Here is a 55,129-nt window from a genome sequence, read left to right as displayed (position 1 = left end):
CCGAATTCGTTGCTGAAGACTTGGTAGCGCAGCGCCTGGGCTTCGCGCAGCGCGTCCTGACCGTATAAACGTTCGCCCTGAAGGCGCCGGGTCGTGCGAGGGAAAGCGAGGGTGGTCATGCTCTGTCTCCTGGTCAGCCATTGGCGGGCAATGCATTCGGAGCGCGTGATTGTTATGTTGGGCGTTCCGTCAATCGGGTGATTGCCGGCTCAGGCTAGGCAGAGGCAATGTCACGCCGGTTACCGAACGGTGATGCTTGGGTGACGGAAATGTGCCCGGCAGGTTGCTGGCTCATCTTTTTCCCAGAGGTCAAAAACATGGAGTGGCTACGGTTGGTGGGTCCGCTGGAACATTTACCGATGCCGCCCTCGCTGGCGCTTTGGTTCGATGAGGTGCAGCGGCAGTGCGCCGGTTGCGGCACGCTGGAGTCGGCCTTGCTCGGCGGGCGCCTTGCGGCGACTCCCGGGCTGGCTTTTTTGGCTGGATATCAGGCGGCGCTGCGCGGGCTCTGGGCATCCGCGCCTGCGGGCATTGGAGCCTTTTGTGCCACTGAGCAACGTTCCCTGCGTCCGGCTGAGATGCGCACGCGCCTCGTTGGTGGGCGGCTCAATGGAACCAAGGATTATGTGACCGCCGGGCCGGCCGCGCGCTGGCTGTTGGTTGCAGCGCGTGATGAGGGTGAGCGCGAGGCGCCTCGCCTGCGCTTATGCCTGGTCGACAGCCTCGCGACGGGCGTCACGATCGAGCCGGGCCCCCCGTTGCCGTTGATACCGGACATCCCCCACGGCCGTCTGCGCCTTGTAGATGTGCAAGCCGAGCCGCTCGCTGGCGACGGTTGGGACGGCTACGTCAAACTCTTCCGCACGCTGGAAGATCTGCACGTGCTCGCCGCGCTCGTCAGTTGGCTGCAGGGTATCGGTCTGACGTGCCAGTGGCCGCAAAGCCTCCTGCTGCGATTGCTGGGGCTTATGCCAGCCGCCGCGGAAGTAGCCCGGCTCGCTCCCGCAGCGCCTGCCACTCACCTGCTTCTGGCGGGGCTGTTGGCGCAGTTTGAAACGCTCCAGCCTGAAGTCGACGCGGCGTTTGCAGGCGGCCCGTCACACTGGGCGAACCTTTGGCAGCGCGACCGGCGTGTACTCGACCTGGCACGCAGCGCCCAGGCGCGACGGCAGGCGCGGGCGAGCGAGGCCGTTGGCTGGCCGGCAACAGCGCCACTGGTTTGAAACAGGCACGAGGAACTCCACTCCCGGTTCGTGCGCCTAACGGGCGTGCCCGGCGGCGCTGGGCCACAGGCCGACGCCTGACCAACGTATCGCTGAATGAGTCCCGTCGGGACAAGGATCCAGATGTCTTCTCGTTTCACGCCCCTCTCGCTCGAGCCGCAGCATGCCGCGCTACCTGCGGTCATGCCGCTGATGAAGCATGGCGAAGTCTTCCCCTGGCAGCAGGGCAATGACTTTCGCCTGCTGATCGACGGGCCGCGGTTCTTTCCGCAGATTCTGCAGCGCATCGATGGCGCCGAGCGTCGCGTCGACGTCGAACTCTATCTGGTCGAAGACGGCCAATGCGCCGATCGGCTGATCGATGCACTGGTCGCCGCGGCGGAGCGGGGCGTGCAGGTGCGCTGCCTGTTCGATGGATTTGGCTGCCTGAAGCTGGGCCAGCGGTCGCGCCAGCGCCTTTGCGACGCGGGCGTCGACCTGCGTCAATACAATCCGCTGCGGCTGCGGCTCAAGTTTCGCAACCTGCACCGCGACCACCGCAAGCTGATCCTCGTTGACGACAGCTGCTGTTTCGTAGGTGGCGCCGGTGCGACTGACGAGTTCTGGGACCCGCAACGGCCCGACCACCACTGGCACGAGGCGATGGTGGAGGTTCGCGGGCCCTTGGTCGCGGATTGGCGCCGCCTGTTCGAAACGCAGTGGGCGCAATGCTTGAGGCGCCGCGTCTGGCAGATGCCGTTGCCGCGGCGCCTGCCAAAGATCCCGGCCAGCCCCGACGTACGCGACGGTGCCGGGCGCGTTGCCTACGCCGCCGCCCGCCAGCATCGCGACATTCTCTTCAGTTTGGTGCGCCAGCTGCGCCGTGCTGAGCGGCGCATTTTTCTGGCTACGCCCTATTTCCTTCCGACGGGCCGGGTCCGCCGCGAGCTGATGCGTGCGGCGCGGCGCGGTGTCGAGGTGCGTTTGCTGCTCACCAGCCGCAATACCGACCATCCCTCGATCCGCTACGCCGGCCAACGCTACTACCCGCGCCTGCTGCGTGCGGGCGTGCGGATCTACGAATATCAGCCACACTTCCTGCACCTGAAAATGGTGTTGATCGACGACTGGGTCAGCGTCGGGTCGTGCAACTTCGATCACTGGAACCTGCGCTGGAATCTGGAAGCGAATCTCGAGGCGATCGACACGCGACTGAGTGCCGAGGTCGCACGTAGCTTCGAACAGGACTTCGAGCAGAGTCTGGAGATCGACTTGCAGCGCTGGCACTCGCGCCCGCTGCGCCAGCGCGTCTACCAACGGCTCTGGGCGTCGCTTGATCGCCTGGTGATCAATATCTTCAACCGAAGCGGTTAGCCTGACGGCGACCGCCAAATCCACACCTTAACCGGGAGCGTTCCAAATGGCTGCGAAGAAAATCCTGATGCTGGTCGGCGATTACGTCGAAGATTACGAAACCATGGTGCCGTTTCAGGCGCTGCAGATGGTCGGGCATGTCGTTCATGCCGTATGCCCTGAAAAGAAAGCCGGCGACACGGTGCGAACGGCGATTCACGATTTCGAAGGCGACCAGACCTACAGCGAGAAACCGGGTCACCATTTCGCGCTCAATTTCGATTTCGATGCCGTCCGCGCCGAGGATTACGACGCCCTGGTCGTTCCGGGCGGGCGTTCGCCGGAATACCTGCGGCTCAATGAGCGCGTCATCGGGTTGGTCCGCGCCTTCGGCGAGGCGAAGAAGCCGATCGCTGCCGTCTGCCATGGCCCACAGCTGCTAGCGGCGGCCGGTGTGCTCCAAGGGCGCGCCTGCAGCGCGTATCCCGCCTGCGCGCCGGAGGTGCGGCTGGCGGGCGGCGATTTCGTCGAGATTGGCGTCGACAAGGCGCATACCGATGGCAACCTCGTCACCGCCCCGGCCTGGCCCGCTCACCCGTCCTGGCTGGCCGCGTTCCTCGAAGTACTGGGCACGCGCATCAGCCTGTAAGATGCGCCACCTCGCTCGCGCGTCAGGCATCGTTGGCCTGGGGCGCGGGCGCCCATATTCTGAGGACGACCATGGCGCTGCCCAACGACCCCCTTCACGGCATCACCCTCGAGGCCATTCTTGTCGACCTGCACGCGCGCTACGGCTGGGATGGGCTTGCCGAACGAATCGACGTGCGCTGCTTTCGCAACGAGCCCAGCGTCAAGTCCAGCCTGAAATTTCTGCGCAAGACCCCCTGGGCACGATCGAAGGTCGAGGCGCTCTATCTCGAGGCCCAGCGCGCCAAACGCTGATGACATGACGCCGACTTGCGCCCGGTTTCGCTGCGTATGGCCTGCTGCGATTCGTCTGGCGCTAATGAATTTCCCGTTCGGCGACTCAAGTTAGGTCCGTTTCGTCCGACTCTTGTAACAGTTTGATTCGTCATGACCGACGAGTCTGTTAAGAGTCAAATCGCCATCACGGAGATCGCGAGGATGAGAAACAACGGTCCGGTTAGCAACACAGAACGGAGTTTTCCGGCGCATCAGCGACTGATCTCTGCAACCGACACGCACGGCAAGATTCTGTATTGCAACGACGAGTTCGTCGCCGTCAGTGGCTACTCGCGAGACGAGCTGGTGGGCAGCCCGCACAACCTGGTGCGTCACCCGGACATGCCGCCCGCCGTCTTCGAAGCCATGTGGGGCTACCTGAAGGCGGGCAAGAGCTGGATGGGGGTGGTCAAGAACCGGTGCAAGAACGGCGACTTCTATTGGGTCAGCGCGTACGTCACACCAATTCTGGAGGACGGCAAGCTCACCGGCTTCGAATCCGTGAGGGTCAAGCCGACCGCCGAGCAGGTCGCCCAGGCCAGTGCCCTTTACGAACGGCTGCGTGCCGGCAAGCCTGCTGTACCTGTGAGTCGCCGAGCCAAGGGCTGGGCGAAAATGCTGGCGCTGCCGGTCGGAGCCTCGTTGCTCGGCGCCGCCGGCATGCTCTGGCTCCCGCCCGCCCTCGAGTTCTTCGCCTTGCTCGGGCTGTTCTTCGCGCTTGGCTTGAGCTGCCATTCCGCGGCGGAGCGGCGCCTCCAGGGCATTCTCGACCGGGTACCCGACGCCTTTACCGACCCAGTCGTCGCGCTGACCTACACCAGTGGCTACGGCAACGCAGCACGCCTTGAGATGGCTCTGGTCAGTGAGGATGCACGGTTGCGCACCGCACTGACGCGGCTGTCGGATCTTGCCGGCCAGGTCGCCAGCGCATCGGCCGAAACTTACACCCTGGCCAGCCAGACCGAGAACGATCTGCGCCAGCAGCGCGGCGAGACCGACATGACCGCCACGGCCGTGACCGAGATGACCGCCTCGATCACCGAAGTGGCCAGCCATGTCCAGCAGACCGCCGAGGAAGCCACCACGGCCAACGCCTTGGCCGACGACGGCGATCGGGTCGCATCCAGTTCGCGCCAGGCCATGGAGATGCTGGCCCGGACAGTGAGCAACATCGGCAACGCGGTCAATGAACTGGCGGGTGAGACCCAGCAGATCATGTCCGCGGCGGGGATGATCCAGAGCATCGCGGAGCAGACCAACCTGTTGGCGCTCAACGCCGCGATCGAAGCAGCGCGTGCCGGCGAGCAGGGCAGGGGGTTCGCCGTCGTCGCTGATGAGGTACGTGCGCTGGCCAGCAAGACCCGAGATTCGACCCAGCAGATCCAGGCCATCATCCAGTCCCTGACGAGCAAGGCCGATGAAGCGGTCTCCATCGCTCAGGTCGGTGACAAGGAGGCCACCCAGGGATTGGCTCAGGTCATCGAGGCGCAGCAGGCATTGCAGGGCATACGCGACGCGGTCAACCGCATCACCGGGATGAGCCAGCAGATGGCCGCGGCGGCCGATGAGCAGGCTCATGTAGCAGAAGACATCGCCCGTCAGGTCACCAGCATTGCAGTGACCACCGACAGCAACGTGACCAAGGCTGAGTTGACCATGCAGCGAGGGCGGGAACTGGAAGGTACGGCGCGTGGGCTGCGTGCGCTGGTGGAGCGGTTCAACCGCTGACGGATGCGCCGTTAGCAAAAAGCCCGGCCAATGGCCGGGCTTTCTTTTGCGCTACCGTTTTGCAACGTGCGTTTACTGCACTTCGACGGCCAAGCTCTCAGCGATCTTCTTCTGCCAGATCTGAGGGCCGGTGGTATGCACCGATTCGCCCTGCGTGTCGACCGCTACGGTCACCGGCATATCCTTCACGTCGAACTCGTAAATGGCTTCCATACCGAGCTCCGGGAATGCGATGGTCTTCGAAGCCTTGATCGCCTGGGCAACCAGGTAAGCGGCACCGCCGACGGCCATTAGGTAAACGGCCTTGTTGTCCTTGATCGCCTCGATGGCGATCGGGCCGCGCTCGGACTTGCCGATCATGCCCAGCAGGCCCGTACTTTCCAGGATCTGGCGGGTGAACTTGTCCATGCGGGTAGCGGTGGTGGGGCCGGCCGGGCCGACCACCTCATCGCCGACCGGATCGACCGGGCCGACGTAATAGATGAAGCGGCCCTTGAGGTCCACCGGCAGCGCTTCACCCTTGTTCAGCATGTCGACGATGCGCTTGTGAGCAGCATCGCGGCCGGTCAGCATCTTGCCGTTCAACAGGAGGGTTTCGCCCGGCTTCCAGCTCTGGACTTCTTCTGGGGTGACTGTGTCGAGGTTGACGCGGCGCGCGCTTGGGCCAGCTTCCCAGACGATTTCCGGGTAGGCATCCAGCGGTGGCGCCTCGAGGCTGGCGGGGCCGGTGCCGTCGAGCACGAAGTGCGCGTGGCGGGTCGCGGCGCAGTTGGGGATCATGCACACCGGCAGCGAGGCGGCGTGGGTCGGGTAATCCATGATCTTCACGTCGAGCACGGTGGTCAGGCCGCCCAGGCCCTGGGCGCCGATGCCCAGCTGGTTGACCTTCTCGAACAGCTCCAAGCGCATTTCCTCGATGCGGTTCTGCGGGCCGCGCGCCTTCAGTTCATGGATGTCGATCGGGTCCATCAGGACTTCCTTCGCCATCACCGCTGCCTTCTCGGCGGTGCCGCCGATGCCGATGCCGAGCATGCCCGGCGGGCACCAGCCAGCGCCCATGGTCGGCACGGTCTTCAGCACCCAGTCGACGATGGAGTCGGACGGGTTGAGCATGGCCATCTTGGACTTGTTCTCGGAGCCGCCGCCCTTTGCCGCGACGTCCACCTCGACCTTGTCACCCGGAACGATGGAGTAATGGATGACGGCGGGGGTGTTGTCCTTGGTGTTCTTGCGGGAACCTGCCGGGTCGGCCAGGATCGAAGCACGCAGCACGTTCTCAGGCAGGTTGTAGGCGCGACGCACGCCTTCGTTGATCATGTCGTCCAGGCTCATGGTGGCGCCATCCCAGCGCACGTCCATGCCCACGCGAACGAAAACAGTAACGATGCCGGTGTCCTGACAGATCGGGCGATGACCGGTGGCGCACATGCGCGAGTTGATCAGGATCTGCGCCATGGAGTCGCGGGCAGCCGGGGATTCTTCCCGCAGGTAGGCCTCGTGCATCGCCTGGATGAAATCCACGGGGTGGTAGTAAGAAATGAACTGCAAAGCGTCAGCGACGCTTTGAATCAGGTCGTCTTGCTTGATCACGGTCATGCAGCGCGTCCTCTTGGCGGGGCGGAGACAGGCATGTCGAAACAATCAACCGACACGCTCAGGTAAAAAAATGCGCGGCAGTATAACCTGCTGCTGCGCAGGGTAGACAGACGGACCAAAGGTGAAGGGATGCACGAGGCAGGAAGCTGGTGGCGGGCTGCGATGGCCGCCGCAATGGTAAGGCGGCAGTGCCTGACGCAGGCGCGCAAGGCAGGTGGGGCGCCGCTGACCATTCAAACGCTGCCGCTTGTCGAGATCGGCGGCGATCACGGTCAGTTCGATAGGTTTTTTTCGATGCCGAGCGTAAAGTGTGTCGGATTGCCACTATGGGAAGGACTCCATGCGCGCGATTCCTGAAGACTCCGAACAGCAAGCGCTTCAGCTGCTGGTGCTCAAGCGTTTCGGCATGGCGGCCGGCACCTATGCGCTGGCCTTGCTGCTGACCTGGATCACGGTTTTCGGTGGTTATTACCAGGCGCCAAAGGACACGGCGATCGTCGGCTCGCTGATGATTCTCGTCAGCCAACTGGTGTTCTTCTGGATTTTTTACCGTGGCCATAACCTGCGTTTTCGCGATCCCAGCCTGACCGAGCCACAGGTGCTGGTCGGCCTCGCCTGGCTGACATTTTTTCTGCACAACCTTGGCAGCCAGCGCGGTTCGCTCATGGTGCTCTACGTGCTGGTGCTGATGTTCGCGGTATTTCTGCCGCCGAAAGTGTTCGCGCGTTATGCGGTTCTGGCCTTTTGCAGCTTCGTTGGCGTGTCGCTCGGTGACCTCTCATTCGAAGGCGGCGACGAGCCGCAAGTGGTGGTGTTGCAGGCGTCCGTTCTGCTCGTGACGCTGGTTTGGATGTGCCTGTTCGTCAGCTATGTCTACAAGCTGCGTCAACGGATGCGCCAGCGGCGCTACGCCTTGCAGGCGCACCAGGAAACCCTGCGCGGGATGATGCGCCAGTTGGAAGACCTGGCGTCGACGGATGAACTGACCGGCCTCTACAACCGGCGTCATTTCATCACCAAGGCCGAGGCGGAGCTCAAGCGCCTGCGCCCTGGGCATCAGTCCGGTCTCGCGCTGATCGACCTGGACCACTTCAAGCGCATCAATGACCTCTACGGTCATGCAACCGGCGACCGGGTCTTGCAAACGTTCGCCTCGGTGGCGCGCTCGTGTTTGCGGGACGACGATGTGCTGGCGCGCTATGGCGGCGAAGAGTTCGTTCTGCTGCTGCCGGGTACCGATGCCGAGCGCTTCCACGCCTGTTGCGAGCGTCTGCGTGAGGCCTTCGCCAACGCACAGCCGCTCGACGTGGAGCTGCAGGCCGGGCAGTTGAGCTTGTCGGTCGGGTTGACGCTGCTCAGCGCCGGCGACAGCCTCGACGAGTCGCTGCAGCGGGCCGACGACGCGCTTTATCGCGCCAAGCACAACGGCCGCAACCGCTGCGAGGCCAGTTGGGCGACGGTCGATGCCTGACCTGATCTGCCACGGCCGCCGCTGGACGGTGCCTGAGGGCAGCAACCTGCTCGATGCGTTGAACACAGCGGGATTCGGTGTGCCGTTCAGCTGTCGGGCGGGCAGTTGCCAGGCTTGCCTGGTCCGTTGCCTCGATGGGGAACCATTGGATTCGCGGCCCGAGGCGCTGTCGGCGGTGCGCCGCGCGCAGGGCTGGCGGCTGGCTTGCCAGTGTCGAGTCATCTCCGACCTTCAGGTCGCGACGTTCGACCCGGCCCGCGAAGGGATTCCAGCCGAGGTGCGGTCGCTGGAATGGCTGGCAGGGCAGGTGTTGCGCGTGCAGCTCATGCCCGAGCGGCCGATTCGTTATCGCGCCGGACAGCATCTGCTGTTGTGGAACGCAGCCGGGGTGGCGCGGCCCTATTCGCTGGCCAGCCTGCCAGGAGAGGACACTTGGCTGGAGGTCCACATCGACTGCGCGCACCCCGGCGCGTTCGTCGATTCAGCCCGTGGGCTGGTCGTCGGCGCCCGGTTACTACTGGGGCAGCTGCATGAGGGCGGGTTGCGCTACGAGCCGGACTGGCAGGCGCGCCCGCTGCTTTTGCTAGCGTCCGGTACAGGCCTGGCGCCACTCTGGGCCTTGTTGCGCGAAGCCTTGCGGCAGGGGCACGAAGGGCCGATCCGGCTGGTTCATGTCTCGTCCGGCGACTGCTACCTTCGCGGCCCGTTGGAGGCCCTGGCGGCCGAGCACGGCCATCTCGATATCGATCTGGTAAACGGGCGGGAGAGCATGGAAGTGTGGCTGCGCAGCCTGCGTATTCGCTCACGTCGGGACGTGGCGCTGGTCTGCGGCGGGGAGGGCTTCGTCGAGGCGACGACGCGGCGGTTGTACCTGGCGGGCCTGCCGAGAGGTCAGATCCTGAGCGACACCTTCGTCAGCCGCCGGCACGGCGACTGACGAACGGGGCACGCTTCAGACTCAGGTCAGCGAGTCGCCAACCCGCAGGATCTTCATGGTGTTGGTGCCGCCGGTGCCGTGGTAGGTGTCGCCCTTGGTCAGGATCACCCAGTCGCCGATGCTGACGATGTTGCGTTGCAGCAGTTCGTCGACGGCCGCCTGGCTGACCTTGTCTGCCGGCAGCGCGGCCGGGTCGAAGGGGATGGTCTGCACGCCTCGGAACATGGCGACGCGCGCCTGGGTTTCGCGATGCGGCGAGAACGCGAAAATCGGCACCGAGGAGCGAATGCGCGACATGATCAGCGGGGTGTAGCCACTTTCGGTCAGGCTGATGATCGCCTTGACGCCCGGGAAGTGGTTGGCGGTGTACATCGCTGCCAGCGCAGTGCTCTCATCGCTGCGCTCGAAGCGCTGGCCGAGTCGGTGGCCGGATTTGATGCTCGTCGGGTGTTTCTCGGCGCCGCAGCACACGCGTGCCATCGCCTTGATCGCTTCGACCGGGTACTCGCCGGCGGCGCTTTCAGCCGACAGCATCACCGCGTCGGTGTAGTCGAGCACCGCGTTGGCTACATCGGAGACCTCGGCGCGCGTCGGCATGGGGTTTTGGATCATCGACTCCATCATCTGCGTTGCGGTGATCACCACCTTGTTGTTGCGACGCGCGTGCAGAATGATCTTCTTCTGGATACCTACCAGCTCCGCGTCACCGATCTCGACGCCCAGATCACCGCGCGCGACCATTACGCCATCACTGGCGCGGATTAGCCCATCCAGGGCTTCGTCGTCGGCGACCGCCTCGGCGCGTTCGATCTTGGCGATCAGCCAGGCGTTGGAGCCAGCTTCGTCGCGTAGCCGACGGGCCAGCTCCATGTCGGCCGCATCGCGCGGAAAGGAGACGGCCAGGTAATCCAGGTTCATGTCCGCGGCGAGCTTGATGTCGGCCTTGTCCTTGGCGGTCAATGCGGGGGCCGTCAGGCCGCCCCCGCGGCGGTTGATACCCTTGTTGTCCGACAGCGGGCCGCCGATCAGCACGGTGCAATGCAGTTCGTCGGCGGTGGCGTTGTCCACGCGCATGACCACGCGGCCATCGTCGAGCAGCAGTTCGTCACCGATGCTGCAATCTTTGACCAAGTCGGGGTAGTCGATGCCGACGATTTCTTGGGTGCCGGCGTCGCGCGGGTGGGTGACCGAGAAACGAAAACTGTCCCCTTCGGCCAACTCGATGCGCTTATTTGTGAATTTGGCGATGCGGATCTTCGGGCCCTGCAGATCGCCCAGCAGTGCGACGAAGCGCCCGTGCTTGGCGGCGATGTCCCGTACCAGTTGCGCTCGGGCGCGGTGCTCGTCGGGACCGCCGTGGGAGAAGTTCAGCCGGGCAACGTCGAGCCCGGCAAGGATCATCTTTTCCAGCACTTCCGGCGAGCTACTGGCCGGGCCCAGGGTGGCGACGATTTTGGTACGGCGCGAGATCATGCAAAGGCTCCTGTTCGAGAATGGGCCGGAGGCTACTATGCCGGGCGGCTGTAGTCATCGTCGGCCTTCACTACTCTTTGCCCGCTGCGCATCGGTGAAACTGGCCAGCCAGGCGCTCAGCGGCGTTGGAGTTTTCCAACTGCCGGTCGATACACGGCCATCGGAGGATCTACCCATGCGCACTCTTTTCATACTCGTTCTCGCCACCCTGAGCGTCGGTTGCAGCAGCCGAAGTGCGCTCGATCGGCATCTCGACAGCGCCTACAAGCAATACGAGCTCGGCAACTGCGACCAGGTCATGCTCGAACTGTCCCAGGCCGAACGGCGCAGCCGTCCGCGGGACAATCTGCAGCCGGAAATATCGCTCTTGCGCGGCCAGTGCCTGGAGCGCCAGGGACTGTTCGTCGATGCGGTGGAGACCTATCGCTTCATCAGTTCGCGTTACCCGGCGAGCGAATATGCCTTTCGGGGGCGCGCCAGGCTGGAGACGTTGCGCCAGTTGGGGCACTATCAGCCCGAGGAGCGAGTGGTCACCACCGCCGTGAAACCCTGAAGCGGATCGGCCGTACGGCCGGTCGGGAAGGAACCCATGCACCGATTGCTGATCCTGTTCGCGGGACTGTCGTTTTCATCGTTATCCAGCGCTGAGATCTATCGCTGGGTCGACCCGCAGGGAAACGTGCATTTCGAGTCCCGGCCTCGCCCGGGCGCCGAGCAGGTCGAAGTACGTCCCCAGGTCATCGAGCGCGATGACGCGACCCGCGAGCGCGAGGCCCGCACCGAGCGTTTTTTTCGATGCCAGACGGGAGGAACAGGCCGCGGCCGAGCGCCAGGCGGGAGAACAGCAGCGCAAGCGCCGTCAGGCGTGTGATCGGTTGCGTCACGAGCTGGCGCAGCTGAGTCACGGCGGGCGCTACTTCCGCCTCGATGCAAAGGGTGAGCGTGTCTACTACAGTGAGGATGAGGTAGGGGCGGCACGGCGGCAGTTGGCCAGTCGTATAAGTCAGAACTGCGGCTGAGTGGCCGGAACGGCGGCAGCGTACACACTTGGTGGCAGGCCCGGAACGATGAACATGCTCAACCAGCGCAGCATCCAGCGACACCAGTTGCCCTATTACCTGAACGTTTTCAATCGCTACACGGACAAGCCGCTGGGCTTCATCGGCAACCTGTCCGAAGGCGGCCTGATGCTCATCAGCCCCTATCCAATGATGACCGATGTACGGTTCGACATGCGCCTGAAGATCCCAGGCCAGCACGGCCAGCTGCGCTGCGTCGATTTCAGCGCGACTTGCATGTGGTCGCGCGAAGACGTCACCCCCGGGAGTTTCGACTCGGGCTTTGCGCTGATCTCGCCGCCAGCGGAGATCCGCGACATGATCGATGCGCTGCATCACTACTTCAGCTTTCGCCCGATCCAACACATTCCACCAGCGCGCCTGCCGCGTAGCGAGCCGCCGGCCAGCCGGGTCGATCAGGATCGCTGCCACGGAACCTGACGGCCTAGAGCACCCCGCCTTTTTTCCAGGCCAGATAGCGGCTGATCAGCGCTGGCCCAAGCTCCTGCGGGCGGGCGTCGAGCACCGGCACGCCTTGCCCGGCCAATCGCTCATGCAGACGGTTGCGAGCCGCCAGGTATTCCATCGCACCGCAGTAGTCCAACGCGTCGTTGAAGCCGGCCACTGGTTGTTGACGCAGATCGTCCAGTACTTGCTCGCGCAGGCTCACCACCAGGACTCGGTGGCGCCTTGAAAGCTGGCGAACGGCGGCCAGCAGGCTGTCATCGTCCTCGTCGCGCAGATTGCTGATCATCACGACCAGCGCACGGCGTTTCTGCCGGCTCAGCACATCGGCCGCGGCCTGCTCGTAGTCCGCCGGTAACTGGCTGTTTTCCAGATCGTAAACACCGTTGAGTAAGGCATTCAGCTGCGCTTGCCCATTGGCCGGGGCGATGTGGCGCTGTCGTGGAGCGGCAAAAGTATGGCAACCGATGGCGTCGCCCTGCCGCAGCGCGACGTAGCTGAGCAGCAGGGCGGCGTTCAGAGCATGGTCGAAGTGCGACAGGACGTCGTCCTGGCTGCGCATGCGGCGGCCGCAATCGAGCAGCAGCAGGATCTGCTGGTCGCGTTCGTCTTGGTACTCGCGCGCGATAGGGATGCGTTTGCGCGCCGTGGCCTTCCAGTCGATCTGCCGTGTGGTGTCGCCTTCGCGAAACTCGCGCAACTGGTGGAAATCCATGCCCAGCCCTCGGCGCTGTCGCTGGCGCACGCCCAGCCGGCTCAGCCAGCTGTCGACAGCCATTAACGGCGCCCCGTGAAGGCGTGTGAAATCGGGGTAGACACGCGCCTGCGAAGGCAGCGGCACGTGGCGGCGCTGGCGCCAGAGCCGCCATCCGCTGTCGAGGCGTATTTCGCAGCGGTCAAACGGATGCTGGCCTCGGCGTTCAGGACAGACCTGGTAGACCATTCGTGCGTGCTGCCCCGGCTGCAGCACGAGGCGCTGTGGCAGTGCCTGGGTGCGAAAGGTGGCCGGCGGATGGTCGAATACGTCCAGCCTCAGCAGATGCTCGCCCCCACCGAGAAGCAGTTCTACGTCGTGCCAGCGGCCTAGCGCCAGGTTGGTTGGAAGGGCGCGTTGAACCTCGGGCGATGGCAGCCGGCGCAGGGCTCGCCAATCAAAGGCGGCAACCAGTGCCAGGCATAGCAGCAGACCCCACCAGGCAGCGTTGACTGCGCGGGGCAGCGTGTAGCCGAGGGCGTTCGGCACGCCGATCACAACGCCGAGTGCCAATAAGAACGCAACCGCCCGAAGCAAATGTCTGGAGGGGGTCATCGTGGCGTCTGAATGGGTGAGGTGTTCACAGGCGGGGCGCCGCGATCTGGTCAAGCAACTGCAGCAGGACCTGATCCACCGAGGTGCCCTCGATCTCCAGTTCTGGCGATAGCCTGACGCGATGCCTCAGCACGGCCAGGGCGCACCCCTTGATGTCATCGGGGATGACGAAGTCACCGCCGCGCAGCAGCGCACGTGCTCGTCCGCAGCGGACCAGAGCAATGGAAGCGCGTGGTCCAGCGCCAAGCGACAGGCCTGGCCAGTCGCGCGTAGCCCTGGCGAGGCGCACGGCGTAGTCGAGTACTTGATCATCGATTGGCAGGTCACTGGCGATCTTCTGGAGCGCCTGTACGTCTTTTGCCTGGAGCATGACCCGCAAGCCGCTGACTTCGATGATGTCGGCGCGCGCCGAGCGAGTCGCCTGGCGGACCAGTTGCTGTTCTTCGTCGGCGTGCGGGTAGTCCATGCGCAGCATCAGCATGAAGCGGTCCAGCTCAGCCTCCGGTAGGGGGTAGGTGCCTTCCTGCTCGATCGGGTTCTGCGTCGCCATGACGAGAAAAGGTTGCGGTGCCGCCAGCGCGCGCCCTTCGAGCGTCACCTGACGCTCCTGCATCACTTCGAGCAGCGCGGCCTGGGTTTTTGCAGGGGCGCGGTTGATTTCATCGGCCAGCAACAGGTTGGTGAATACCGGCCCTTTACGCAGCTTGAACTGCTCGGTCGCCAAGTCGTAGACCGCATGCCCGGTGATGTCGCTGGGCATCAGATCCGGCGTGAACTGTATGCGCGCGAAATCGCCCCCGAAGCAGCGCGCCAGCGCCCGAACCAGCAGGGTCTTGCCCAGCCCCGGCACGCCTTCGACAAGCACGTGGCCGGCTGCGACGAGTGCGGTCAGGACGCCGTCGACGACCTCGTGCTGTCCAATAACGGCCTTGTGGAGTTCCTGGCGCAGCGCTTGTACCAGTTGGCTGGCACGCTCTCGCTGACTGCTCGGATTGAGGGAGGCTTGTGGTTCGCCTGTGGCTTCGCTCATAGGGAGTTCCTGATGCGTTGCAGGTACGCGACCTGACGGGTGAATTCAGCGGCGCTGACTGCTTTGGCGGGGCGGGTCAGGGCCTGCTCGATAAGGTGGTCGGGCAGTTGGGTGAGCGACGCCAGACGGCGGCACTGTTCGTCGTGCGGCAGATGCTCGAAGTTAGGATGGCCCGCGCGGATCAGTCGGCGGATGTCGCTTTGCAGCGTGTCGAGCAGGTGGCGCTGGCCGGCGCGACGGTAAAGGAAATCTGCGCCGGCACGCAGATGTTCGTGAAGGCGCCGCCGGCTGCGTTCGTGCGTTTCGATCAACGGGCCGTGACGCTGGCCGACATGCCAGGCACCCAACAGGATCAACAGCAGTAATGCCGCCAGCACCTCGGGAAAATGGCGGAGCAACTGCTGAACGAGGCCGTCGTGCTGCGTGTCGTAGGCGAGCTGGACGTCGCGGTTCTGGGTCAGATACCAGAGCAGCCAGGCGTGGTCGTAGCGGCCGATGTTCGCGTTTTGCCAGAGCCAGGCGTCGGTGAGCGCGGTGACCAGCCCCTGGCCATGAGCCAACTGCAGCATGTGCGTCGCATCATCGCTGTTGGCCCAGGCGTGGGCACGATGACCGGCATCGTACAGGTGGAAGCGAGTATCGAAGGCGAGGAAGGCGGGTGCGTCCTCGTTTTCCAGAAACAGGCGAGTCAGCCGTGGCTGTTGTGGGTGTTCTTCGGTGGCGGTGCCGCCCTCGGCAGGCTCGGTCGACGCCTCGTGCTGCTGCAGTTCCAGCGCATCGAGCAGGAGGTCGCCGCTGCGTTCGGTCGTTTCCTCCCAGAGCTGCTCGGCGACGAAGATCAGATGCCCGCCTTGCTCGACCCATGCAAGCAGGCGCCTGGTCTGTGCGGGTGTCATCTTGCTGCGGTCGCCAAGCAGGAGCAGCACTTGGCCGGCCGGCGGCTGCTCGGTCAAACCATCGAGGCCAACGGAGCGCGCGACGGGACGGCCCTGACTCTCGAGGAACAGGCGGGCTGCCAGATAGGGGTCGGCCGCCGCTTCGGGTGCAGGCCCGTGCTCGACCACTTCCTCATACGGGGTGGCTTTGCTCACCAGATAGGCCAGTCCTGCGCCGATCAGCAGGGCCGCCGCAATTATGACCAGTACCGTGCGCCGGCTCATGGCGTGGCTCCCTGAAACAACTCTCGCCAGCGCTGGCAAAGCTGAGCGGCGGTTTCGTCTGGGGGCAGGCGGTGGCCGTAGGCAATGCCGAGCCAATGCCCGGTCACGGTTTCGACGTAATGCTGAAGTGCCGGCGGTTCATGGCGCGTCAGCGTCAACACCTCACCCTCCGTGTGCGCCGCCAGTAGCGGGATTCGATGGTGATGCAACAGGCGGCTGAGCAGTGCGCGATAGAGCAGCCCTAGCGCTTCGCGCGGATGTTCGTTCCAGAGCCGTTCCACGGCATCAGGGACGTCGTCGGGCAGGCGCTCGGGCGCGAGGTCTAGGCCGAATAACTGCGGCGGATGCATTCGATGCGGCTTGGCAGGGCGCGGCAGGCGCCGGACGTGCAGGGCGATCCAGCTACGGTAACGCCAGAGCACGAAAGCAATCAGCGCGAACAGTGCGCACCACAGCAAGGCCTCGATGACCAATGCGAGGCTGTCGAAGCCAGCGCCTGGACCATCGGTCCGTAGCAGAGACTCAATCAGCCGTTGCAGCCAGTCGGGCGCCTGCTCCGTGTCGTCTTCGCCGAAACGCCAGCGGGTCACCGTTTCGCGGTTACGAAAGGGTGGTTGGTCCAGCAATGCTGTGATCTGCTGACGTGCCGCCTGGCTTGTCAGCGGTTGCTTGAGCAAGCGGTCGTCCTCGGGGCTGGCTTCGGGCAACGACTGCTGCACGGCGGTACGTGGGGCCGGCGCGGCATCAGCGTGGGCCGGTTCGGCGGGAATCAGCAGCGCCAGGCTGAAACCGATCACCAGCAGTGCAGCGATTGGCTGCAGGCGCTCGCGCAGACGTCGGAAGCTCAACTCGATGTCCCAGGCCTCGAGCACGGTGCGTCGGTTGAGGTAAAGGCTAAAGCCGCAGGCGATGTAGATCGGTTCCCAGACGATGAGCACCAGCGCATAGAGCAGGTTGGACAGATGCTCGGCCCACAGCCATTCGTCGCTCAGGCCGATCAGGTCCTGCCAGTTCCAGTCGGCCAGCACCTGTGCCGGAATCAACAGGTAGAGCAGCGCCAGCAGGCCCAGCCACAGCGCGCCTTCCAGATGCATGCCGACGAGCGTCAACCCGCTTGCGGTGCCGCTGTTACGCTGCCCGAGCACGGCCAGCCGTCGCGCACGCACGGTACCGGACAGGCCTTCGAGCTGGATCACCGGCAGGTCGAAGCTGCGCGTCAGGCTGAAGCGCCGCCAGATGAGGCTGGAAAACCATTGCGGCCGCAGCAGGCCCGGCAATGCCTTGGCACATTGGCGCAAGGTCGGTGTGTCGCCGAACAACGAGCTGGACAGGATGAATAGCGGTAGGCGCTCGAACAGCGGCTTGAGCCACCAGAACAGCAGCAGCGAGAGCGACGGATGTTGCCAGAGTACGAGGCTTAAGAGGGCGAACACCGGCAGGGTGAGTAGCGCCCAACTGAGTACCAGTAACCCTAGCTGGCGACGCGCCATGAGGACGCCGAGGTCGAGCGCCTCCCAGGCGCTGCGTGGGCGGACTGCCAGGTTGATATCACTCAGGCGCATGTCGCGTCCTGCCGCTCAAGATCAGATAGAAACCAACCGCTAGCCAGAGCAGCGCTCCAACAGCGTATTTGACGGCAGGGCTGGCGAAGGTCATCGACGACCAATAGGCCTCGATGAAGGCCGCGATTAGGAGGAAGAGCGTCGCACCGGCGATCATCCGGACGGCCCGGTTCGCCGCTTGCCGCAGCGCTTCGGCGCGACGCAGGCGGCCCGGTGCGATCAGCGCGGCGCCTAATCTCAGGCCCGCTGCGCCGGCGAGCGTGATAGCGGTCAACTCGAAGGCGCCATGGCCGATGACGAATGACCAGAACGGTTGGTGATAGCCGATTCCGGTGAGATGGCCGGCGACCGCGCCGATCACCAGGCCGTTGAAAATAAGGTAGAACAGGCTGCCCAGGCCGAACAGCAGGCCGCCAGCAAAGGTCTGGAACGCGATGCCGATGTTGTTCATCACGTAATAGCCGAACATTACCCAGTCATCGCCGGAACTGCGCTCGCCGAAACGACCGAGGCGACTGGCGTCCGGGTCGTACATTGCCTCCATTTCACGGACTTGGTCGGGGCTGATCAGGCTGTAGACGAGGTCAGGGAAGGCCAGCACCAGCGTGCCCATCCCGAACAGGCAGAGATAGAACGCCAGGCTGGCCGTCAGAACATATCGCCACTCGCTACGTACCAGCCTGCCGAAGCCGCCCAACACAAAGCCCAGCAGCCGACCAGCCAGCGGGCTGCGATGTCGGTAAAGCTGCTGATGCCCACGTTGCGCCAGCTGCTGCAGGTATTCCATGGCATGCGGGCTGTAACCGCGTGCCTGGGCCAGCGCCAAGTGCTGGCAGATGCGTCGATAGGCGGCAGGAAAACCGGCGAGGCCGTTGGCCTGCCGGGCTTTGCCGTGTTCCAGCGCGCGCAGGCTGTCATCGAACGCCTGCCATTCGCGCTGATGCTGCTGTTCGAACAGGCTCTGTTTCATGGCTGCCCCATCAGGCCGCGCGCAATGCCGTTGATCCGGGCCTCGGCCTGGTCAGGCCGTACAGCGAGCGGTTCGGCAATCAGGCCAGCCAGCTCCTGGCGTCGCTCAGCGGACAGGCTGCCCTGCCGTTCGGCGAAGCCGACCAAGGCCTGCTGCTCCGCCTGGCTCAGCGGGAACGGGGCAGTGCAGCTCGTTGCTTCTGGTAGCTGCGGGCGTTCAAGTGGGCGTTCGCTATAGACAACCAAGGTGCCGGCCGCCAGGTCGCCCAGGCGCTTGAAGGCGGGGTGCCACAGGCACGACAGCGCGCCGAGGAAATAGCCGAAAGGCAGCAGATCGACAAAGCGCAGCAAGTTGCGTGTCAGGGACGATGCCCAGCCGACCGGGGTACCGTCATCATGTATTACCCGCAGCCCAAGCCAGCGCTTGCCCGGCGTTCGACCCTGGTAGAGCACTTCGAACAGGACCATGTACCACCACTGCACGAGAAACAGCAGCAGGGCGCCGACGCCCAGGCCGAACTTGCCAAGCGCCCCGAGCCCTAATCCCATGATCAGCACGATCACCGCACGGATCACCAGATCCACGGCGAACGCAAGTGCGCGCGGGACCAGCCCCGCGGGCCGAAGCAGCAGGTCGACGCCCTCCGGGGTTTCGACCCGGAAGCGGTTGTCCAGCAGTGGCTGGGAGTCGGTGGCGACCTGCACTAAAGGTACTCGCGAGCGGTGTGGCGCAGATGCTATGCGGTGCATGAGGGGTTGAGCAACGTTCCAGATGCAATCGCGGGCCTGCGGGGGTAGATGAGGGCGAAACTTGTGAAGCGCGCCCGTCCCGGATGGATTCACAAGCAGGTGGCGGCGCTGGAACCCCTGTCAGGAGTCGGGCGCGCTAGACTGGGCCCCCGTTCGACAAGGAGTCTTTCGTGACGCCGAGCATTTTTTGGTACGACTTCGAAACCACCGGCATTTCACCGCGTTGCGATCGCCCGCTGCAGGTCGCCGGGATACGCACCAACGAGGCGCTCGAGGAAGTCGGTGAGCCGCTGAATCTGTACTGTCGGCTCAGTGACGACATACTGCCTCACCCCGCGGCCTGCCAGGTCACCGGCATTACGCCGAAAATCCTGGAAGAGAAGGGGCTGGCGGAAGCGGAGTTCATCGAGCGCCTGCATGCCCAACTGGCCCGCCCTGGAACCTGCGGCGCGGGCTACAACACGCTGCGCTTCGATGACGAGGTGCTGCGCTACAGCCTGTATCGCAACTTTCACGATCCTTATGCTCGCGAATGGCAGGGCGGCAATAGCCGTTGGGACCTGATCGACCTAGTGCGCACCGCGTATGCGCTGCGCCCAGAAGGTTTGCATTGGCCTGAAGAGGAGGGCCGGGTCACGCTGAAACTGGAGCGGCTGAGCGAGGCTAACGGGCTCGAACATCTTCAAGCACACGACGCGCTGTCCGATGTGCGCGCCACTATCGGTCTGGCCCGATTGATTCGTGACCGCCAACCGCGCCTCTACGAATACCTTTACCGCCTGCGTCGCAAGACAGCCGTGGTAGACCAGGTGCGGCTGCTCGAGCCGATGGTCCACGTCTCGGGGCGTTTTTCCGCCGCCCGGCATTATCTGTCGGTCGTGCTTCCTATGGCCTGGCATCCACGCAATCGCAACGCCTTGATCGTCTGCGATCTGAATTCGGAGTGCGGCCCATTATGGGAAGAAAGCGGAGACGCGCTGCGTGAGCGGCTTTATACGCGACGTGCTGACCTGGGTTCCGAGCACCCTGTGCCATTGAAGCTGCTGCACGTCAATCGCTGTCCGGTTATCGCGCCCATGAGCGTATTGCGGCCATCGGATATCGAACGGCTCGGTATCGAATTGTCATGTTGTGAAGAGCGGGCCGAAGAACTCCGCCGTCGGCAGGTCGACTGGCTGCCAAAACTCGCCGACATTTATCGGGATGACCCGTTCGATGGACTGGATGATCCGGAGCAACAACTTTATGACGGATTTATCGGTGATCGAGACAAGGGCCTGTGCGAGCAGGTTAGAACGTTGGCCGAGCATTGTTCGTCCTCGTTGCCGTTCGACGATCCGCGTTTGCCGGAACTGCACTTTCGCTACCGGGCTCGCAACTTTCCGAACAGCCTTTCCAGCGAAGAAGCTCGTCGCTGGGCGGACTTCTGTCGCCACCGGTTGACCCTACCGGAGTTCGGGGCGCCCAATACGCTGGCGCAATTCGAGCGGAACCTGAGAGAGGCGCTTGGGGCGGTAACGAGCGATCAAGCGAAAGTGCTGGAACAATGGGCCGTACATGCCCAACAGTTGCGGCAGCGATTCGGTTTGCCGTTGAACGATGCTTGAAATAAAAAAGCCATCCGACTTGCATCGGATGGCTTTTGGGTGAGGCTGGGTTCGTTAACCGAGCAGCGTTGCCCAGCTTTCGACCTCATCGGAGCCCCACTGGGCTTTCCATTCTTTAAGCGTCTTGTGATTGCCGCCTTTGGTTTCAATCACTTCGCCATTGTGCGGATTCTTGTATTGCTTGACGCGGCGAGCGCGCTTGGCCGCTGCCGGCGCTTTGGCCGCGCGGGAGGGCTTGTTGTTGCGGGCATCTGGATCCAGCAGCGCAATGATGTCGCGAAGAGACTTCTGGTACTCGCCCATCAGTTCACGCAGCTTGCCCTCGAACTCGAGTTCTTTTTTAAGTTTTTCGTCTGCGGAGAGCGATTTCAGGCGTTCCTGAAGTTCCTTGATGGCTTCTTCAGTGGCGCGGTATTCATTGATCAGCGACATGTCACTTCCTTGGAATAGGTTGGAACGCAAGTGTTGGCAATGATAGACAGGCATCCGGTACAAGTAAATATAGTTTGCCTGGAGAATTTGTTTCTGGTTTAAAACCCGGCGTGGACGTTTTCGAAAGTTTGCACGCTGTGCCAATCCCAGTTCCGGCTGTTTAATATTTTCGATTTTGAGAGGAATCGCCGGGCCTGAAGTTCGCAGCGAGCGTTTCGCACCGCCTCGATTCCCCCATTGTTCTTGTGGTCGAGCGATTGGAGCGCGATGCCCTTGGGTGCGGCCGATCCATGGAGTGGCTGAATAATATGGTGGCGCTTTTCCGCGCTGCGTTAGAATGCGGCCTCTTTTTTACAGGTCGGAGTTTCCGTTAATGCGCACTTTCAGGCTGGTTATCGCCTGCCCCGATGGCGTTGGCATTGTGGCCAAGGTCAGTAACTTTTTGGCGACCTATAACGGCTGGATCACCGAAGCCAACCACCACTCCGACCACCAAAGCGGTTGGTTTTTCATGCGCCATGAAATTCGCGCGGATTCGCTGCCATTTGATCTCGACGGTTTTCGCCAGGCGTTCTCACCCATCGCCCGTGAGTTTTCCATGGAATGGCGCATTACCGATTCCGAGCAGCGCAAGCGTGTCGTGTTAATGGCCAGCCGCGAGTCGCATTGCCTGGCGGACCTGCTCCATCGTTGGCATAGCGGCGAGCTGGACTGTGACATCCCTTGCGTCATTTCCAACCATGACGACCTGCGAAGCATGGTCGAGTGGCATGGCATCCCCTATTTCCACGTGCCGGTCGAGCCGGGGCGCAAGCAGGAGGCGTTCGCGGAAGTCACGCGCCTGGTTCGTGAACAACGGGCCGACGTCATCGTGCTTGCCCGTTACATGCAAATCCTCCCCGCCGAGCTTTGCGGCGAGTTCGCGCAGCGGGTGATCAACATCCACCACAGTTTTCTGCCGTCCTTCGTCGGGGCGAAGCCTTATCACCAAGCGTCGTTGCGAGGCGTCAAGCTGATCGGCGCGACCTGCCACTACGTCACCGAGGAGCTGGACGCCGGCCCGATCATCGAGCAGGACGTAGTGCGTGTCAGCCACCGCGACAGCATCGAAGACATGGTGCGTCTGGGCAAGGACGTGGAAAAAATGGTGCTGTCGCGGGGTTTGCGCTATCACCTTGAAGAGCGCGTGCTGGTGCACAGCAACAAAACCATGGTGTTCAACTGATAACGACCGGAGCCGGAGATGAGCGATCCACTGGACAAGGCCTCGGCCGTCGCGCCGCCGATCATCGGCAGCGGCTGCACGCAGCGCTACGATCCGAATGCTATGGACGGGGCTACCGGCACCACCTTTCCTGACGCTCGCCAGCTCTGGCAGCGCATGCATGGTGGCCGCCCGGCTGGCGATGCTAATGCACACGAGGGGCGGCCTGAGTCGCCTTGCGGGGTTGGCGAAACGCATTCCGCAGTTCGCTCGGAGGTAACCGATGGAAGGTAAAGACACGCTGGTACTTGGGGCGGATATGAGGGGCGATGCCGTCGGCCACCCGCTCCGCCTCGCCAATCGCCATGGATTGATTGCCGGCGCAACAGGCACGGGCAAGACCGTCACCCTGCAGCGCCTGGCCGAAGCGTTCAGTGACGCCGGCGTCGCAGTCTTCGCTGCCGACATCAAGGGAGACCTGTGCGGGCTGGCCGCGGCCGGTGTGCCGCAGGGCAAGATCGCCGAGCGCATCGCCAGCATGCCGTGGCTGAACCATCGCCCCCAGGCTTATCCCGTTACGCTCTGGGACATCGAGGGCGCTGCCGGCCATCCGCTGCGCACTACGCTGACCGAGATGGGGCCGCTGTTGTTGGGCAACCTGCTCGAACTGACCGATAGCCAGCAGGCCGCGTTGTATGCCGCGTTCAAGGTGGCCGATCGCGAAGCGTTGCTGTTGCTCGATCTGAAAGATTTGAAGGCGTTGCTCAACCATTTGCGGTCACACCCCGAATGGCTCGGCGATGATGCCGCTCTACTCAATGCCGGCTCGGTGCAGGCACTGCTCCGGCGCCTTGCAACGCTCGAGCAGCAGGGCGCCGAAGCGCTCTTCGGCGAGCCGGCACTGGAGCTGGGCGACATCCTGCGCCCCGATGCTGACGGGCGAGGGCGCATCCATCTGCTCGACGCCACCCGCCTTGTCCACGATTCGCCCAAGGTCTACGCCACTTTCCTGCTATGGCTGCTAGCCGAGTTGTTCGAGCAGCTGCCGGAGCGAGGGGACGCGGATCGGCCGCTGTTGGCGCTGTTCTTCGACGAGGCGCATCTGCTGTTCAATGACACGCCGAAAGCGCTTCAGGAGCGGCTCATTCAGGTCGTAAGGCTGATCCGTTCCAAAGGGGTTGGTGTGTACTTCGTCACCCAGTCACCGTCCGATTTGCCTGATGAGGTATTGGCGCAGCTCGGTTTGCGCGTCCAGCATGGCCTGCGTGCCTACACCGTGCGCGAGCAGAAGGCGCTGCGTGCTGTGGCGGATGGGTTTCGGGCAAACCCGGCATTTTCTTCACTCGATGTACTGGTCGACCTGGGGATTGGCGAGGCGCTGCTCGGTGGTCTGGAGAGCAACGGGACGCCGGCGATGGTCGAGCGTGTGGCGATTGCTCCGCCGCAATCGCGCGTAGGGCCGCTCAGTGATCAGGAGCGCAAGGCCATCATCTTGGCTTCGCCGTTGCGAGCACGTTATGAAAAGGCCGTCGACCGCGAGTCGGCGTATGAAATCCTTACGGAGCGCGCAGCCCAGGCGGCACGTGAAGGCGAGGCGACAAGTACGAAAACGCAGACCGCAAGCAGCAAGGCTGGCGATGCGCTAGGTGACCTGGCCGGGCGGGTGCTCAAGAGTGCCGTCCAGCAGGCAGCCAACCAATTCGGGCGGCAACTGGTCAGAGGGCTAATGGGCTCATTGCTCGGAAAGCGGCGCTGATCTGATTAGATATGTCTGTCCGGCACAAGATGTATGCCGGGCCATTGCATTAAGGCTTTTCGGCATCCGCGATTGGCGCCGCCAACTCTTTTTCCATCTTTTCCAACTCTTGCTGGAACACCTGGTCCTGTACGGTGGGTTTTTTGCGCCAGCGTTTGCGCTCCGGCTCGGGTTGTGCGGCATAGGTGGTAATTTCGCCACCGTAAATCGCCTGGAAGCGAGTGGCCTGACGTTCGAGTTCTGCGCGAAGTTCGTCTTTCGTCACGTAACGATATTTCCTTTGTAACCATCAATTGGATAGGCGGCGTTTGCCGACAACAGTCGCCTCGTTATTTAAGGGATGGGCGACTTTATTTCAAGTTGGTAATGCGCAGAATCCCTATCGCAAGTGGTGAGACCGCTTCGGCAGTCGTTTTACAAACGTGCTTGCCTGGCATGCCAGGTTTAGGCGGGGCGATGACTTTGCTCGCCTGGATTTAAGCATGGCGCATAAAAAACGCGCCGGTGCGGCGCGTTTTTTCGAGCGGTAAAGTGATTAGCGAGCGGATTGCTTTTCTGATTCCGGAGCGCGTCCGTAAACGTCGTCGAGTCGCTCGATGTCATCCTCGCCGAGGTAGCTGCCGGACTGCACTTCGATGATTTCCAGCGGAATCTTGCCGGGATTAGCCAGGCGGTGGATGGACGTGATTGGAATGTAAGTCGATTGGTTCTCGGTCAGTAGGAACGTTTTGTCGTTACAAGTGACCTGCGCGGTACCCGAGACCACGATCCAGTGTTCCGCACGGTGGTGGTGCATCTGCAAGGACAGCTGTGCGCCTGGATTGACGCAGATGCGCTTGACCTGGAAGCGACCGCCCATGTCGACCGAGTCGTACCAGCCCCACGGGCGATAGACGGCGCAGTGGTTTTGAGTTTCGGAGCGCTTCATGGCGTCGAGCTTGTTCACCAGCTTCTTGACGTCCTGAACCTTATCTTTATGCGCGATCATGGTCGCGTCCTTGGTCTCGACGACGACGATATTGTCCAGGCCGACCACGGTGACGAGCTTGCCATTGCCATGGACCAGGCAGTTGCGGCTGTCTTCGACGATGACGTCGCCGCGGGTCACGTTGCCGTTTTCGTCTTTCTCCAGCACATCCCAGAGCGAGGACCAGGAACCCACATCGCTCCAGCCTGCAGACATCGGGACGACGCAGGCCAGGTCGGTTTTCTCCATCACGGCGTAGTCAATGGAGTTGTCTGGGCAGCAGGCGAAGGTGGCCGGATCGATCAGTACTTCCTGGCCATTCTTGGCGCTGCGCTCCAGCGCAACCCAGCAGGTATCGTAGATGTCCGGGTCGTGCTTCTTCAGTTCATCGAGGAAGACGCTGGCACGGAACAGGAACATGCCGCTGTTCCAGAAGTAATTGCCTGAATCGACGTACTCCTGGGCGCGCACCTCGTCGGGCTTCTCCACGAACTGGGCGACGCGGCTGACGCCTTCCGGTAGCCCGTTGCGTTCCGCCGTGTCGCACTTGATGTAGCCATAGCCGGTTTCCGGGCTGGTCGCAGGTATGCCGAACAGCACCATGCCGCCGTTCTCGGCGGCATTGGTCGCCAATGCCAGCGAACGCTGGAAGGCTTTGTGATCTTCGATGACATGATCTGCCGGCAGCACCAGCAGTAATTCGTCGCGCCCATCGGCAAGTAGTTTCATGGCCGCCATAGCGATGGCCGGCGCGGTGTTGCGGCCAAAGGGCTCGAGCATGAGGCCTTGGGTCTCGAGTTTGCGAGCGGCCAGTTGCTCCTTGACGATGAACCGGTGTTCCTTGTTGCAGACCAGCAGCGGCGGCTGCATGCCCTCGAAGGCAAGGCGTTCGATGGTTTGCTGGAAAAGGGTCTGCTCGGCGGTAAGCGCGAGGAATTGCTTGGGGAACGCCTTGCGCGAAAGGGGCCAGAGCCGTGAGCCGCTACCGCCTGAAAGAATGACCGGAATCATGTCGTATCTCCTGAATCGTTTGAGAAGGGTAAGTTCTTCTTGTCCATTACAGCGCCCCATCGAAGGGCTACCGGATGCGTCTTGGTCGGGCCTTCAGGTGCCGCGCGCCATCGATTTGCTTTCCCTTGAACGGAAAACACCTTCGGTGCGAACTGCTTGCTCCGAGCCTGAATGTCTGGATGCCTTGCGCCTCACCGCCGTGCTCGGCAGGTTGACGTCGAGGTGAATGGCGCGGCCCGGTGTGATCGCTGCGCATCTGGCGCCGCAACACCCCTGGGCGATGGTTTGGGTCGATATCCTGCTGCGTTCGATTCGGGTGGCCAGAGACCGTGCTACCCGGACGGGATGGCTGTCTGGCCGGTGTTTCCGATCCCTTGGCATGCTCATGAGCGACGTCCCTTTGCGTCCGCAATGTCGATACGCGCTTATGAACCCGAAGGCGGTGGGATAGTTCCCTAGAGGCTTACCGCTGATCGGCAAGATGAATGGGGACGGGAAACGGGTCACTCAAATGAAGGTGGCCGGGCTGCAGGTGGGGAGGACGGAGAGATTGCCCGCGCCGGGCGGCGCGAGCAGGCGGGTACGACGATCAGGCCGGAGCGTCTCGCAGGAACACAAGGTGGTCCGCTCGGGATTGCTCGGGGCTGTAGCGATAACCGTCATAGTCGAACGCGAGCAATTGGTCCGGGCGTTCGATGCGCTCCTTGATCACGAAGCGCGTCATGAGTCCGCGTGCTTTCTTCGCATAAAACGAGATGATCTTGTACTGGCCGTTCTTCAGGTCCTTGAAATCGACGTCGATCACGCGCGCCGACAAGGCACTGCGCTTCACCGCTCCGAAATACTCGTTCGACGCCAGGTTCAGCAGCACATCGTCACCTTGTTCGAGCAGGGCCTGGTTGAGCCATTCGCTGATACGCTCGCCCCAAAAGGCGTAGAGGTCCTTGCCACGAGGATTGGCCAGCTTCGTGCCCATCTCGAGCCGGTAAGGCTGCATGAGATCAAGCGGGCGCAGCACACCATAGAGCCCGGAGAGCATCCGCAGGTGCTTCTGTGCGAAGTCGAAGTCCACTTCGCTGAAGTCGTTAGCGTTGAGGCCGGTGTAGACGTCGCCCTTGAAGGCGAGCAGGGCCTGCTTGGCGTTGTCCTGCGTGAACGAGGGCGTCCAGCTGCCGTAGCGTGCGACGTTGAGCGCGGCAAGCTTGTCGGACAGGTGCATCAGTTCGCCGATCTGGGCAGGCGTCATGTCGCGAAGCTGCTCGATGAGAACCTGAGCATCGTCGAGATGCTCGGGCTGGGTAAAGCGGTGGGTGGTGGGCGGGGTGTCGTAATTCAGGGTCTTGGCCGGCGAAATCACCATCAGCATGCGTCGGTCTCCTTGCAAGAGCGACGATTCTAGGCGCTATGACCTCTACGGCTCCAGCTATGGTGTCGATTGAGCCAGGGTTGACGGCTGCCCTGGTACAACGCGCAAGCTAGATGCAACTAAACGGAGTGCTTCATGACTGATTGTGACCATTCGAGCTGGGCACCTTCCCATCATTACCGGCCGCTGGAGCGCCGGGCGGAACGGCGTACTTGGGCGGTGGTTGCGCTGACCGGTGTGACCATGGTGGCAGAGATCGTTGCGGGCTACCTGTTCAACTCCATGGCGCTGTTGGCCGATGGCTGGCACATGGCATCTCACATGGTCGCCATTGGCATGGCGGCATTCGCTTATGCGCTCGCGCGGCGCTATGCCAGCGATCGACGATTTGCTTTTGGAACATGGAAGATCGAGGTGCTTGCCGGGTTCTCCAGTGCCGTGCTGCTGGTGTTGGTGGCGCTGATGATGATCGGCGAGTCGGTGTCGCGACTATGGGCGCCAGCGACAATTGGTTTCGATGAAGCCTTGTGGGTCGCGGCGTTAGGTCTACTGGTCAACCTGGCCTCGGCCTGGTTGCTCCGGGACGAACACGGACATGATCATGGACACGCTGCGCATGATCACCACGACCACGACCACGACCACGACCACGACTCGGGTTCAGCCCATGGGCGGGATCTCAACCGTCACGCAGCCTTCATCCATGTTCTGACCGACGCTTTTACGTCCGTCGCAGCGATCGCCGCCCTGCTTGGCGGCAAGTATCTGGGCTGGGGCTGGCTGGACCCGCTGATGGGCATCATCGGCGCACTGGTGATTCTGGTGTGGGCCAAGGGCCTGTTGCGTGATACCGCCAAAGCGTTGCTGGACCGGGAGATGGACGATCCGATCGTCGAGCGCGTTCGTCAGCGTCTCGAGGCCGTTCACGACACGGAGGTGACCGATCTACACCTATGGAGGGTAGGGCGGGCGCAGTACAGCTGCATTGTCAGCGTGGTGACTCACGAGCCGCACGCGCCGGACCATTACAAGGCAGTGCTGGCAGGTATGCCGGAGTTGGTACACGTGACCGCCGAGGTGAATCGGTGCGAAAAGGCGCACCGGGTTGATCCGTCAGCCTAGTCGGCTGCCAAGTGGTCGCCAAGGCCTATTCGTCGCGCTGTAAAAAAAATCTCATCTGGCTGAAAAAGACTTTTTCCTGTCATCTGTTTTGCGGTATTACCGAATCAAGACCGCCGGAACCTGCACCTCAGGTGGCGGCCTCTGGGTGGCCCCAATCCGCTGCCACTCAAGTCCGCTCACCTCGGCGCACGGCGGTTTCTCTTCGGCGGAGCGCATTCGGCTCTCCGTCGGCAGGCTCCGAAAAGGTGATCGCGTATGGATGACTACGGCAGACCCCGCGCTACTCAGCCCACCCTCTATGTTCTCGATACCAACGTCCTGATCCACGACCCCAACGCGTTGCTGAACTTCCAGGAGCATCAAGTCGCCATCCCAATGACCGTTCTTGAAGAGCTCGACCAGCTCAAGACCGGCAAACATTCGGTGGCGGCCGAGTGTCGCCAGGCTATCCGCCTGATCGACAAGGTGCTGGGCAACGCCACGCCCGAGGAAGTAGAGCTCGGCGTACCGATCCAGAGGGAAAAGAGCGGACCGTGCGGGAGCTTGTCGATCCTGATGAGCAAGGGCGCCGATTCCAGTGCATTACCGGAAGACCTGAACGACAACAAAATCATCAACCAGGTCGTCGACCTGCAACGTCGCAGCGGCGGCGTCCCGGTGGTACTCGTTACCAACGATATCAACATGCGCCTGAAAGCCCGGGCGTGCGGTGTCGCCGCCGAGGATTACCAGACCGACAAGTTGGTCGATGATGTGGGTCAACTGTCGCGGGGTTACCACAGCCTGACCGGTTCCTTCTGGGATCGCGTGAGCAAGGTCGACACCCACCAGGGACATGGTCGCACCTGGCACCGCGTTCAACTGATCGACAACTTGCCGGCAGTCCATGTCAACGAGTTCATCCTGGACGAGCAGGGCTTCGTTGGTTGGATCAAGGGCATTAAGGCCGACGAGTTGCTGCTGCTCGATATGCACCAGGAGCCGTTGCTGCATCAGGAAGCCTGGGGCTTGCGCCCGCGCGACATTCACCAGGCACTCGCGTTGTTTGCCCTGCTGGATCCAGACATCCACTTGGTGAATCTCTCGGGCGCCGCGGGTTCAGGCAAGACCATCCTGGCGCTGGCTGCTGCGATCGAACAGACCGTAGTCAGCAAGCGCTACCGCCGCATCATCGCCACGCGCAGCGTGCAGGGGCTCGACGAAGACATCGGCTTTCTGCCGGGTACCGAGGCCGAGAAGATGGAGCCCTGGCTCGGCGCGATCACCGATAACCTCGAAGCGCTGCACATGGATGATGAAAGCACGCACGGCAGCGTCGACTACATCCTGCAGAAGGTGCCCCTGCAGTTCAAATCGCTGAACTACATCCGCGGGCGCAGCTTCCAGCAGAGCCTGATTCTCATCGACGAATGCCAGAACCTGACGCCGCACCAGATGAAGACCATCATCACCCGTGCGGGCAACGGCTCGAAGGTGGTATGCCTCGGCAATCTGGCGCAGATCGACACGCCTTATCTGTCGGCAACCAGTTCGGGCCTGACCTACCTGACCGAGCGCTTCAAGGACTTTCCGCACGGCATGCACATCACGCTGCAAGGCGTGCCGCGTTCAGTGCTCGCCGAGTACGCCGAAGCGCATATGTAGCGCAGCAGGCCACACGCTGGGACCCTGGGCTGAGATCGAGGGCTTCCAGCGTCCGGCTGGGTTAACATCGCTCCTTCGATTTTCAAGGAGCCTTCCATGCTCACCCATCTCGATTCCCAGGGGCGCGCCAATATGATCGACGTCACCGCCAAGGCCGTCACGGCCCGTGAGGCGGTGGCCGAAGCCAGGGTTCGTATGCAGCCTGAAACGCTGCAGATGATTCAGGAGGGCGGCCACCCCAAGGGCGACGTGTTCGCCGTGGCCCGCATCGCCGGCATCCAGGCGGCGAAAAAAACCCATGACCTCATCCCGCTGTGTCATCCACTGATGCTCACCAGCATCAAACTGGACCTGCAGGCCGAAGGCGCCGATTGTGTGCGTATCGAGGCGAGGTGCAAGCTGGCCGGTCAGACCGGTGTGGAAATGGAAGCGCTGACAGCGGCGAGCATCGCAGCCTTGACCATCTATGACATGTGCAAGGCCGTCGACAAGGGCATGGTGATCGAGTCGGTTCGCCTGCTAGAAAAGGTGGGCGGCAAAAGCGGACATTGGCAGGTGCGTGCATGATCTCGATTCAATATTTCGCCCGCTATCGGGAAGCGCTCGGCAGCGACGGCGAGGCGCTGGAGTGGGATCCGTCGCTGCGCCGGCTCGACGATGTCCGTCAGCGATTGGTGGCGCGCGGTGGCGAATGGTCGGTGCTCGCCGAGCAGAACCTGATGTGCGCGCGTAACCAGGAACTCTGCGATGTGCAGGAGCCAGTGGTCGATGGCGACGAGATTGCGTTCTTTCCAACCGTGACCGGGGGCTGACCATGGGCGTACGCATCCAGGAGGATCCCTTTGATCCTGGGGCTGAACTTAATGCCATGCATTCTGCCAATCACGGAGTCGGCGCTGTGGCTGGGTTCGTTGGCTATGTGCGCGATTTCAACGATGGCGAGGATGTCGCGGGCATGTTTCTCGAGCATGCGCCGGGCATGACCGAGAAGGCGCTGCAGAAGATCATCGATGAGGCCAATGAACGCTGGCCACTGCTCAGGCTAGACATCCTGCACCGTGTCGGCATGCTCGAACCGGGCGAACCGATCGTCTTCGTCGCTGCGGCAAGTGCGCATCGCGAGGCAGCGTTCGATGGGTGCCGTTTCGTCATGGACTATCTGAAGACACGCGCGCCGTTCTGGAAAAAAGAGCAGACGCCGTCTGGCCCACGCTGGGTTGAGGGTCGCAGCAGCGATCAGGATGCCGCGCAGCGCTGGAAGCGCTGATCAACCGAAGGCGATCTGAAGTTTGTAGAGCAGCGTGGACGGCATCGACATGATGCCGAGCGCCAGCAGGGCAACGCCCCAGTTCCGCTCGCGGAAGTTGAAGCCCGTGCCCATCAGCACGAAGCTGGTCAAGATGAGCAGCAACATCAGGTGGGTAGTGTTCATGTGCCGACCTCCTGCCACCGGTACTCATGTCACTTTAGGCGCTTTGCCCAAGTGCGGCATGACCCCGATCAGTGGAGCAGGCAGGAAGTGCAAAAAAAGCGAAGCTGCCAGGCTTCGCTTTTTTTGCCGTTCAACGGCGCGGTGGAACGGGCGCTAGCAACTCGGCCGGAGGCATCTCGCAACTGATCTTTCGCCCAAGCAGCGCTTCGATGGCTGGCAGCGCGAAGGCGTCATCTTCGCCGGCGAAGCTGATTGACGTGCCGCTCGCGCCGGCGCGGCCGGTACGGCCAATACGGTGGACGTAATCGTCCGGCACTTCCGGCAGGGTGAAGTTGATGACGTGACTGATACCGTCGACATGGATGCCGCGGCCGGCCACGTCGGTCGCGACCATGACCCTGATCTTCCCCTCTCGAAAGCCTTCCAGCGCACGGATGCGTTTGTGTTGCGGAACGTCGCCGGACATCTGTACTGCGCTGATACCGTCACGGGTCAACCGTTCCTCGATGCGGCGTACTTCGTCCTTGCGGTTGGCGAAGACCATTACGCGCGTCCAGTCGTTACGAGTGATGAGGTTGTAGAGCAGCTTGTACTTGTCGCTGCCTGCCACGGCGTAAACGTGTTGTTCGACGGTATCGCTGGCGACATGTTCGGCTTCGATTTCGACGATGGCCGGGTCGGTCGTCCACTGCTTGGCGAGGTTCATCACGTCGTCGGTGAAGGTGGCAGAGAACAGCAGCGTCTGGCGCTCACTCTTAGGCGGGGTCTGTCGGATGATCTGGCGCACCTGCGGGATGAAGCCCATGTCGAGCATGCGGTCGGCTTCGTCGAGCACCAGAACCTCGACCATGTCCAGATGAACTTCGCCACGCTGGTGGAAGTCCAGCAGGCGGCCCGGGGTGGCCACTAGAATGTCGCAGTAGCGGGACTCGAGCGCCTTGAGCTGCTTGTCGAAGTCCATCCCGCCAACGAAGTTCATGACGTTGAGCCCGGTGTACTTGGTCAGGTTCTCCGCGTCCTTGGCGATCTGGACGACGAGCTCACGGGTCGGTGCGATGATCAGCGCGCGCGGCTCGCCCATGTAGCGGTCGCTGGGTGGCGGCGTCTGCAGCAGCTGGGTAATGGTCGAGATAAGAAAGGCCGCCGTCTTGCCGGTCCCGGTCTGCGCACGGCCGATGGCATCGCGGCCCTTGAGCGTGAAGCCCAGCACCTGCGCTTGAATTGGCGTGCAGTAGGGAAACCCCAGGTCATGGATGGCATGCATCAGGTCCGGGGCCAAGTTGAAGTCGTGAAACCGCGTTTTGCCTTCGGCAGGTTCCACGGCGAAATCTTCGATTTTCCAAGGCGCCACGGGCGGTACCGCGGGTTTACGGTTTTTCTGCCGGCGCGGCCTGGACGGCGCTTGTGCCTCGCTCGCAGGCTCGGCTACCTCGGGCTCGGCCTCGATTGCCTGGGCATGCGCGTCTTGAACCGGCTGCAGGGGCTGTTCTGGTTGGTCGGCTGTCTTGCCTTTGCCGAACATGTTCTTGAGTGCTTTGAGCACGGTCGTCTCATCTATTAATGTCGAAGGTCCGCCGGGCAGTGTAATGCAATAAGCACATACGGCGAAGCATTGCGCTGAGCGCTGACGATAGCAGCGGCGGCTTAGCCGCAGACGCGGTTTCGCCCGCCTGCCTTGGCCTGGTACAGCGCACTGTCTGCGATTTGGATCAGCGCGTCGAGGCTATCGCTCGGCTGCATGGGTGCGACGCCGATCGAGATGGTGACCCCAGGCAGCGTGCCGATAGGCGACGGGAAGGTACTGACCTGCTCGAGGCTTGAACGAAGCCGTTCGCCAACATTACGCGCATCGGCAAGGGCCATATCCGGAAGCAGGATGACGAACTCTTCGCCGCCGTATCGCACCAGGCTGTCGGCGGGGCGCAACTGCTTGGTTAGGGTGTCGACGACGAGGCAAAGCGCATGGTCTCCCGCCAGGTGGCCATGCCGGTCGTTGTATTCCTTGAAATTGTCGACGTCCAGCATCAGCAGCGACAGGGGTTGGAAGTTGAACGCGCAGCGGGTGCTTTCGCGGCTGTAGATGTGCTCAAGCCAGCGCCGGTTGAACGAGCCGGTGAGGGTGTCGACATTGGCATTCTGCTCGCTATTGATGATCAGCCGGTCGCTCAGGCGTACACGCTGGCAGAGCAGTTGAGCCAGGTTCTGCATCAGTTGCGGCGAGCGCGTGAGTAGCTCGATGGACCGACGATGCAGGCGCAGCACCGTAGTGGGCTCCAGCGCGACGACGTAGGCCGAGGGCGGCAGGTCGTCCATGAAGCTGATCTCACCGGCGCAGTCCCCGGCCTCGATGGCGCGTACCTGATGGCCGTCCAGCGAATCGAGGTGGACGCCGAGGCGACCGTTCAATACGAGATAAAGGTGGTGGTTGTGCTCGTGCGGCGACAACAGAACATCGCCCGTATCGACCAGGCAGGCTTCGAAGACTTCTTGCAATAGGCGCAAGCATGGTTCATCGACGCCTTTCAACAGATGGATCCGCTCTAGGTGGCCCAGCTCGGCTCTCCACGGCGCAAGCTTCATGACCCAGCACTCGGTTCGGGTGGTGTCGTCATGATGTCGATATCGCTCCGTGACCTAGAAAGGCGATGGCCGGACGACGAACGTTTCGGCCTATGCACCTGAATCGCAAGCGTAGCCGGTCTCAGGCGATCGAGCAGGCGTGCGCCGTCACATTTTCCACCGGCACTCTAACCGAGCCTTGCGGCAAGCCAGTCGCCGATGTCGCGGATTTCCTCGGGCAGAACCTCGTGGCCCATCGGGTATTCCTTCCATTCGGCCTGTACCTCGTTAGCTAGCAGGCAGTCGTAAGCCGCGCGCCCCATGGCGTTGGGTACGACCTCGTCCTGCGAGCCGTGCAGGCTCAATACCCGCCGGCCGGCATGCGTCGGGGACAGCTGCAGGTCGGTGGCAAAGGTCGGCGCGTAGGTCGACAACGCAATGACGCCCCCGAGCGGGCCAGCCCAGCGAAGGAAAGCGGTGTGATAGACGACCGCGCCGCCTTGGGAGAACCCAGCCAGCAGGATGCGCTTTGGATCGATGCCTGCATTGCGCTGCGCTTCGATCAGGTCGATCACGGTTTGGGCCGACTGCTCGAGCTGAGCTTGGTCGATCGCGCGCGCTGGGCTCATGGCCATGATGTCGTACCAGCTCGGCATGGCCCAGCCACCGTTTATGGTTACCGCTCGGGTCGGTGCCTGTGGCAGAACGAAACGGGTGTTAACCAATCGCTGCTGCAAAAGCTCTGCAACCGGGAGGAAATCGTAACGGTCCGCTCCAAGCCCGTGCAGCCAGATGACGCAGGAATCGGGGGCGCTTGCGGGTTCGATGATCAATGGATCGCTCATTTTGGGGCTCCGTATGAGGTGTGCGCGCCATGTTGGGGCGCGCGAAGTAGACGGTGTGCGTGATAGACGTGAGGTTACCCGGGCGAGCATTCGGTATGAAGCGCCCAGCTGTATCTACCGTCGTTCTTGGCAAATGTGGTACGCCGCTTGCTTTGTCTGGTTCCACCCAGCGCGTCGATGGCTTCGGCAAGCCCGCATGCCAGCGTGCTGGGAAAGTTGCCGATAACCAATCGGCAGCTAGACTCAGGGCTGGTCTTCCGCCGCTTCGCTCGATTCCTGTCGGGCGGGCAGCCTGCGATCCAGGCAGGAAGGCCAGACCCAGCAGAATAAAAGCAAACTGGAGGTTTCGATGATAAGGGTTAAAACCACACTGGCCGTGCTTGGTGCCGCCACCATTTTAGGCACCAGCGGCTTGGCACAAGCGGGGGCGACTCTCGACGCGGTCAAGAGCAAAGGGTTTGTGCAGTGCGGCGTCAGTGATGGCCTGCCCGGCTTCTCCTACACCGATGCCAAGGGCGAATACAAAGGTATCGACGTGGATGTCTGCCGTGCGGTAGCGGCGGCAGTCTTTGGGGACGCTAGCAAGGTCAAGTACAGTCCGCTGACGGCAAAGGAGCGCTTCACCGCGCTGCAATCCGGAGAAGTGGACATGCTGTCTCGAAACACCACGTGGACCAGTTCGCGTGACGCGGCCATGGGCCTGAACTTCACTGGCGTAACCTATTACGACGGCCAGGGCTTCTTGGTGAACAAGTCGCTGGGCGTATCCAGCGCCAAGGAACTCGACGGTGCAACGGTGTGCATCCAGGCAGGAACCACCACCGAGCTGAACCTCTCCGACTACTTCCGCGCCAACAACCTCAAGTACACGCCGATCACTTATGACACCTCCGACGAGAGCGCCAAGTCGCTGGAATCCGGGCGTTGCGACGTGCTCACGTCCGATCAGTCCCAGCTGTACGCGCAGCGTATCAAGCTGGCCAAGCCGGACGACTACGTCGTGCTGCCGGAGGTCATCTCCAAGGAGCCACTTGGCCCGGCTGTGCGTCAGGGCGATGAAGAATGGTTCGATATCGTGCGCTGGTCGCTGTTGGCCATGGTTAACGCCGAGGAGCTGGGCGTGACGGCGGCGAACGTCGAGGAAACCGCGAAGAGCACCAAGAATCCCGACGTGGCCCGCTTGCTGGGCGCCGAGGGTGAGTACGGCAAGGATCTGAAACTACCCAAGGACTGGGCTGTGCAGATCGTCAAGCAAGTTGGCAACTACGGCGAAATGTTCGAACGCAACATTGGCTCCGGCAGCGACCTGAAGATCGAACGGGGTCTGAACGCGCTCTGGACCAATGGCGGTCTGCAATACGCACCTCCCGTGCGTTGACCGAGCTGGGTCGGCCATCGCGGCTGGCCCTGTTTCAAGGATGAGCCTCGCCGGTGCCTATGCGCCGGCGATGCCGTATGAGGTTTCTTGATGCGAACCATCGCCAAAGCGGGGGTAGCGCGCGGCTCGCTACTCACGGATCCGCAGGCGCGTGCCTGGTTTTTCCAGGTCGTTGCCGTCATAACAGTCGTAGCTATCGGCTGGTTTCTGTTCAACAACACCCAGACCAATCTCGCTAACCGAGGCATCAACTCAGGCTTCGGCTTTCTCGATAACGCTGCCGGCTTCGGCATTCCCCAACATCTGATCGACTATCAGGAGAGCGACTCCTATGGGCGCGTATTTTGGGTGGGGCTGCTTAACACGTTGCTCGTCAGTGTTGTCGGAATCATCCTGGCCACGATTATCGGTTTCATCCTCGGTGTGGCGCGGCTGTCGCCGAACTGGCTGATCCGGCAAATCGCCACGGTCTATATCGAGATATTCCGCAACATCCCGCCGCTGCTGCAGATTTTCTTCGTGTACTTCGCGGTGCTGAGCCCCTTACCCGGCCCCCGGGAGAGCCTGAGCCTGTGGGACATGGTCTTTATCAACAACCGCGGCGTGCAGATGCCGGCACCCAGCGCGGGAGAGGGCTTCTGGTCGTTCTGGGTGGCGCTGTTCGTCGCGCTGGTGGCAATCGTCGCGCTCAACCGCTGGGCGCGGGCCCGGCGCCATGCCACGGGAGAATCCTTCCCGGTGTTCTGGGCGAGCCTGGCGCTGTTCATTGCGATACCGGGCGCATGCTCGCTGTTCTTCGGCGCGCCTTTCCTGTGGGAAATCCCAGAGCTGCAGCGTTTCAATATACGGGGCGGCTGGGTCGTCATCCCTGAACTCGTCTCGATTGTCCTGGCGTTGTCGATCTACACCGCGGCGTTCATCGGTGAAACCGTGCGTGCCGGCATCCAGTCGGTCAGCCACGGCCAGACGGAGGCGGCCGCTTCGCTGGGGCTGCGTCCTGGTCGCGTGTTGCGCCTGGTGATCATCCCGCAGGCGTTGCGGGTGATTATTCCGCCGCTGACCAGCCAGTATCTGAATCTGGCGAAGAACTCGTCCCTGGCAGCCGCGATCGGCTATCCCGACATGGTGTCGCTGTTCGCCGGAACGGTGCTGAACCAAACCGGGCAGGCCATCGAAACCATGGCTATTACCATGAGCGTGTACCTCGCAATCAGCATCAGCATTTCGCTGTTGATGAACTGGTACAACAAGCGCATTGCGCTGATCGAGCGGTAAGGACGAGCGCATGACTTCCCATACTTTCAAACCGGACCTTCCAGCTCCGTCGACCAATATCGGCGTTCTGGGCTGGATGCGTGCCAATCTGTTTTCGAGTTGGCTCAACACGCTGCTGACGCTGCTGGGGTTGTACCTCATCTGGCTGGTCGTGCCGCCCATCATCGAGTGGGCCATCATCAAAGCCGACTGGAGCGGGACCACTCGCGCTGACTGCACACGCGAGGGCGCATGCTGGGTCTTCATACAGACTCGTTTCGCCCAGTTCATGTACGGCTACTACCCGCCGGAACTGCGTTGGCGCGTTGATGCCACGGCATGGTTGGCAATCATCGGCGCAGCGCCGCTGTTCCTGCGGCAAATGCCGCACAAGGCACGGTATGGCATTGCCTTCCTGCTGATCTACCCGCTGCTGGCCTTCTGGCTGTTGCACGGTGGCTTCCTAGGTCTGGAAACAGTCCCAACGAGCCGATGGGGCGGGCTGATGCTGACCATCGTCATCGCGGCGGTCGGCATCGCCGGTGCTCTTCCGCTGGGCATCCTGCTGGCGCTGGGGCGACGCTCGAACTTGCCGGCAATCCGCGTGCTGTGCGTCACCTTCATCGAGTTCTGGCGGGGCGTGCCACTGATCACGGTGCTGTTCATGTCATCGGTCATGTTGCCGCTGTTCCTGCCCGAGGGGATGAACCTCGACAAGCTGATGCGGGCGATGGTGATGGTGGTGTTCTTCGAGGCCGCTTACATCGCTGAGGTGGTACGCGGCGGGCTGCAGGCGATTCCCAAGGGGCAGTACGAAGCTGCCGCGGCGATGGGCCTGGGCTATTGGCGCAGCATGGTGCTGGTGGTCTTGCCGCAGGCGCTGAAGATGGTGATCCCGGGGATCGTCAACACGTTCATCGCTCTGTTCAAGGACACCAGCCTGGTGATCATCATCGGCCTGTTCGACTTTCTCAATAGCATCAAGCGCGCCACCTCGGACCCTGCCTGGCTGGGCATGTCGACCGAGGGTTACGTCTTCGCCGCGCTCGTTTACTGGATTTTCTGTTTTGGCATGTCGCGCTATTCCATGCATCTGGAGCGCAAGCTCGACACCGGCCATCGGCACTAGGAGCCACTCATGAACGACATTTCTTCCAACCCGCAGCACCCGGCCCAGTCCGACGAAGCCGTCATCCAAATGCAGGGCGTGCACAAGTGGTACGGCCAGTTCCATGTGCTCAAGGACATCAACCTGAACGTCACCCAGGGCGAGCGTATCGTCCTCTGTGGCCCGTCCGGTTCCGGCAAGTCGACGACCATCCGCTGTTTAAATCGGCTGGAGGAGCATCAGCAGGGGCGTATCGTGATCCACGGCGTCGAGCTGACCAACGACCTCAAGCAGATCGAGGCGATCCGCAGCGAGGTCGGCATGGTGTTTCAGCACTTCAATCTGTTTCCGCACCTGACCGTTCTGCAAAACTGCACGTTGGCCCCCATGTGGGTGCGCAAGATGCCGCGCCGCCAGGCTGAGGAAATTGCGATGCACTACCTCGAACGCGTGCGCATTCCAGAGCAGGCAGACAAATACCCGGGGCAGCTCTCTGGTGGCCAGCAGCAGCGGGTCGCCATCGCGCGGGCGTTGTGTATGAAGCCCAAGATCATGCTGTTCGACGAGCCCACCTCGGCCCTGGATCCGGAAATGGTCAAGGAAGTGCTCGATACCATGGTCGGGTTGGCCGAAAGCGGCATGACCATGCTTTGTGTGACCCATGAGATGGGTTTTGCGCGCACTGTCGCCGACCGGGTGATCTTCATGGACAAGGGGGAGATCGTCGAAGAGGCCGACCCGGAGGTGTTCTTCACCAACCCCACCAACGAGCGCACCAAGCTTTTCCTCAGCCAGATCCTGCATTGAGGTAGTGGCGCCAAAGCGGGCGCGAGGATCTGCTTTTTGCCAGCGCCTTGCGTTCGGGGCATGGGTCGTCGGAACCCATGCCCTGCAGTTCCAGGGGTGCATTTGTTCGTTGCGGCGCTGAGCTGGCTTCCAGCTGCCGCAGCTTTCGCCTTCCCTTAGCCTCGAACGTCGTCATGGGCTAGAATACGCGGCCCGACTGCTCCCCCTTTCCGAGGCTGTTCCGACGATGTTGATCCTGCGCGGCGCTCCCGCTCTTTCCGCCTTCCGTCACGGTAAGCTCCTGGCGCAATTGACCGAAAAGGTCCCCGCTGTGAGCGGGCTGTACGCCGAGTTCGCCCATTTCGCAGACGTCACCGGCGCCCTGAGCGCGGATGAACAGCAGGTACTTGGCCGGTTGCTCGAGTACGGGCCGAGCGTTCCCGTGCAGGAGCCCAGTGGGCGTCTGTTTCTGGTTATTCCCCGGTTCGGCACCATTTCGCCCTGGTCGAGCAAGGCCAGCGATATTGCACGCAATTGCGGTCTCGCCAAGATTCAGCGTTTGGAGCGCGGAATCGCCTATTACATTGCCGGTGAGCTGTCCGATGCGGATGCCGCCGCGGTCGCTGCCAGCCTGCACGATCGCATGACGCAGGCGGTGCTCGACCGTTTCGAGGCGGCCGAGCCGCTGTTCAGCCACGCCCAGCCCAAGCCGCTGCAGGCTGTGGATGTACTGGGTGGCGGGCGCGCCGCGCTGGAGAAAGCCAACGCTGAGCTTGGCCTGGCGCTGGCTGAAGACGAGATCGATTACCTCGTAACCAGTTTTACCGGGCTGGGTCGCAACCCGCATGACATCGAGTTGATGATGTTCGCCCAGGCCAACTCCGAGCACTGCCGACACAAGATCTTCAACGCCAGCTGGGACATCAATGGCGAGAGCCAGGAAAAGTCGCTGTTCGGCATGATTAAAAACACCTACCAGATGCATGGCGAAGGTGTGCTGTCGGCGTACAAGGACAACGCGGCGGTTATTGTCGGCCATCGCGCCGGCCGTTTTTACCCCAATTCTGAAACCGGCGAGTACGCGGCCAACCAGCAGCCCGTGCATATCTTGATGAAGGTGGAGACCCACAACCACCCGACCGCCATCGCGCCGTTCCCAGGCGCCGCCACCGGCTCGGGCGGTGAGATCCGCGACGAGGGAGCGACTGGCCGCGGCGCCAAGCCCAAGGCTGGCCTGACCGGTTTTACCGTGTCGAACCTCAACATCCCGGGTTTCGAGCAGCCTTGGGAAGTCCCTTACGGCAAGCCCGAGCGTATCGTCACGCCGCTGGACATCATGATCGAGGGCCCGCTGGGTGGTGCGGCGTTCAACAACGAATTCGGCCGGCCGGCGCTGAATGGCTATTTCCGCACCTTCGAGCAGGCGATCGCTACGCCGCGTGGTGAGGAAGTGCGGGGCTACCACAAGCCGATCATGCTGGCAGGCGGCATGGGTAACATCCGTGAAGATCACGTACAGAAGGGCGAGATTTCCGTAGGGGGCAAGCTGATCGTGCTCGGCGGCCCTGCGATGCTCATTGGCCTTGGCGGCGGCGCGGCCTCGTCGATGGCGACTGGCAGCAGCTCGGCGGATCTGGATTTTGCCTCCGTGCAGCGCGACAACCCCGAGATGGAACGTCGATGCCAGGAAGTTATCGATCGTTGCTGGCAGCTCGGCGAAAAGAACCCGATCAAGTTCATTCACGATGTGGGCGCCGGCGGCTTGTCCAACGCCTTCCCTGAATTGGTCAACGATGGCGGCCGGGGCGGCCGTTTCGAGCTGCGTCAGGTGCCCAACGATGAGCCGGGCATGGCGCCGCTGGAAATCTGGTGCAACGAATCCCAGGAACGCTACGTGCTGTCCGTTGATGCGGCCGATCTGGCTCGTTTCGAGGAAATCTGTCGCCGGGAGCGTTGCCCCTTCGCAGTGGTTGGTGAGGCTACCGCCGAGCCGCATCTGACGGTTGCTGACAGCCATTTCGGCAACAACCCGGTGGATATGCCCCTCAACGTACTGCTCGGCAAAGCCCCTCGCATGCATCGCAGTGCGACTCGCGAAGCCGAGCTGGGTGATGACTTCGCCGCCGAGCAGGTGGACTTGGCTGACGCCATTGAGCGTGTCCTGCACCACCCGGCCGTGGCGAGCAAAAGCTTCCTGATCACTATCGGTGACCGCAGCATCACCGGCATGGTCGCGCGTGACCAGATGGTCGGCCCCTGGCAGGTGCCGGTCGCGGATTGTGCAGTGACCACTACGAGCTTTGATGTTTACACCGGTGAAGCCATGGCGATGGGTGAGCGCACCCCGGTTGCGCTGCTCGACGCGCCCGCGTCGGGCCGCATGGCGATCGGCGAAACCCTGACCAACCTGGCCGCGGCAAACATCGACAAACTCTCCGACATCAAGCTCTCGGCTAACTGGATGGCCGCTGCCGGCCATCCGGGCGAAGACGCGCGGCTGTACGACACTGTTCGTGCCGTGGGCATGGAGCTATGCCCCGCGCTGGGCATCACCATTCCGGTGGGCAAGGACTCGATGTCCATGAAGACGCGCTGGAGCGAGGAGGGTGCGGACAAGAGCGTGACCTCGCCGCTGTCGCTGGTTGTGTCCGGCTTCGCGCCGGTGGTGGACGTGCGCAAAACGCTCACTCCGCAACTGCGCCTGGACAAGGGCGAGACCGACCTGATCCTTATTGACCTGGGGCGTGGGCAGAATCGGATCGGCGGGTCCATCCTGGCGCAGGTGTATGGCCGCTTGGGCCGTACCGCGCCTGACGTGGACGATGCCGAGGACTTGCAAGCGTTTTTCGCGGTCGTCCAGGGTCTAAATGCCGATGGCCTGCTGCTCGCCTATCACGATCGGTCCGATGGCGGCTTGCTTACCACGGCGCTCGAGATGGCTTTTGCCGGTCATTGTGGCCTGGACCTGAACCTCGAAGCCCTGGTCGATCATGCCGCCGATATCCCGGCTGCGTTGTTCAACGAAGAGCTCGGTGCGCTGATCCAGGTGCGCCAGGGCGATACCGAGGTGGTGCTGGCGCAGTTCAGTGCCGCTGGGCTTGGCGACTGCGTTTCGGTGGTCGGCAAGCCGGTGAACAACGGGCACGTGGCGATTCGGTTCGAGGGGCAGGACGTGTTCAGCGGTGATCGTCGCCTGCTGCAGCGCCAGTGGTCCGAAACCAGCTATCGAATTCAGCGCTTGCGTGATAACGCGGACTGCGCCGATCAGGAGTTCGATGCGCTCCTTGAAGAAGACAATCCGGGGCTGAGCGTCAGCCTCGGCTTCGATGTCAACGAAGACATCGCAGCGCCCTACATCAAGCGCGGCGTGCGACCAGAGGTGGCGATCCTGCGCGAGCAGGGCGTCAACGGTCAGACCGAAATGGCGGCGGCGTTCGACCGCGCTGGCTTTGCCGCGGTCGATGTTCACATGAGCGATATCCTTTCGGGGCGGATCAGCCTGGAGCGCTTCAAAGGGCTCGTCGCTTGCGGAGGCTTCTCGTACGGCGACGTGCTGGGGGCCGGCGAGGGGTGGGCCAAGTCCATCCTGTTCAATACCAAGGCCCGTGACGATTTCAGTGCCTTCTTCGAGCGTAAGGACAGCTTCGCGCTTGGCGTGTGCAACGGCTGCCAGATGCTTTCCAACCTGCACGAGCTGGTGCCGGGCAGCGAGTCCTGGCCACACTTCGTACGCAACCGCTCCGAGCAGTTCGAGGCACGCGTCGCCATGGTGCAAGTGCAGGATTCGCCGTCCATCTTCCTGCAAGGTATGGCAGGCTCCCGGCTGCCGATCGCTATCGCTCACGGCGAAGGGCATTCGGAGTTCGAGAGCGAGGAAGCACTGCTCGAGGCTGACCTGTCTGGCACCGTCGCGCTGCGTTATGTCGACAACCACGGCAAGGTGACCGAGCGCTACCCGTTCAACCCGGGCGGCTCACCGCGCGGCATCACAGGACTGACGACACGTGACGGCCGGGTGACCATCATGATGCCGCACCCTGAGCGCGTATTCCGGGCAGTGACGAACTCCTGGCGCCCGGATGACTGGAAAGAGGATGGTGGTTGGATGAGGATGTTCCGCAATGCTCGGGTCTGGGTCGACTGAGTATTGAGGTGACGGATGAAGCTCGGAGCGCCTGTCGTTCCGAGCTTTTTTTCGTATTTGGAGGGCTGTCAGCCTGTCGCTGAACCAAGCCATACGGGCTGCGTCTGATGAACACCTAAGCCATTGGCGGGGCTTTAGCCGTTGTCCGGTCCGCCTGTATCTGTACGGAGAGGCTGATGTACAAACTGTGTTTCTATGTTCCGGAAAGCCATCTGGACGCTGTCAAGAAAGCGGTTTTTGCAGCGGGTGCTGGGCGCATCGGTGCGTATGACAACTGCTGCTGGCAGGTGCTGGGCCACGGACAGTTCCGTCCGCTGGAGGGAAGCCAGCCATTCGTGGGGCAGCAAGGTCATGTGCAGATGATGCCCGAGTGGAAAATAGAGCTCGTCGTTGCGGACGAAGCGATCCACGATTGCGTGAGGGCGCTCAAGGGTGCGCACCCCTACGAGACGCCAGCGTTCGAGGTGTGGCGGCTGTCCGATATGCAGTTCTAACGCATCCAGCACACAGAACCCCGGGTCACGAAGGTGGCTCGGGGTTTTTTGTTTCTGCCTCGATCAGACGCTGACGCTCAAGCGCACGTCGATATTGCCGCGGGTCGCATTGGAGTAGGGGCATACCTGGTGCGCCGCTTCTACCAGTTGCTCGGCTTGTGCCTGTTCCAGGCCTGGAAGCTGGATCGTTAACTCGACTTCCAAACCGAAACCGCCCGGAATTTGCCCGATGCCGACCTTGCCGGTAACCGACAGATCGTTCGGCAGGGTGACTTTGCGTTGTTGCGCAGTGAATTTCAGCGCGCCGATGAAGCAGGCCGAATAGCCGGCCGCGAACATCTACTCGGGGTTGGTGCCTTCGCCTCCCGCACCACCGAGTTCGCGTGGGGTGGACAGTTTGACGTCCAGTAGACCGTCAGATGAACGTGCACGGCCGTCGCGGCCGCCGGTGGCTGTAGCGGTCGCGGTATACAGGGCTTTGATGGTTTGCATGGGGCGGTCCTCATGTCTGGAAAGGGTTGGGTTAAGTTATCGCCATGTTATTTATCGCGCAAGATAAATTTCGATATGGCGTTCAGTCGGTTGGCCACGGGACTGCATCAACGTGTCTGGGTTAGGGCGTTGCGCAGCGCTACCAATTGCGCATGCAAGTTGCGTAACGCTTCGGCTGATTGGCCGGTGCATTCGAGCATGCAGCCAGGGAAGGCAGAGGCACGCTGCTTGAGGGCTTTCCCTTCTGGGGTCAGATGCAGCTCAACGACACGTTCATCTTGCTTGCTGCGAATACGGTTGAGCAGTCCCTCGGCTTCCAGCCGCTTGAGCAAAGGCGTCAGAGAGCCAGGTTCCGTAAGCAGGCGCGCGCTGATTTCACCGACGGTTTGCCCGTCGTGCTCCCAAAGGGCCAGCATTGCCAGATACTGCGGGTAGGTCAGCCCGATTTCCTGCAGCAGTGGCTTGTAGGCCTTGGTCATCTGCAGGGAGGCGGAATAGAGCGCGAAACAGAGCTGGTTATCGAGGTGAAGTAATTCGTCGGACGAGGCGTCGTTCATAGGCAGCCGGGGTAACGGGTAGTGAGGCGAACGTTACCCTTCGCAGGGCGCGCGTGCAAAAAAGACGGTCAGGGGCGAATCTCGATCAGGGTGCCGTTTTTAACCAGGCCCCAGATTTCGCGCATGTCATCGTTCTTCAGCGCGATGCACCCTTCGGTCCAGTCCAGGGTATGGAAGAACCACTCGGGATACTCTTCGTCGAGCGGTGTGCCGTGCAGCATGATCATGCTGCCGGGCCGGTCGCCCGTCTTGCTGGCGCGGGCGAGGTCCTGCGCGTTCGGATAGGAAATGTGCATCGCCAAGTTGTATTTTTCCGACGCCTTGCGCCAGTCGATCCAGTAGAAGCCTTCCGGTGTTCTCTGGTCGCCTTCGCGCTCCTTGGGGCCCGGCTGCTTGCCGAGCGAGACGCGGTAGCTTTTCATCGTCACGCCACGACTGATCAAGTGGAGCCTGCGCTCGGACTTGACCACCAGCACCTTGTCGATAAAGGCATCGTCGAATACGGGGGCGGCGTTGGCATGAGAAAGGGTGGTGAAAGTAAAGCAGACTAAAGCGAGCAGCCAGCGCATCGAGGCACGTCCTGAAACTACGACATCAGGCCTGTTTTCGTGCCACGCGCATTGCGCCCATGGCTTCGTTTCGTACCGGGAAGGCCTGCTGGACCCGGTCGGCGAAAAAGTATTCTAGGGTACGGTCGATGGTGGGGAAAGCCAGCTCTGACCAAGGGATATCGGTTTGCGCGAACAACCTGACCTCCAGGCTCTCGTCGCCTGCGCAATAGGCCTGATCGAGCAGTTCCGCGCGAAAGAACATGTAAACCTGATTGATATGCGGCAGGTCGAACAGCGTGTAAAGCTGCAAGCCGGTGACACGTGCATTCGCCTCTTCCAGCGTTTCCCGCTCAGCGGCTTGCTGGACGGTCTCGCCGTTTTCCATAAAGCCGGCCGGCAACGTCCAATAGCCGCGGCGCGGCTCGATCGCTCGGCGGCAAAGCAGGACCTGATCGTGCCAGACAGGTAGACAGCCCGCGACAATCCGCGGATTCAGATAGTGAACGGTCTGGCAGGCGTCGCAGACGAATCGGGGGCGGTTGTCACCCGCAGGCACGAACTCGCTGACCGATCCGCCGCACTGACTACAGAATTTCATCACACGTCCTTTTTCCGATGCTGCACTCGACGGTCGTCGCCGAGCCGCGGCCACCATGAGAGTGGCTGCGGCTCGGGAAGTTTTCAAGCCAGTCTGCGACGTTCGATGGCGTATCGGTGTCGCCCGGCCGGGCTGCGTATTGGGCACCTCGGTGATTCGTGCCATGATGCCCGGCAAAGTCAAACAGAGTAGATCGATGCTGGACAGGATTCTCCAACGGGTGCGCGATTACGCTCCGCATCTCCTGGAGCCGGAGGCGCGAATGCCCGAGGCGGCGGTGCTGATGCCCGTCACCCGAAGCGATTCGCCGGAGCTGGTGCTGACATTGCGCGCCAGCGGGCTGTCGACCCACGGGGGGGAGGTCGCGTTTCCGGGTGGTCGCCGGGATCCCGAAGATGCGGATCTCATCCAAACCGCTTTGCGTGAGGCGGAAGAGGAGGTGGGCTTGGCACCGGGGATGGTCGAAGTCGTCGGCCCCCTGAGCAGTCTGGTGTCGCTTCACGGTATCCACGTCACGCCTTTCGTCGGCATCGTGCCCGACTACGTCGAATACCGCGCCAATGACGCCGAAATCGCCTCGGTCTTTTCCGTGCCGTTGGATTTCTTCTGCCAGGACGTGCGCGAGGTTACCCACCGGATCGATTATGAGGGTGGCGTCTGGTACATCCCTTCCTATCGCTACGGTGAGTACCGGATCTGGGGGCTGACGGCCATCATGGTCGTCGAGCTCGTGAACCTCATCTATGACGCCGGCATCGAGATGCGTCGCCCGCCGGCCAGCTATGTGGATCTGCAGAGGAAACCATGACCATGAAATACCGCCTGGGAGACGCCCGTGTCGACGCGGACCCGCAAAGCTGGGTAGCGCCCAACGCCACGCTAGTTGGAAAGATCCGTCTGGAGGCTGGCGCCAGCGTTTGGTTCGGCGCCGTCTTGCGCGGAGACAACGAACTGATCCACATCGGCCCCAACAGCAACGTGCAGGACGGTAGCGTGATGCATACCGACATGGGGCATCCGTTGACGCTCGGCACCGGCGTGACGGTCGGCCATAACGCGATGCTGCACGGTTGCACCGTGGGCGACTACAGCCTAGTCGGCATCAATGCGGTCATTCTCAACGGGGCGAGGATCGGCAAGCACTGCATCATCGGCGCCAACACGCTGATCGCCGAAGGCAAGGAGATTCCGGATGGCTCGCTGGTGGTCGGGTCTCCCGGCAAGGTCGTCCGCGAGCTGACCGAGCAACAAAAGAAGATGCTCGAGGCCAGTGCCGCCCACTATGTCCATAATGCCCAGCGCTACGCGCGTGATCTGGCGGAGCAGAACGATTGAGCCAGCAAGAGAAACCCGTCTCCTCGCCCTGCGTAAGTATCTGCGCGCTGGACGAGGAGGATGTCTGCACCGGTTGCCAGCGCAGCGTCGACGAGATTCGCCGCTGGCGTGGTATGGACAATGCCGAGCGGCGCGCGGTGCTGCTGCGGTGTCATGAGCGTGCCCGCGCCAGCGGCATGCTGCTCTAACTCGCCGCGTTCTCGCGGCTTCTTCCTGAACGATCAACGAGGCAAATCATGCTCCGAATTGGCACTCCGATGTCTGCCAGCGCTACCCGGGTGCTGCTCTGCGGCTCAGGTGAACTGGGCAAAGAACTCGTTATTGAGCTTCAGCGTCTGGGTGTGGAGGTCATCGCGGTAGATCGCTATGCCAATGCGCCAGCCATGCAGGTCGCCCACCGGCATTACGTCATCGACATGCTCGACGGCGAGGCATTGCGCGGCGTCATCGAGCAGGAAAGGCCGCACTACATCGTTCCCGAGATCGAGGCGATTGCCACCGCGACGCTGGTCGAGCTGGAGGCCGAGGGTTACTGCGTGATACCGACGGCGCGAGCCGCGCAGCTGACGATGAATCGCGAAGGCATCCGTCGGCTGGCGGCCGAGGAACTGGGGCTTCCCACCTCTGCGTACCGTTTCGCGGATTCGCTCGAAGCATGCCGGGCGGCAGCTCTTGATCTCGGCTTCCCCTGTTTGGTGAAGCCGGTCATGAGTTCCTCCGGTAAAGGCCAGTCCGTGCTGCGCAGCGAGCAGGATGTCGATCACGCCTGGGCTTATGCTCAGGCTGGCGGTCGAGCCGGCAAGGGCCGGGTGATCGTCGAGGGCTTTGTCGATTTCGAATACGAAATCACCCTGCTGACCGTTCGCCACGCGGGCGGCACCTCATTTTGTCAACCGGTTGGGCACCGTCAGGAAAAAGGCGATTACCAAGAGTCCTGGCAGCCGCAACCGATGTCGGCGAGGGCTATGGCCGAAGCCGAGCGCATCGCGCTGGCCGTAACCGACGCTCTGGGTGGTCGCGGCATCTTTGGCGTCGAGCTGTTCGTCAAAGGCGATCAGGTGTGGTTTTGTGAGGTCTCGCCGCGCCCGCACGACACCGGGCTGGTAACGCTGGTTTCGCAAGATCTGTCCGAGTTCGCCTTGCATGCGCGTGCCATTCTGGGCCTGCCCGTCCCGGCCATCCGCCAGCTCGGTCCGAGCGCTTCGGCTGTGGTGTTGGTCGAGGGCGAGTCGGCGCAAGTCAGCTTTGGGAACCTGGCGGCAGCGCTGGCTGAACCCGACACTGCGCTGCGGCTGTTTGGCAAGCCGGAGGTCAGGGGGCAGCGGCGTATGGGTGTCGCGCTGGCTCGCGACGAATCGATCGAAGCCGCGCGTGCCAAAGCGCTGCGTGCGGCCTCGGCTGTAGACGTCCAGCTTTGAGGGGTCAGGGCTCGTCGTGGTGGCTGGGCACGCCATCGTCGATCAACCAGGCCCGTACACTCTTTACGCGATTGTCCGCCGCCTGAAGGATCTCGAAGCGGTACCGGTCGACCTGCACGCAGGTGCCGCTGTCGGGGATGTGCTCGAGGGCTTCGGTGATCAGGCCGTTGATGGTCTTAGGGCCGCCGCAGGGGAGCTCCCAGCCCAGCGCGCGGTTGATTTCACGGAGGTAGGCGGCGCCGTCGATCACCAGCGTGCCGTCGTCCTGGGCATGCACGTCGGGGCTGCGTAGCGCGTCCTGGTTACTGAATTCTCCTACGATTTCCTCGAGGATGTCTTCGAGCGTCACGATGCCGAGCACATCACCATATTCGTCGACAACGATACCGATGCGGCGCTTTTGCTTCTGAAAGTTGAGCAGCTGGATCGAAAGCGGCGTGTTTTCCGGCACGAAGTAGGGCTCGTTGCAGGCTTCCAGCAGGCTTTCTCGCGTCAGTTGGTCATGGCTGAGCAGTCGTGCGATCTGCCGCATGTGGACGATGCCTTCGATCTGGTTGATGTCCTTTCGAAAGACCGGCAGACGAGTGTGGGGCGTGGTGCGCAGCTGGGTAACGATGGATTCGAAGTCGTCCTCTATGTCGATGCCGGCCACTTCGTTGCGAGGAATCATGATGTCGTCCACCGTGACCTTTTCTAGGTCGAGGATGCTTAGCAGCATGCTCTGGCGGTTCATTGACATGTCGCTGCCCGACTCGCGGACAACGCTGCGGAGCTCTTCGGTCGACAGGCTTTCGTCGCCCTTGTTGTTCAGGTCAACGCCGAGTAGCCGCAGCAAGCCGTTGCTGATTCCACTCAGGAGGGCGACCAGCGGATACAGCACCTTCTGTAGCAGCAGTAACGGTAGGCTGACGGGGTAGGCGACCACTTCAGGGCGTAGCGCGGCAAGCGTCTTAGGTGTGATTTCGCCAAAGATGAGCAGGATGATGGTCAGGCCAATCGTGGCGATGGCGATGCCAGCCTCGCCCCAGAGCTTGATTGCCAGCACCGTGGCAATTGACGAGGCGAGAATGTTGACGAAGTTATTGCCGACCAGAATGGTGCCGAGCAGCCGGTCGGGCCGGGCCAGCAGGGTACTGGCCCGTTTTGCCCCGCGATGCCCCTCCTTGGCCTGGTGGCGGAGGCGGTAGCGGTTGAGGCTGAGCATCCCTGTCTCCGAGCTGGAGAAGAAGGCCGAGCAAAGGAGCAGGAAAACCAGCAAGCCGACTAGAAAGCCAGGGTGTAGATGTTCCACGTGGCTGCCTTAAATGTGCAGGATGAATTCGCGGACGAGCTTGCTGCCGAAGTACGCCAGCATCAGGAGGCAAAAGCCCGCCAGCGTCCAGCGGATAGCCTTGTAACCGCGCCATCCAAGCTGATGGCGGCCCCAAAGCAACAGGCCGAAGACGACCCAGGCGACGACGGACAGCAGGGTTTTGTGCACCAAGTGTTGGGCGAACAGGTTGTCCAGAAAGATCCAGCCGGAAATTAGCGAAGCCGAGAGCAGCAGCCAGCCGGCCAAAAGAAAGCCGAACAACAGACTCTCCATTGTCTGCAGGGGCGGGAAGTTCTTGATCAACCCCGATGGGTGCTTGTGCTTGAGATGATGATCCTGCAGCAATAGGAGCAGCGATTGAAATACGGCAATCGTCAGCATTCCGTAGGCGAGTATCGAAAACAGGATATGCGCGAGAATGCCGGGCTGCTCGCTGATCGCGGGTGCGGTGCCGGACGGTGCGAATTGGGCGAAGAGAACCGTCAGGCAACCCAGCGGGAAAAGCAGCAGCAGAAGGTTCTCGACTGGCATGCGATAGAGCGCCAGCAGGATCAGCAGGATCACAGCTGCAGCGATCAGGCTGGACGCGTTGAAGAAGTCGAGATGTAGGCCGCTGGGCGATAACAGCTGTATGAACAGGCTGACGCCATGGGCGACCAGAGCGAGCGTGCCCAAGAGCAGCAGGAGGCGTTTGTCCGGCATGGCGCGCTGTACCAGGCGCAGACCCTGGTATCCCGTGACGCCCGCATACAGGCAGGCGGCAGCTAGGCTCGGTAACAAAGGATGCATAGGTGTTCTAAGCAGCTCGGAAAGGCGTTGAGTGTGGCACAAACGTCAAGTCCGCAAAAGCGCGTGGATATCTACGTTCTTTACTTTTGGCAACGCGATCGAAGGGCTTGCGCTTGCAGGACGCTGTGTTCGGTTGCGTGATGATCGTTCGCGATGAAAAGGCAGTCGATGGGGTACCGACGCAGGGTGCGCACCTTCTATAATCGCCGGCTTCACCACACTCAAGCGTGGAACGGCTCATGTTCGAAAATCTAACCGATCGCCTCTCGCAGACGCTTCGCCATGTCACCGGCAAGGCCAAGCTGACCGAAGAGAATATCAAGGACACTCTGCGCGAAGTTCGCATGGCGCTGCTGGAGGCCGACGTTGCGCTGCCGGTGGTCAAGGATTTCGTCGCTCGGGTCAAGGACCGTGCGGTTGGTACCGAAGTATCCAAGAGCCTGACGCCGGGCCAGGCGTTCGTGAAGATCGTGCGTGCCGAACTCGAGGAGTTGATGGGTGCGGCCAACGAAGACCTTGCGCTGAACGTGACACCGCCGGCCGTGGTGCTGATGGCGGGCCTGCAAGGTGCGGGCAAGACCACGACGGTAGGCAAGCTGGCCCGCTTCCTGAAAGAGCGGAAGAAGAAGTCGGTATTGGTGGTGTCGGCAGACGTCTACCGGCCGGCAGCGATCAAGCAGCTGGAAACCCTGGCGGGTGAAGTCGGTGTGATCTTCTTTCCATCGGATACCAGCCAGAAGCCCGTTGAGATTGCTCAGGCGGCGATCCGCGAAGCCAAGCTCAAGTTCATCGATGTGGTGCTGGTCGATACCGCGGGTCGCCTTGCCATCGATGCCGAGATGATGGCTGAAATCCAGGCCGTGCATGGTGCCATCAAGCCGGCCGAGACACTGTTTGTCGTCGATGCGATGACTGGTCAGGATGCGGCCAACACGGCGCGGGCCTTTGGCGAGGCGTTGCCGCTGACTGGGGTGGTCCTGACAAAGGTCGATGGTGACGCACGTGGCGGCGCGGCGCTGTCTGTGCGGCATGTCACCGGCAAACCCATCAAGTTCATCGGTATGGGTGAAAAAAGCGATGCGCTTGAGCCCTTTCATCCCGACCGCATCGCGTCTCGTATCCTCGGCATGGGTGATGTGCTCAGCCTGATCGAGCAGGCCGAGCAGACCCTGGACCGTGAGAAGGCTGAGAAACTCACCAAAAAGCTGAAGAAAGGCAAGGGCTTCGACCTCGAGGATTTCCGCGACCAGCTTCAACAGATGAAGAATATGGGTGGTCTGGGTGGCCTTATGGATAAGCTGCCAGCCATTGGCGGAATGAACCTGTCTCAGATGGGTAATGCTCAGGGGGCTGCGGAAAAACAGTTCAAGCAGATGGAGGCAATCATCAACTCCATGACCCCAGCGGAACGCCGCAATCCCGATCTCATCAGTGGCTCGCGCAAGCGGCGCATTGCCGTGGGGTCGGGTACTCAGGTGCAGGACATCGGTCGCCTCATCAAGCAGCATAAGCAGATGCAGAAGATGATGAAAAAGGTCACCGGCAAGGGCGGCATGGCAAAGATGATGCGCGGCATGGGTGGCATGTTTCCCGGCGGCGGGATGCCCAAGTTCTGATGATGTTCGCGCCTGCCTGGGCATGGCGTTGGCCCGCTTGGTGCGGGCCTCACCCACGTTTCAAAAAAGCCATTTGCAAAAGTTCGGATAATCCTTAGAATATGCGGCCTTTCGGGCCTTGGGCCCTGCATTCAGATTTGCTGTACCGACTACAGGAACGATGTTCACATGGTAACTATTCGTCTGGCCCGTGGCGGCTCCAAGAAGCGCCCTTTCTACCACCTGACCGTGACCAACAGCCGTAACCCGCGCGATGGTCGCTTCGTTGAGCGTATCGGTTTCTTCAATCCGATCGCCTCGGGTGCGGAAGTGAAGCTCTCTGTCAATCAGGAGCGCGCTGCTTACTGGCTGAGCCAGGGCGCGCAGCCGTCTGAGCGTGTTGCTCAGCTGCTGAAGGAAGCTGCTAAGGCCGCTGCCTAAGTTCATGAGCGCAGCGTCTGCTCCGGCCGAAGATCTACTCGTCATTGGCAAGATCGTATCGGTGCATGGCGTGCGCGGTGACGTGAAGGTGTATTCCTTCACTGATCCGATCGATAACCTACTCGATTACCCGCGCTGGACGCTCAGGCGAGGCGAGGAAATCAAGCAGGTCGAGCTGGTCAAGGGTCGCGTCCAGGGCAATATCCTGGTAGCCACGCTGAACGGGCTGACAGATCGTGAAATTGCGCGTACCTACGCCGATTTCGAGATTTGCATCTCGCGTAGCGAATTACCCGATCTGGCTGGCGATGAGTATTACTGGTACCAGCTTCAAGGGCTCGTGGTCATCAATGGGGTCGGGCAAGTGCTCGGTCGCGTGGATCACCTCCTCGAAACCGGTGCCAACGATGTTCTGGTGGTCAAGCCATTCGCTGACAGCCTGGATGATCGTGAGCGGTTGTTGCCCTATACGGACCCTTGCGTGCTGAAGGTCGATTTGGCTGCGGGTGAAATGCACGTCGAGTGGGATGCGGACTTCTGAGCGACATGACGACTATGCGTGTCGACGTGATCAGTCTGTTCCCGGACATGTTCGCGGCTATTTGTAACTATGGCATCAGCAGTCGTGCAGTAAAGCAGGGCTTGCTTCACCTCCGATGCTGGAACCCTCGCACCTATACCGAGGACCGGCATCAGACCGTGGACGACCGTCCCTTTGGGGGCGGGCCCGGCATGGTCATGAAGATCAAGCCGCTCGAACTCGCCTTGGCGGATGCTAGGCAGGCTGCTGGCGAAAAGGCGAAGGTGATCTATCTCTCGCCGCAGGGGCGTCAGCTGAAACAAGCTGATGTGCGTGATCTGGCGAAAGAAGAGGCTTTGATCCTCATCGCCGGGCGCTACGAGGGCGTCGATGAGCGTTTCATCGAAGCTCATGTCGACGAAGAATGGTCGATTGGCGATTACGTGCTGTCCGGTGGCGAGCTGCCGGCCATGGTTCTGATCGATGCAGTGACTCGCTTGCTCCCCGGAGCGCTGGGTCATGCTGATTCTGCCGAGGAGGATTCGTTTACCGACGGCCTGCTCGACTGCCCGCACTACACCCGACCGGAGGTGTATGCGGATAAACGTGTTCCTGATGTGCTGCTCAGCGGCAATCATGAACACATCCGGCGCTGGCGTTTGCAACAGTCCCTTGGCAGGACTTGGGAACGGCGCGCTGATCTTCTGGATGGCCGCTCGCTTTCTGGAGAAGAACAAAAGCTGTTGGCGGAATATATTCGCCAGCGGAACGATAGTTAACGTATCGATGGCAGCCTAATAGGTTTGCCTCAGGAGCACAGCATGACCAACAAGATTATTCAGGCGCTCGAAGCTGAGCAGATGACCAAAGAATTGCCACCGTTCGCCCCAGGCGACACCGTTGTGGTTCAGGTCAAGGTCAAGGAAGGCGATCGTCAGCGCCTCCAGGCCTTCGAAGGCGTCGTGATCGGCAAGCGTAACCGCGGTCTGAACAGCGCTTTTACCGTCCGCAAGATCTCTAATGGTGTTGGTGTCGAGCGTACCTTCCAGAGCTACAGCCCGATGGTCGACAGCATCAGCGTCAAGCGCCGCGGCGACGTACGCAAGGCTAAGCTGTACTACCTCCGCGCGCTGTCCGGCAAGGCGGCCCGCATCAAGGAAAAGCTTTCCTGATCAAGCGGTTTCAGAAAAAGCAGCCTTCGGGCTGCTTTTTTTATGCCTGGGTGTCGGCGGCTGACGTCTGGAGCGTGTTGTGAAAAACTGGCGCGCCGCCGCTGCGATGAATGCACATGCCTACTCGAGATGACCCGCTGATCGACCGTTTCCTGGACGCCCTATGGTTAGAAAAGGGCCTGTCGGGCAATACGCGTCAGGCTTATCGCAGCGA

General features: G+C 62.0%; 56 protein-coding genes and 3 pseudogenes (2 of these 59 running past the window's edge). 36 read left to right on the top strand and 23 right to left on the bottom strand.

Annotated elements, in window-relative coordinates; genetic code table 11:
* On the bottom strand, window positions 1-119 hold the 5' portion of the coding sequence (gene olsB / locus M1D78_RS16220; protein WP_437421016.1) for an L-ornithine N(alpha)-acyltransferase. It extends 628 nt beyond the left edge of the window; the window shows 119 of its 747 coding nt (coding positions 1-119); the start codon lies at window positions 117-119; the stop codon falls past the left edge of the window.
* 240 nt (window positions 120-359) lie between these two features.
* On the opposite strand from olsB, the gene M1D78_RS16215 reads away from it, so the two are divergent.
* From M1D78_RS16215 to M1D78_RS16190, 6 genes and pseudogenes are all read left to right on the top strand, one after another.
* Window positions 360-1,223, top strand: a complete 864-nt coding sequence (locus tag M1D78_RS16215) for an acyl-CoA dehydrogenase (RefSeq protein WP_437421015.1) — start codon at window positions 360-362, stop codon at window positions 1,221-1,223.
* Between the two features lie 192 nt (window positions 1,224-1,415).
* A complete protein-coding gene (locus M1D78_RS16210) occupies window positions 1,416-2,576 on the top strand; it encodes a phospholipase D-like domain-containing protein (RefSeq protein WP_437421334.1) in 1,161 nt (386 codons plus the stop codon).
* A gap of 46 nt (window positions 2,577-2,622) precedes the next feature.
* On the top strand, window positions 2,623-3,204 hold the full coding sequence (locus M1D78_RS16205; protein ID WP_437421014.1) for a DJ-1/PfpI family protein: 582 nt from the start codon (window positions 2,623-2,625) through the stop codon (window positions 3,202-3,204).
* A gap of 71 nt (window positions 3,205-3,275) precedes the next feature.
* Window positions 3,276-3,497 carry a VF530 family protein gene (locus M1D78_RS16200; RefSeq protein ID WP_437421013.1) on the top strand — a complete coding sequence of 74 codons (222 nt, stop codon included), beginning with the start codon at window positions 3,276-3,278 and terminating at the stop codon, window positions 3,495-3,497.
* Window positions 3,498-3,629: 132 nt separating this feature from the next.
* Window positions 3,630-3,962, top strand: a pseudogene (locus M1D78_RS16195) (PAS domain-containing protein); the annotation flags it as partial.
* 171 nt (window positions 3,963-4,133) lie between these two features.
* Window positions 4,134-5,246 carry a methyl-accepting chemotaxis protein gene (locus tag M1D78_RS16190; protein WP_457933598.1) on the top strand — a complete coding sequence of 371 codons (1,113 nt, stop codon included), beginning with the start codon at window positions 4,134-4,136 and terminating at the stop codon, window positions 5,244-5,246.
* Window positions 5,247-5,318: 72 nt separating this feature from the next.
* On the opposite strand, the gene M1D78_RS16185 is transcribed toward M1D78_RS16190, so the two are convergent.
* Window positions 5,319-6,842 (bottom strand): fumarate hydratase, encoded by a 1,524-nt coding sequence (locus M1D78_RS16185; protein ID WP_437421011.1) that lies wholly within the window; start codon window positions 6,840-6,842, stop codon window positions 5,319-5,321.
* Between the two features lie 340 nt (window positions 6,843-7,182).
* On the opposite strand from M1D78_RS16185, the gene M1D78_RS16180 reads away from it, so the two are divergent.
* Both M1D78_RS16180 and M1D78_RS16175 read left to right on the top strand, forming a co-directional pair.
* Window positions 7,183-8,313 carry a GGDEF domain-containing protein gene (locus tag M1D78_RS16180; protein ID WP_437421010.1) on the top strand — a complete coding sequence of 377 codons (1,131 nt, stop codon included), beginning with the start codon at window positions 7,183-7,185 and terminating at the stop codon, window positions 8,311-8,313.
* Entirely contained in the window at window positions 8,306-9,250 is a 945-nt protein-coding gene (locus M1D78_RS16175) for an iron-sulfur-binding ferredoxin reductase (RefSeq protein ID WP_437421009.1), read from the top strand. The genes M1D78_RS16180 and M1D78_RS16175 overlap by 8 nt, the downstream gene beginning before the upstream one ends.
* Window positions 9,251-9,271: 21 nt before the next feature.
* On the opposite strand, the gene pyk is transcribed toward M1D78_RS16175, so the two are convergent.
* On the bottom strand, window positions 9,272-10,723 hold the full coding sequence (gene pyk / locus M1D78_RS16170; protein WP_437421008.1) for a pyruvate kinase: 1,452 nt from the start codon (window positions 10,721-10,723) through the stop codon (window positions 9,272-9,274).
* Between the two features lie 175 nt (window positions 10,724-10,898).
* Here pyk and M1D78_RS16165 point away from each other — a divergent pair, with 175 nt between their 5' ends.
* The 3 genes and pseudogenes from M1D78_RS16165 to M1D78_RS16155 all read left to right on the top strand — a co-directional run bounded on the left by M1D78_RS16165 (window position 10,899) and on the right by M1D78_RS16155 (window position 12,222).
* On the top strand, window positions 10,899-11,276 hold the full coding sequence (locus M1D78_RS16165) for a tetratricopeptide repeat protein (RefSeq protein WP_437421007.1): 378 nt from the start codon (window positions 10,899-10,901) through the stop codon (window positions 11,274-11,276).
* Between the two features lie 36 nt (window positions 11,277-11,312).
* Window positions 11,313-11,742: pseudogene (locus tag M1D78_RS16160) on the top strand (DUF4124 domain-containing protein).
* 48 nt (window positions 11,743-11,790) lie between these two features.
* On the top strand, window positions 11,791-12,222 hold the full coding sequence (locus tag M1D78_RS16155; protein WP_437421005.1) for a PilZ domain-containing protein: 432 nt from the start codon (window positions 11,791-11,793) through the stop codon (window positions 12,220-12,222).
* Between the two features lie 4 nt (window positions 12,223-12,226).
* Here the strand turns inward: M1D78_RS16155 and M1D78_RS16150 are convergent, their stop codons facing one another.
* Genes M1D78_RS16150 through M1D78_RS16125 form a run of 6 tightly spaced genes read right to left on the bottom strand, consistent with a single transcriptional unit; the run spans window position 12,227 to window position 19,026 of the window.
* Window positions 12,227-13,555 (bottom strand): DUF58 domain-containing protein, encoded by a 1,329-nt coding sequence (locus M1D78_RS16150; RefSeq protein ID WP_437421004.1) that lies wholly within the window; start codon window positions 13,553-13,555, stop codon window positions 12,227-12,229.
* Between the two features lie 25 nt (window positions 13,556-13,580).
* Complete coding sequence (locus tag M1D78_RS16145; protein WP_437421003.1) at window positions 13,581-14,585, bottom strand: AAA family ATPase; 1,005 nt, start codon at window positions 14,583-14,585, stop codon at window positions 13,581-13,583.
* Entirely contained in the window at window positions 14,582-15,745 is a 1,164-nt protein-coding gene (locus tag M1D78_RS16140; RefSeq protein WP_437421002.1) for a DUF4350 domain-containing protein, read from the bottom strand. The genes M1D78_RS16145 and M1D78_RS16140 overlap by 4 nt, the downstream gene beginning before the upstream one ends.
* Window positions 15,742-17,307, bottom strand: coding sequence for a DUF4129 domain-containing protein (locus tag M1D78_RS16135; RefSeq protein ID WP_437421001.1), 1,566 nt, complete (start codon window positions 17,305-17,307; stop codon window positions 15,742-15,744). Before M1D78_RS16135 ends, M1D78_RS16140 begins: the two co-directional genes overlap by 4 nt.
* Window positions 17,294-18,277 carry a stage II sporulation protein M gene (locus M1D78_RS16130; protein ID WP_437421000.1) on the bottom strand — a complete coding sequence of 328 codons (984 nt, stop codon included), beginning with the start codon at window positions 18,275-18,277 and terminating at the stop codon, window positions 17,294-17,296. Before M1D78_RS16130 ends, M1D78_RS16135 begins: the two co-directional genes overlap by 14 nt.
* The gene (locus tag M1D78_RS16125) at window positions 18,274-19,026 is read right to left on the bottom strand and encodes an RDD family protein (RefSeq protein ID WP_437420999.1); all 753 of its coding nucleotides are present in this window, start codon (window positions 19,024-19,026) and stop codon (window positions 18,274-18,276) included. Before M1D78_RS16125 ends, M1D78_RS16130 begins: the two co-directional genes overlap by 4 nt.
* A gap of 170 nt (window positions 19,027-19,196) precedes the next feature.
* Here M1D78_RS16125 and sbcB point away from each other — a divergent pair, with 170 nt between their 5' ends.
* Window positions 19,197-20,633 carry an exodeoxyribonuclease I gene (sbcB, locus tag M1D78_RS16120; protein WP_437420998.1) on the top strand — a complete coding sequence of 479 codons (1,437 nt, stop codon included), beginning with the start codon at window positions 19,197-19,199 and terminating at the stop codon, window positions 20,631-20,633.
* A gap of 54 nt (window positions 20,634-20,687) precedes the next feature.
* Here sbcB and mvaT read toward each other — a convergent pair whose 3' ends face one another.
* Entirely contained in the window at window positions 20,688-21,065 is a 378-nt protein-coding gene (gene mvaT / locus M1D78_RS16115) for a histone-like nucleoid-structuring protein MvaT (protein WP_437420997.1), read from the bottom strand.
* A 373-nt stretch (window positions 21,066-21,438) separates the two neighbouring features.
* Here mvaT and purU point away from each other — a divergent pair, with 373 nt between their 5' ends.
* Genes purU through M1D78_RS16100 form a run of 3 tightly spaced genes read left to right on the top strand, consistent with a single transcriptional unit; the run spans window position 21,439 to window position 24,025 of the window.
* A complete protein-coding gene (purU, locus tag M1D78_RS16110; RefSeq protein ID WP_437420996.1) occupies window positions 21,439-22,290 on the top strand; it encodes a formyltetrahydrofolate deformylase in 852 nt (283 codons plus the stop codon).
* A gap of 18 nt (window positions 22,291-22,308) precedes the next feature.
* Window positions 22,309-22,563 (top strand): hypothetical protein, encoded by a 255-nt coding sequence (locus tag M1D78_RS16105; protein WP_437420995.1) that lies wholly within the window; start codon window positions 22,309-22,311, stop codon window positions 22,561-22,563.
* Window positions 22,553-24,025, top strand: coding sequence for a helicase HerA-like domain-containing protein (locus M1D78_RS16100; protein ID WP_437420994.1), 1,473 nt, complete (start codon window positions 22,553-22,555; stop codon window positions 24,023-24,025). The genes M1D78_RS16105 and M1D78_RS16100 overlap by 11 nt, the downstream gene beginning before the upstream one ends.
* Before the next feature lie 49 nt (window positions 24,026-24,074).
* Here M1D78_RS16100 and M1D78_RS16095 read toward each other — a convergent pair whose 3' ends face one another.
* From M1D78_RS16095 to yaaA, 3 genes are all read right to left on the bottom strand, one after another.
* Complete coding sequence (locus tag M1D78_RS16095; protein ID WP_437420993.1) at window positions 24,075-24,290, bottom strand: hypothetical protein; 216 nt, start codon at window positions 24,288-24,290, stop codon at window positions 24,075-24,077.
* A 270-nt stretch (window positions 24,291-24,560) separates the two neighbouring features.
* On the bottom strand, window positions 24,561-26,003 hold the full coding sequence (locus tag M1D78_RS16090; protein WP_437420992.1) for a mannose-1-phosphate guanylyltransferase/mannose-6-phosphate isomerase: 1,443 nt from the start codon (window positions 26,001-26,003) through the stop codon (window positions 24,561-24,563).
* 589 nt (window positions 26,004-26,592) lie between these two features.
* Window positions 26,593-27,369, bottom strand: coding sequence for a peroxide stress protein YaaA (yaaA, locus tag M1D78_RS16085; protein ID WP_437420991.1), 777 nt, complete (start codon window positions 27,367-27,369; stop codon window positions 26,593-26,595).
* 135 nt (window positions 27,370-27,504) lie between these two features.
* Between yaaA and dmeF the strand changes: the two genes are divergently transcribed.
* The 5 genes from dmeF (at window position 27,505) to moaE (ending at window position 31,402) form a co-directional block, all read left to right on the top strand.
* Entirely contained in the window at window positions 27,505-28,491 is a 987-nt protein-coding gene (gene dmeF, locus M1D78_RS16080) for a CDF family Co(II)/Ni(II) efflux transporter DmeF (protein WP_437420990.1), read from the top strand.
* A 255-nt stretch (window positions 28,492-28,746) separates the two neighbouring features.
* Entirely contained in the window at window positions 28,747-30,135 is a 1,389-nt protein-coding gene (locus M1D78_RS16075) for a PhoH family protein (RefSeq protein ID WP_437420989.1), read from the top strand.
* A 96-nt stretch (window positions 30,136-30,231) separates the two neighbouring features.
* Window positions 30,232-30,702: a cyclic pyranopterin monophosphate synthase MoaC gene (moaC, locus tag M1D78_RS16070; protein ID WP_437420988.1), complete on the top strand. Its 471-nt coding sequence runs from the start codon at window positions 30,232-30,234 to the stop codon at window positions 30,700-30,702.
* Window positions 30,699-30,947 (top strand): MoaD/ThiS family protein, encoded by a 249-nt coding sequence (locus M1D78_RS16065; protein ID WP_437420987.1) that lies wholly within the window; start codon window positions 30,699-30,701, stop codon window positions 30,945-30,947. Before moaC ends, M1D78_RS16065 begins: the two co-directional genes overlap by 4 nt.
* A 2-nt stretch (window positions 30,948-30,949) precedes the next feature.
* Window positions 30,950-31,402 carry a molybdopterin synthase catalytic subunit MoaE gene (gene moaE / locus M1D78_RS16060; RefSeq protein WP_437420986.1) on the top strand — a complete coding sequence of 151 codons (453 nt, stop codon included), beginning with the start codon at window positions 30,950-30,952 and terminating at the stop codon, window positions 31,400-31,402.
* On the opposite strand, the gene M1D78_RS16055 is transcribed toward moaE, so the two are convergent.
* The 4 genes from M1D78_RS16055 to M1D78_RS16040 all read right to left on the bottom strand — a co-directional run bounded on the left by M1D78_RS16055 (window position 31,403) and on the right by M1D78_RS16040 (window position 34,971).
* Window positions 31,403-31,567 carry a hypothetical protein gene (locus M1D78_RS16055; RefSeq protein WP_437420985.1) on the bottom strand — a complete coding sequence of 55 codons (165 nt, stop codon included), beginning with the start codon at window positions 31,565-31,567 and terminating at the stop codon, window positions 31,403-31,405.
* A gap of 130 nt (window positions 31,568-31,697) precedes the next feature.
* On the bottom strand, window positions 31,698-33,110 hold the full coding sequence (rhlB, locus tag M1D78_RS16050) for an ATP-dependent RNA helicase RhlB (RefSeq protein ID WP_437420984.1): 1,413 nt from the start codon (window positions 33,108-33,110) through the stop codon (window positions 31,698-31,700).
* A 101-nt stretch (window positions 33,111-33,211) separates the two neighbouring features.
* Entirely contained in the window at window positions 33,212-34,147 is a 936-nt protein-coding gene (locus M1D78_RS16045; RefSeq protein ID WP_437420983.1) for a GGDEF domain-containing protein, read from the bottom strand.
* Between the two features lie 167 nt (window positions 34,148-34,314).
* Window positions 34,315-34,971, bottom strand: a complete 657-nt coding sequence (locus tag M1D78_RS16040; RefSeq protein WP_437420982.1) for an alpha/beta hydrolase — start codon at window positions 34,969-34,971, stop codon at window positions 34,315-34,317.
* A 349-nt stretch (window positions 34,972-35,320) separates the two neighbouring features.
* Between M1D78_RS16040 and M1D78_RS16035 the strand changes: the two genes are divergently transcribed.
* From M1D78_RS16035 to M1D78_RS16010, 6 genes are all read left to right on the top strand, one after another.
* A complete protein-coding gene (locus M1D78_RS16035) occupies window positions 35,321-36,349 on the top strand; it encodes an amino acid ABC transporter substrate-binding protein (RefSeq protein WP_437420981.1) in 1,029 nt (342 codons plus the stop codon).
* 90 nt (window positions 36,350-36,439) lie between these two features.
* Window positions 36,440-37,624, top strand: a complete 1,185-nt coding sequence (locus M1D78_RS16030; RefSeq protein ID WP_437420980.1) for an amino acid ABC transporter permease — start codon at window positions 36,440-36,442, stop codon at window positions 37,622-37,624.
* A gap of 10 nt (window positions 37,625-37,634) precedes the next feature.
* On the top strand, window positions 37,635-38,732 hold the full coding sequence (locus tag M1D78_RS16025; RefSeq protein ID WP_437420979.1) for an amino acid ABC transporter permease: 1,098 nt from the start codon (window positions 37,635-37,637) through the stop codon (window positions 38,730-38,732).
* A 9-nt stretch (window positions 38,733-38,741) separates the two neighbouring features.
* A complete protein-coding gene (locus M1D78_RS16020) occupies window positions 38,742-39,518 on the top strand; it encodes an amino acid ABC transporter ATP-binding protein (protein WP_437420978.1) in 777 nt (258 codons plus the stop codon).
* Window positions 39,519-39,744: 226 nt separating this feature from the next.
* Complete coding sequence (purL, locus tag M1D78_RS16015) at window positions 39,745-43,641, top strand: phosphoribosylformylglycinamidine synthase (RefSeq protein ID WP_437420977.1); 3,897 nt, start codon at window positions 39,745-39,747, stop codon at window positions 43,639-43,641.
* A 176-nt stretch (window positions 43,642-43,817) separates the two neighbouring features.
* On the top strand, window positions 43,818-44,135 hold the full coding sequence (locus M1D78_RS16010) for a YqfO family protein (RefSeq protein WP_437420976.1): 318 nt from the start codon (window positions 43,818-43,820) through the stop codon (window positions 44,133-44,135).
* Between the two features lie 63 nt (window positions 44,136-44,198).
* Here M1D78_RS16010 and M1D78_RS16005 read toward each other — a convergent pair.
* The 4 genes and pseudogenes from M1D78_RS16005 to M1D78_RS15990 form a co-directional block, all read right to left on the bottom strand.
* A pseudogene (locus M1D78_RS16005) lies at window positions 44,199-44,627 on the bottom strand (organic hydroperoxide resistance protein).
* Between the two features lie 107 nt (window positions 44,628-44,734).
* Window positions 44,735-45,184, bottom strand: a complete 450-nt coding sequence (locus tag M1D78_RS16000; RefSeq protein ID WP_437420975.1) for a MarR family winged helix-turn-helix transcriptional regulator — start codon at window positions 45,182-45,184, stop codon at window positions 44,735-44,737.
* A 68-nt stretch (window positions 45,185-45,252) separates the two neighbouring features.
* Window positions 45,253-45,753 carry a L,D-transpeptidase family protein gene (locus M1D78_RS15995; RefSeq protein WP_437420974.1) on the bottom strand — a complete coding sequence of 167 codons (501 nt, stop codon included), beginning with the start codon at window positions 45,751-45,753 and terminating at the stop codon, window positions 45,253-45,255.
* 25 nt (window positions 45,754-45,778) lie between these two features.
* Complete coding sequence (locus M1D78_RS15990; protein ID WP_437421333.1) at window positions 45,779-46,333, bottom strand: NUDIX hydrolase; 555 nt, start codon at window positions 46,331-46,333, stop codon at window positions 45,779-45,781.
* A gap of 196 nt (window positions 46,334-46,529) precedes the next feature.
* Between M1D78_RS15990 and M1D78_RS15985 the strand changes: the two genes are divergently transcribed.
* From M1D78_RS15985 to purT, 4 genes are read left to right on the top strand one after another with little or no spacing between them, the layout of a single operon-like run.
* Window positions 46,530-47,141, top strand: coding sequence for a CoA pyrophosphatase (locus M1D78_RS15985; protein ID WP_437420973.1), 612 nt, complete (start codon window positions 46,530-46,532; stop codon window positions 47,139-47,141).
* A 2-nt stretch (window positions 47,142-47,143) separates the two neighbouring features.
* Complete coding sequence (locus M1D78_RS15980) at window positions 47,144-47,668, top strand: gamma carbonic anhydrase family protein (RefSeq protein ID WP_437421332.1); 525 nt, start codon at window positions 47,144-47,146, stop codon at window positions 47,666-47,668.
* The gene (locus M1D78_RS15975) at window positions 47,665-47,856 is read left to right on the top strand and encodes a DUF1289 domain-containing protein (protein WP_437420972.1); all 192 of its coding nucleotides are present in this window, start codon (window positions 47,665-47,667) and stop codon (window positions 47,854-47,856) included. The genes M1D78_RS15980 and M1D78_RS15975 overlap by 4 nt, the downstream gene beginning before the upstream one ends.
* Before the next feature lie 48 nt (window positions 47,857-47,904).
* The gene (gene purT, locus M1D78_RS15970; protein ID WP_437420971.1) at window positions 47,905-49,086 is read left to right on the top strand and encodes a formate-dependent phosphoribosylglycinamide formyltransferase; all 1,182 of its coding nucleotides are present in this window, start codon (window positions 47,905-47,907) and stop codon (window positions 49,084-49,086) included.
* A gap of 4 nt (window positions 49,087-49,090) precedes the next feature.
* On the opposite strand, the gene M1D78_RS15965 is transcribed toward purT, so the two are convergent.
* Both M1D78_RS15965 and M1D78_RS15960 read right to left on the bottom strand, forming a co-directional pair.
* Window positions 49,091-50,377 (bottom strand): HlyC/CorC family transporter, encoded by a 1,287-nt coding sequence (locus tag M1D78_RS15965; RefSeq protein WP_437420970.1) that lies wholly within the window; start codon window positions 50,375-50,377, stop codon window positions 49,091-49,093.
* A 9-nt stretch (window positions 50,378-50,386) separates the two neighbouring features.
* Window positions 50,387-51,187, bottom strand: a complete 801-nt coding sequence (locus M1D78_RS15960; protein ID WP_437420969.1) for a cytochrome C assembly family protein — start codon at window positions 51,185-51,187, stop codon at window positions 50,387-50,389.
* Between the two features lie 239 nt (window positions 51,188-51,426).
* Here M1D78_RS15960 and ffh point away from each other — a divergent pair, with 239 nt between their 5' ends.
* From ffh to xerD, 6 genes are all read left to right on the top strand, one after another.
* Window positions 51,427-52,803: a signal recognition particle protein gene (ffh, locus tag M1D78_RS15955; RefSeq protein WP_437420968.1), complete on the top strand. Its 1,377-nt coding sequence runs from the start codon at window positions 51,427-51,429 to the stop codon at window positions 52,801-52,803.
* A gap of 168 nt (window positions 52,804-52,971) precedes the next feature.
* On the top strand, window positions 52,972-53,223 hold the full coding sequence (gene rpsP, locus M1D78_RS15950) for a 30S ribosomal protein S16 (RefSeq protein ID WP_256056068.1): 252 nt from the start codon (window positions 52,972-52,974) through the stop codon (window positions 53,221-53,223).
* Window positions 53,224-53,227: 4 nt separating this feature from the next.
* The gene (rimM, locus tag M1D78_RS15945; protein ID WP_437420967.1) at window positions 53,228-53,764 is read left to right on the top strand and encodes a ribosome maturation factor RimM; all 537 of its coding nucleotides are present in this window, start codon (window positions 53,228-53,230) and stop codon (window positions 53,762-53,764) included.
* 5 nt (window positions 53,765-53,769) lie between these two features.
* The gene (trmD, locus tag M1D78_RS15940; RefSeq protein WP_437420966.1) at window positions 53,770-54,522 is read left to right on the top strand and encodes a tRNA (guanosine(37)-N1)-methyltransferase TrmD; all 753 of its coding nucleotides are present in this window, start codon (window positions 53,770-53,772) and stop codon (window positions 54,520-54,522) included.
* Between the two features lie 42 nt (window positions 54,523-54,564).
* On the top strand, window positions 54,565-54,915 hold the full coding sequence (rplS, locus tag M1D78_RS15935; RefSeq protein WP_437420965.1) for a 50S ribosomal protein L19: 351 nt from the start codon (window positions 54,565-54,567) through the stop codon (window positions 54,913-54,915).
* A gap of 116 nt (window positions 54,916-55,031) precedes the next feature.
* Window positions 55,032-55,129, top strand: the 5' portion of a protein-coding gene (xerD, locus tag M1D78_RS15930; RefSeq protein WP_437420964.1) for a site-specific tyrosine recombinase XerD. The gene runs 799 nt beyond the window's last position; the window shows 98 of its 897 coding nt (coding positions 1-98); its start codon is at window positions 55,032-55,034; the stop codon falls past the right edge of the window.

It is taken from the genome of Pseudomonas sp. SA195, assembly GCF_054131565.1.
The sequence above is the reverse complement of the archived record's forward strand: the minus strand, read 5'-3'. Positions and strand labels throughout refer to the sequence as shown.

Coding starts and splice junctions, on each gene's coding strand:
- M1D78_RS16140 (WP_437421002.1), bottom strand. CDS start 15,745: ATGAGCCGGCGCACGGTACTGGTCATAATTGCGGCGGCCCTGCTGATC.
- trmD (WP_437420966.1), top strand. CDS start 53,770: ATGACGACTATGCGTGTCGACGTGATCAGTCTGTTCCCGGACATGTTC.
- M1D78_RS16090 (WP_437420992.1), bottom strand. CDS start 26,003: ATGATTCCGGTCATTCTTTCAGGCGGTAGCGGCTCACGGCTCTGGCCC.
- M1D78_RS16175 (WP_437421009.1), top strand. CDS start 8,306: ATGCCTGACCTGATCTGCCACGGCCGCCGCTGGACGGTGCCTGAGGGC.
- M1D78_RS16040 (WP_437420982.1), bottom strand. CDS start 34,971: ATGAGCGATCCATTGATCATCGAACCCGCAAGCGCCCCCGATTCCTGC.
- M1D78_RS15990 (WP_437421333.1), bottom strand. CDS start 46,333: ATGAAATTCTGTAGTCAGTGCGGCGGATCGGTCAGCGAGTTCGTGCCT.
- M1D78_RS16210 (WP_437421334.1), top strand. CDS start 1,416: ATGAAGCATGGCGAAGTCTTCCCCTGGCAGCAGGGCAATGACTTTCGC.
- M1D78_RS16075 (WP_437420989.1), top strand. CDS start 28,747: ATGGATGACTACGGCAGACCCCGCGCTACTCAGCCCACCCTCTATGTT.
- M1D78_RS16130 (WP_437421000.1), bottom strand. CDS start 18,277: ATGAAACAGAGCCTGTTCGAACAGCAGCATCAGCGCGAATGGCAGGCG.
- yaaA (WP_437420991.1), bottom strand. CDS start 27,369: ATGCTGATGGTGATTTCGCCGGCCAAGACCCTGAATTACGACACCCCG.
- M1D78_RS16180 (WP_437421010.1), top strand. CDS start 7,183: ATGCGCGCGATTCCTGAAGACTCCGAACAGCAAGCGCTTCAGCTGCTG.
- dmeF (WP_437420990.1), top strand. CDS start 27,505: ATGACTGATTGTGACCATTCGAGCTGGGCACCTTCCCATCATTACCGG.
- M1D78_RS16155 (WP_437421005.1), top strand. CDS start 11,791: ATGAACATGCTCAACCAGCGCAGCATCCAGCGACACCAGTTGCCCTAT.
- M1D78_RS16185 (WP_437421011.1), bottom strand. CDS start 6,842: ATGACCGTGATCAAGCAAGACGACCTGATTCAAAGCGTCGCTGACGCT.
- rplS (WP_437420965.1), top strand. CDS start 54,565: ATGACCAACAAGATTATTCAGGCGCTCGAAGCTGAGCAGATGACCAAA.
- M1D78_RS16025 (WP_437420979.1), top strand. CDS start 37,635: ATGACTTCCCATACTTTCAAACCGGACCTTCCAGCTCCGTCGACCAAT.
- M1D78_RS16215 (WP_437421015.1), top strand. CDS start 360: ATGCCGCCCTCGCTGGCGCTTTGGTTCGATGAGGTGCAGCGGCAGTGC.
- M1D78_RS16150 (WP_437421004.1), bottom strand. CDS start 13,555: ATGACCCCCTCCAGACATTTGCTTCGGGCGGTTGCGTTCTTATTGGCA.
- rimM (WP_437420967.1), top strand. CDS start 53,228: ATGAGCGCAGCGTCTGCTCCGGCCGAAGATCTACTCGTCATTGGCAAG.
- M1D78_RS16165 (WP_437421007.1), top strand. CDS start 10,899: ATGCGCACTCTTTTCATACTCGTTCTCGCCACCCTGAGCGTCGGTTGC.
- rpsP (WP_256056068.1), top strand. CDS start 52,972: ATGGTAACTATTCGTCTGGCCCGTGGCGGCTCCAAGAAGCGCCCTTTC.
- M1D78_RS16105 (WP_437420995.1), top strand. CDS start 22,309: ATGAGCGATCCACTGGACAAGGCCTCGGCCGTCGCGCCGCCGATCATC.
- pyk (WP_437421008.1), bottom strand. CDS start 10,723: ATGATCTCGCGCCGTACCAAAATCGTCGCCACCCTGGGCCCGGCCAGT.
- M1D78_RS16035 (WP_437420981.1), top strand. CDS start 35,321: ATGATAAGGGTTAAAACCACACTGGCCGTGCTTGGTGCCGCCACCATT.
- purT (WP_437420971.1), top strand. CDS start 47,905: ATGCTCCGAATTGGCACTCCGATGTCTGCCAGCGCTACCCGGGTGCTG.
- M1D78_RS16000 (WP_437420975.1), bottom strand. CDS start 45,184: ATGAACGACGCCTCGTCCGACGAATTACTTCACCTCGATAACCAGCTC.
- M1D78_RS15980 (WP_437421332.1), top strand. CDS start 47,144: ATGAAATACCGCCTGGGAGACGCCCGTGTCGACGCGGACCCGCAAAGC.
- moaC (WP_437420988.1), top strand. CDS start 30,232: ATGCTCACCCATCTCGATTCCCAGGGGCGCGCCAATATGATCGACGTC.
- mvaT (WP_437420997.1), bottom strand. CDS start 21,065: ATGTCGCTGATCAATGAATACCGCGCCACTGAAGAAGCCATCAAGGAA.
- M1D78_RS16065 (WP_437420987.1), top strand. CDS start 30,699: ATGATCTCGATTCAATATTTCGCCCGCTATCGGGAAGCGCTCGGCAGC.
- moaE (WP_437420986.1), top strand. CDS start 30,950: ATGGGCGTACGCATCCAGGAGGATCCCTTTGATCCTGGGGCTGAACTT.
- M1D78_RS15960 (WP_437420969.1), bottom strand. CDS start 51,187: ATGCATCCTTTGTTACCGAGCCTAGCTGCCGCCTGCCTGTATGCGGGC.
- M1D78_RS16020 (WP_437420978.1), top strand. CDS start 38,742: ATGAACGACATTTCTTCCAACCCGCAGCACCCGGCCCAGTCCGACGAA.
- purU (WP_437420996.1), top strand. CDS start 21,439: ATGCGCACTTTCAGGCTGGTTATCGCCTGCCCCGATGGCGTTGGCATT.
- M1D78_RS15995 (WP_437420974.1), bottom strand. CDS start 45,753: ATGCGCTGGCTGCTCGCTTTAGTCTGCTTTACTTTCACCACCCTTTCT.
- M1D78_RS16055 (WP_437420985.1), bottom strand. CDS start 31,567: ATGAACACTACCCACCTGATGTTGCTGCTCATCTTGACCAGCTTCGTG.
- M1D78_RS16205 (WP_437421014.1), top strand. CDS start 2,623: ATGGCTGCGAAGAAAATCCTGATGCTGGTCGGCGATTACGTCGAAGAT.
- M1D78_RS16030 (WP_437420980.1), top strand. CDS start 36,440: ATGCGAACCATCGCCAAAGCGGGGGTAGCGCGCGGCTCGCTACTCACG.
- M1D78_RS16100 (WP_437420994.1), top strand. CDS start 22,553: ATGGAAGGTAAAGACACGCTGGTACTTGGGGCGGATATGAGGGGCGAT.
- M1D78_RS16190 (WP_457933598.1), top strand. CDS start 4,134: ATGCTGGCGCTGCCGGTCGGAGCCTCGTTGCTCGGCGCCGCCGGCATG.
- M1D78_RS16010 (WP_437420976.1), top strand. CDS start 43,818: ATGTACAAACTGTGTTTCTATGTTCCGGAAAGCCATCTGGACGCTGTC.
- M1D78_RS16045 (WP_437420983.1), bottom strand. CDS start 34,147: ATGAAGCTTGCGCCGTGGAGAGCCGAGCTGGGCCACCTAGAGCGGATC.
- purL (WP_437420977.1), top strand. CDS start 39,745: ATGTTGATCCTGCGCGGCGCTCCCGCTCTTTCCGCCTTCCGTCACGGT.
- M1D78_RS16125 (WP_437420999.1), bottom strand. CDS start 19,026: ATGCACCGCATAGCATCTGCGCCACACCGCTCGCGAGTACCTTTAGTG.
- M1D78_RS16200 (WP_437421013.1), top strand. CDS start 3,276: ATGGCGCTGCCCAACGACCCCCTTCACGGCATCACCCTCGAGGCCATT.
- ffh (WP_437420968.1), top strand. CDS start 51,427: ATGTTCGAAAATCTAACCGATCGCCTCTCGCAGACGCTTCGCCATGTC.
- M1D78_RS15985 (WP_437420973.1), top strand. CDS start 46,530: ATGCTGGACAGGATTCTCCAACGGGTGCGCGATTACGCTCCGCATCTC.
- M1D78_RS16135 (WP_437421001.1), bottom strand. CDS start 17,307: ATGCGCCTGAGTGATATCAACCTGGCAGTCCGCCCACGCAGCGCCTGG.
- M1D78_RS16145 (WP_437421003.1), bottom strand. CDS start 14,585: ATGAGCGAAGCCACAGGCGAACCACAAGCCTCCCTCAATCCGAGCAGT.